This is a genomic window from Saccharothrix syringae (assembly GCF_009498035.1).
In the GTDB taxonomy this organism is placed as follows: domain Bacteria; phylum Actinomycetota; class Actinomycetes; order Mycobacteriales; family Pseudonocardiaceae; genus Actinosynnema; species Actinosynnema syringae.
Genome location: NZ_CP034550.1, coordinates 6,992,281 through 7,049,431 on the forward strand (window position 1 = coordinate 6,992,281; position 57,151 = coordinate 7,049,431).

At 74.4% G+C, this 57,151-nt stretch carries 49 protein-coding genes (2 of these 49 running past the window's edge); 24 read left to right on the forward strand and 25 right to left on the reverse strand.

What is annotated here, in order from left to right; all coding sequences use genetic code 11:
• The 10 genes in view from EKG83_RS29640 to EKG83_RS29685 are tightly spaced (at most 25 nt apart) and all read left to right on the forward strand, a layout consistent with a single transcriptional unit that may run on beyond the window.
• Positions 1–3,262, forward strand: the 3' portion of a protein-coding gene (locus EKG83_RS29640; RefSeq protein ID WP_033430179.1) for a thioester reductase domain-containing protein. Its footprint begins 113 nt before the window's first position; 3,262 of the gene's 3,375 nt are visible here — the last part of the coding sequence; its start codon lies off the left edge, out of view; it ends in the stop codon at positions 3,260–3,262.
• Positions 3,259–4,326, forward strand: coding sequence for a 4-hydroxyphenylpyruvate dioxygenase (gene hppD, locus EKG83_RS29645; protein ID WP_033430180.1), 1,068 nt, complete (start codon positions 3,259–3,261; stop codon positions 4,324–4,326). Before EKG83_RS29640 ends, hppD begins: the two co-directional genes overlap by 4 nt.
• Positions 4,323–5,633, forward strand: coding sequence for an aminotransferase-like domain-containing protein (locus tag EKG83_RS29650; protein ID WP_033430181.1), 1,311 nt, complete (start codon positions 4,323–4,325; stop codon positions 5,631–5,633). Before hppD ends, EKG83_RS29650 begins: the two co-directional genes overlap by 4 nt.
• Positions 5,630–5,887 carry an acyl carrier protein gene (locus tag EKG83_RS29655; protein ID WP_033430182.1) on the forward strand — a complete coding sequence of 86 codons (258 nt, stop codon included), beginning with the start codon at positions 5,630–5,632 and terminating at the stop codon, positions 5,885–5,887. Before EKG83_RS29650 ends, EKG83_RS29655 begins: the two co-directional genes overlap by 4 nt.
• Entirely contained in the window at positions 5,884–6,852 is a 969-nt protein-coding gene (locus EKG83_RS29660; RefSeq protein ID WP_033430183.1) for a 3-oxoacyl-[acyl-carrier-protein] synthase III C-terminal domain-containing protein, read from the forward strand. The genes EKG83_RS29655 and EKG83_RS29660 overlap by 4 nt, the downstream gene beginning before the upstream one ends.
• Positions 6,852–8,390 (forward strand): amino acid adenylation domain-containing protein, encoded by a 1,539-nt coding sequence (locus tag EKG83_RS29665; protein ID WP_033430184.1) that lies wholly within the window; start codon positions 6,852–6,854, stop codon positions 8,388–8,390. Before EKG83_RS29660 ends, EKG83_RS29665 begins: the two co-directional genes overlap by 1 nt.
• 22 nt (positions 8,391–8,412) lie before the next feature.
• A complete protein-coding gene (locus tag EKG83_RS29670; RefSeq protein WP_033430185.1) occupies positions 8,413–9,465 on the forward strand; it encodes a MupA/Atu3671 family FMN-dependent luciferase-like monooxygenase in 1,053 nt (350 codons plus the stop codon).
• Entirely contained in the window at positions 9,465–12,596 is a 3,132-nt protein-coding gene (locus EKG83_RS29675) for a non-ribosomal peptide synthetase (RefSeq protein ID WP_153278532.1), read from the forward strand. The genes EKG83_RS29670 and EKG83_RS29675 overlap by 1 nt, the downstream gene beginning before the upstream one ends.
• A complete protein-coding gene (locus EKG83_RS29680; RefSeq protein WP_051765404.1) occupies positions 12,593–13,912 on the forward strand; it encodes an ATP-grasp domain-containing protein in 1,320 nt (439 codons plus the stop codon). Before EKG83_RS29675 ends, EKG83_RS29680 begins: the two co-directional genes overlap by 4 nt.
• A 25-nt stretch (positions 13,913–13,937) precedes the next feature.
• Entirely contained in the window at positions 13,938–14,597 is a 660-nt protein-coding gene (locus tag EKG83_RS29685; RefSeq protein ID WP_228122271.1) for a flavin reductase family protein, read from the forward strand.
• 67 nt (positions 14,598–14,664) lie between these two features.
• Here EKG83_RS29685 and EKG83_RS29690 read toward each other — a convergent pair whose 3' ends face one another.
• On the reverse strand, positions 14,665–16,863 hold the full coding sequence (locus tag EKG83_RS29690; protein WP_228122272.1) for a rhamnogalacturonan lyase family protein: 2,199 nt from the start codon (positions 16,861–16,863) through the stop codon (positions 14,665–14,667).
• 635 nt (positions 16,864–17,498) lie between these two features.
• Between EKG83_RS29690 and EKG83_RS29695 the strand changes: the two genes are divergently transcribed.
• Together EKG83_RS29695 and EKG83_RS29700 are read left to right on the forward strand one after the other, a co-directional pair.
• A complete protein-coding gene (locus tag EKG83_RS29695; protein WP_033430186.1) occupies positions 17,499–18,080 on the forward strand; it encodes an XRE family transcriptional regulator in 582 nt (193 codons plus the stop codon).
• 90 nt (positions 18,081–18,170) lie between these two features.
• Positions 18,171–19,010, forward strand: coding sequence for a class I SAM-dependent methyltransferase (locus EKG83_RS29700; protein WP_051765455.1), 840 nt, complete (start codon positions 18,171–18,173; stop codon positions 19,008–19,010).
• 3 nt (positions 19,011–19,013) lie between these two features.
• On the opposite strand, the gene EKG83_RS29705 is transcribed toward EKG83_RS29700, so the two are convergent.
• Positions 19,014–19,439, reverse strand: coding sequence for a DUF6292 family protein (locus EKG83_RS29705; RefSeq protein ID WP_051765406.1), 426 nt, complete (start codon positions 19,437–19,439; stop codon positions 19,014–19,016).
• 215 nt (positions 19,440–19,654) lie between these two features.
• Between EKG83_RS29705 and EKG83_RS29710 the strand changes: the two genes are divergently transcribed.
• Together EKG83_RS29710 and EKG83_RS29715 are read left to right on the forward strand one after the other, a co-directional pair.
• Positions 19,655–20,275: a DUF47 domain-containing protein gene (locus EKG83_RS29710; protein WP_033430188.1), complete on the forward strand. Its 621-nt coding sequence runs from the start codon at positions 19,655–19,657 to the stop codon at positions 20,273–20,275.
• A complete protein-coding gene (locus EKG83_RS29715; protein ID WP_033430189.1) occupies positions 20,275–21,264 on the forward strand; it encodes an inorganic phosphate transporter in 990 nt (329 codons plus the stop codon). The genes EKG83_RS29710 and EKG83_RS29715 overlap by 1 nt, the downstream gene beginning before the upstream one ends.
• Before the next feature lie 15 nt (positions 21,265–21,279).
• On the opposite strand, the gene EKG83_RS29720 is transcribed toward EKG83_RS29715, so the two are convergent.
• From EKG83_RS29720 to EKG83_RS29730, 3 genes are all read right to left on the reverse strand, one after another.
• Positions 21,280–22,578 (reverse strand): cytochrome P450, encoded by a 1,299-nt coding sequence (locus EKG83_RS29720; protein WP_228122273.1) that lies wholly within the window; start codon positions 22,576–22,578, stop codon positions 21,280–21,282.
• Positions 22,579–24,212: 1,634 nt separating this feature from the next.
• Positions 24,213–24,938, reverse strand: coding sequence for a hypothetical protein (locus EKG83_RS29725; protein WP_033430191.1), 726 nt, complete (start codon positions 24,936–24,938; stop codon positions 24,213–24,215).
• Positions 24,925–25,521 carry a hypothetical protein gene (locus EKG83_RS29730; RefSeq protein WP_033430192.1) on the reverse strand — a complete coding sequence of 199 codons (597 nt, stop codon included), beginning with the start codon at positions 25,519–25,521 and terminating at the stop codon, positions 24,925–24,927. The genes EKG83_RS29725 and EKG83_RS29730 overlap by 14 nt, the downstream gene beginning before the upstream one ends.
• Before the next feature lie 170 nt (positions 25,522–25,691).
• On the opposite strand from EKG83_RS29730, the gene EKG83_RS29735 reads away from it, so the two are divergent.
• From EKG83_RS29735 to EKG83_RS29745, 3 genes are all read left to right on the forward strand, one after another.
• A complete protein-coding gene (locus tag EKG83_RS29735) occupies positions 25,692–26,597 on the forward strand; it encodes a shikimate dehydrogenase (RefSeq protein WP_084716283.1) in 906 nt (301 codons plus the stop codon).
• 249 nt (positions 26,598–26,846) lie between these two features.
• On the forward strand, positions 26,847–27,521 hold the full coding sequence (locus EKG83_RS29740) for a TetR/AcrR family transcriptional regulator (protein WP_407690735.1): 675 nt from the start codon (positions 26,847–26,849) through the stop codon (positions 27,519–27,521).
• Positions 27,522–27,632: 111 nt separating this feature from the next.
• The gene (locus tag EKG83_RS29745) at positions 27,633–28,940 is read left to right on the forward strand and encodes an MFS transporter (protein ID WP_033430194.1); all 1,308 of its coding nucleotides are present in this window, start codon (positions 27,633–27,635) and stop codon (positions 28,938–28,940) included.
• On the opposite strand, the gene EKG83_RS29750 is transcribed toward EKG83_RS29745, so the two are convergent.
• The 6 genes from EKG83_RS29750 to EKG83_RS29775 form a co-directional block, all read right to left on the reverse strand.
• Positions 28,931–30,112 (reverse strand): glycoside hydrolase family 88 protein, encoded by a 1,182-nt coding sequence (locus tag EKG83_RS29750; protein WP_033430195.1) that lies wholly within the window; start codon positions 30,110–30,112, stop codon positions 28,931–28,933. The two genes, EKG83_RS29745 and EKG83_RS29750, sit on opposite strands and share 10 nt — an antisense overlap.
• 43 nt (positions 30,113–30,155) lie before the next feature.
• The gene (locus tag EKG83_RS29755) at positions 30,156–30,833 is read right to left on the reverse strand and encodes a hypothetical protein (protein WP_051765408.1); all 678 of its coding nucleotides are present in this window, start codon (positions 30,831–30,833) and stop codon (positions 30,156–30,158) included.
• Between the two features lie 5 nt (positions 30,834–30,838).
• Entirely contained in the window at positions 30,839–31,711 is an 873-nt protein-coding gene (locus tag EKG83_RS29760) for a carbohydrate ABC transporter permease (protein ID WP_033430196.1), read from the reverse strand.
• Position 31,712: 1 nt separating this feature from the next.
• Positions 31,713–32,705, reverse strand: a complete 993-nt coding sequence (locus tag EKG83_RS29765; protein WP_084716284.1) for a carbohydrate ABC transporter permease — start codon at positions 32,703–32,705, stop codon at positions 31,713–31,715.
• Positions 32,706–32,783: 78 nt separating this feature from the next.
• On the reverse strand, positions 32,784–34,088 hold the full coding sequence (locus tag EKG83_RS29770; protein ID WP_033430197.1) for an ABC transporter substrate-binding protein: 1,305 nt from the start codon (positions 34,086–34,088) through the stop codon (positions 32,784–32,786).
• Between the two features lie 38 nt (positions 34,089–34,126).
• On the reverse strand, positions 34,127–36,058 hold the full coding sequence (locus tag EKG83_RS29775; RefSeq protein ID WP_033430198.1) for a DUF2264 domain-containing protein: 1,932 nt from the start codon (positions 36,056–36,058) through the stop codon (positions 34,127–34,129).
• A 334-nt stretch (positions 36,059–36,392) separates the two neighbouring features.
• On the opposite strand from EKG83_RS29775, the gene EKG83_RS29780 reads away from it, so the two are divergent.
• Entirely contained in the window at positions 36,393–37,487 is a 1,095-nt protein-coding gene (locus EKG83_RS29780) for a substrate-binding domain-containing protein (protein WP_033430199.1), read from the forward strand.
• A gap of 6 nt (positions 37,488–37,493) precedes the next feature.
• Here EKG83_RS29780 and EKG83_RS29785 read toward each other — a convergent pair whose 3' ends face one another.
• Together EKG83_RS29785 and kduI are read right to left on the reverse strand one after the other, a co-directional pair.
• Positions 37,494–38,264 carry an SDR family oxidoreductase gene (locus EKG83_RS29785; protein WP_033430200.1) on the reverse strand — a complete coding sequence of 257 codons (771 nt, stop codon included), beginning with the start codon at positions 38,262–38,264 and terminating at the stop codon, positions 37,494–37,496.
• 43 nt (positions 38,265–38,307) lie between these two features.
• Positions 38,308–39,138: a 5-dehydro-4-deoxy-D-glucuronate isomerase gene (gene kduI / locus EKG83_RS29790; protein WP_153278534.1), complete on the reverse strand. Its 831-nt coding sequence runs from the start codon at positions 39,136–39,138 to the stop codon at positions 38,308–38,310.
• A 139-nt stretch (positions 39,139–39,277) separates the two neighbouring features.
• On the opposite strand from kduI, the gene EKG83_RS29795 reads away from it, so the two are divergent.
• Both EKG83_RS29795 and EKG83_RS29800 read left to right on the forward strand, forming a co-directional pair.
• Positions 39,278–40,384, forward strand: coding sequence for a substrate-binding domain-containing protein (locus EKG83_RS29795; protein ID WP_063741311.1), 1,107 nt, complete (start codon positions 39,278–39,280; stop codon positions 40,382–40,384).
• A gap of 165 nt (positions 40,385–40,549) precedes the next feature.
• Entirely contained in the window at positions 40,550–41,977 is a 1,428-nt protein-coding gene (locus EKG83_RS29800; RefSeq protein ID WP_033430202.1) for an RICIN domain-containing protein, read from the forward strand.
• Positions 41,978–42,091: 114 nt separating this feature from the next.
• Here EKG83_RS29800 and EKG83_RS29805 read toward each other — a convergent pair whose 3' ends face one another.
• A complete protein-coding gene (locus EKG83_RS29805; RefSeq protein WP_228122274.1) occupies positions 42,092–44,152 on the reverse strand; it encodes a cellulase family glycosylhydrolase in 2,061 nt (686 codons plus the stop codon).
• Between the two features lie 687 nt (positions 44,153–44,839).
• Here EKG83_RS29805 and EKG83_RS47140 point away from each other — a divergent pair.
• Positions 44,840–45,031: a hypothetical protein gene (locus tag EKG83_RS47140; protein ID WP_033430204.1), complete on the forward strand. Its 192-nt coding sequence runs from the start codon at positions 44,840–44,842 to the stop codon at positions 45,029–45,031.
• A gap of 193 nt (positions 45,032–45,224) precedes the next feature.
• Here EKG83_RS47140 and EKG83_RS47145 read toward each other — a convergent pair whose 3' ends face one another.
• Positions 45,225–45,368 (reverse strand): hypothetical protein, encoded by a 144-nt coding sequence (locus tag EKG83_RS47145; RefSeq protein WP_170191811.1) that lies wholly within the window; start codon positions 45,366–45,368, stop codon positions 45,225–45,227.
• A 69-nt stretch (positions 45,369–45,437) separates the two neighbouring features.
• On the opposite strand from EKG83_RS47145, the gene EKG83_RS29815 reads away from it, so the two are divergent.
• The gene (locus EKG83_RS29815) at positions 45,438–46,181 is read left to right on the forward strand and encodes a class I SAM-dependent methyltransferase (RefSeq protein ID WP_033430205.1); all 744 of its coding nucleotides are present in this window, start codon (positions 45,438–45,440) and stop codon (positions 46,179–46,181) included.
• A gap of 10 nt (positions 46,182–46,191) precedes the next feature.
• Here EKG83_RS29815 and EKG83_RS29820 read toward each other — a convergent pair whose 3' ends face one another.
• From EKG83_RS29820 to EKG83_RS29840, 5 genes are all read right to left on the reverse strand, one after another.
• Positions 46,192–46,653 (reverse strand): hypothetical protein, encoded by a 462-nt coding sequence (locus tag EKG83_RS29820; RefSeq protein WP_033430206.1) that lies wholly within the window; start codon positions 46,651–46,653, stop codon positions 46,192–46,194.
• 134 nt (positions 46,654–46,787) lie between these two features.
• Complete coding sequence (locus tag EKG83_RS29825) at positions 46,788–47,813, reverse strand: LacI family DNA-binding transcriptional regulator (RefSeq protein ID WP_051765410.1); 1,026 nt, start codon at positions 47,811–47,813, stop codon at positions 46,788–46,790.
• Positions 47,814–47,861: 48 nt separating this feature from the next.
• Positions 47,862–48,497, reverse strand: coding sequence for a hypothetical protein (locus tag EKG83_RS29830; RefSeq protein ID WP_033430207.1), 636 nt, complete (start codon positions 48,495–48,497; stop codon positions 47,862–47,864).
• Between the two features lie 174 nt (positions 48,498–48,671).
• Positions 48,672–48,827, reverse strand: coding sequence for a hypothetical protein (locus EKG83_RS29835; RefSeq protein WP_153278535.1), 156 nt, complete (start codon positions 48,825–48,827; stop codon positions 48,672–48,674).
• Positions 48,824–50,095: a cytochrome P450 gene (locus tag EKG83_RS29840; protein WP_033430208.1), complete on the reverse strand. Its 1,272-nt coding sequence runs from the start codon at positions 50,093–50,095 to the stop codon at positions 48,824–48,826. Before EKG83_RS29840 ends, EKG83_RS29835 begins: the two co-directional genes overlap by 4 nt.
• A 527-nt stretch (positions 50,096–50,622) precedes the next feature.
• Between EKG83_RS29840 and EKG83_RS29845 the strand changes: the two genes are divergently transcribed.
• Positions 50,623–51,576, forward strand: a complete 954-nt coding sequence (locus EKG83_RS29845; RefSeq protein WP_033430209.1) for a helix-turn-helix transcriptional regulator — start codon at positions 50,623–50,625, stop codon at positions 51,574–51,576.
• A gap of 3 nt (positions 51,577–51,579) precedes the next feature.
• On the opposite strand, the gene EKG83_RS29850 is transcribed toward EKG83_RS29845, so the two are convergent.
• Positions 51,580–52,389, reverse strand: a complete 810-nt coding sequence (locus EKG83_RS29850; RefSeq protein WP_051765411.1) for a chemotaxis protein CheB — start codon at positions 52,387–52,389, stop codon at positions 51,580–51,582.
• Between the two features lie 790 nt (positions 52,390–53,179).
• Between EKG83_RS29850 and EKG83_RS29855 the strand changes: the two genes are divergently transcribed.
• Positions 53,180–54,436, forward strand: coding sequence for an APC family permease (locus EKG83_RS29855; protein WP_033430210.1), 1,257 nt, complete (start codon positions 53,180–53,182; stop codon positions 54,434–54,436).
• Between the two features lie 45 nt (positions 54,437–54,481).
• Here EKG83_RS29855 and EKG83_RS29860 read toward each other — a convergent pair whose 3' ends face one another.
• The 4 genes from EKG83_RS29860 to EKG83_RS29875 all read right to left on the reverse strand — a co-directional run.
• Positions 54,482–54,979, reverse strand: coding sequence for an SSI family serine proteinase inhibitor (locus tag EKG83_RS29860; protein ID WP_170191816.1), 498 nt, complete (start codon positions 54,977–54,979; stop codon positions 54,482–54,484).
• A gap of 80 nt (positions 54,980–55,059) precedes the next feature.
• A complete protein-coding gene (locus EKG83_RS29865) occupies positions 55,060–56,118 on the reverse strand; it encodes an ABC transporter ATP-binding protein (protein WP_033430211.1) in 1,059 nt (352 codons plus the stop codon).
• Positions 56,118–56,939 (reverse strand): carbohydrate ABC transporter permease, encoded by an 822-nt coding sequence (locus tag EKG83_RS29870; protein WP_033430212.1) that lies wholly within the window; start codon positions 56,937–56,939, stop codon positions 56,118–56,120. Before EKG83_RS29870 ends, EKG83_RS29865 begins: the two co-directional genes overlap by 1 nt.
• Positions 56,936–57,151: the 3' end of a carbohydrate ABC transporter permease gene (locus EKG83_RS29875; protein WP_211269059.1), read on the reverse strand. 846 nt of this gene lie beyond the right edge of the window; only the last 216 of its 1,062 coding nucleotides appear in the window; the start codon falls outside the window, past its right edge — the gene reads right to left on this strand; its stop codon occupies positions 56,936–56,938. The genes EKG83_RS29870 and EKG83_RS29875 overlap by 4 nt, the downstream gene beginning before the upstream one ends.

Genomic DNA, 57,151 nt, shown 5'->3' on the forward strand with positions numbered 1-57,151 from the left:
GCTGACCGACGAGGAGCTGCTGGCCGCGGGCGTCGCCGAGGAGGTGTTCTCCGCGCCCGACTTCGTCCGGGTCGCCGCCCGGCTGCCCGCCGCCGAGCGGTTCGCGGCCGGGTTCTTCGGCTACACCAGGGCGGAGGCCGAGGTGGTCGACCCGCAGCAGCGGCTGTTCCTGGAGGTCTGCTGGGAGGCGCTGGAGTCGGCCGGGCACGCGCCCGCGGCCGACGGCCCGGTGGTCGGCGTGTTCGCCGGCTGCAACGCCGGCGCGTACTCGACGATGCTGCTCGCGGCCAAGGCCCGGACGCACGGCTGGACCGCCGCGTTCGACGACATGGACCTGCACCTCGGCGGCCTCGGCGACTTCCTGGCCTCGCGGGTGGGCTACAAGCTCGGGCTGCGCGGGCCGACGGTCGGCGTGCAGACCGCGTGCTCCTCGGCGCTGTACGGGGTGCACTACGCCGTGCTCAGCCTGCTGGCGGGCGAGTGCGACATCGCGCTGGCCGGCGGTGCCGCGGTGCTGGAACCGCTGGTGGGGTACCGCCACCAGCCCGGCGGGGTGCTCTCCGAGGACGGCTACTGCCGGGCGTTCGACGCGAGGGCGACCGGCACCGTGTTCTCCTCCGGGGTCGGGGTGGTCGCGCTGCGCAGGCTCTCCGACGCGCTCGCCGACGGCGACCCGGTGCTCGCCGTGGTGAAGGGCAGCGCGGTGGGCAACGACGGCGCCGACCGCAACGCCTTCAGCGCGCCGAACCCGGCCGCCGTGGCCGACGTGGTCCGCGCCGCCCTGACCGTGTCCGACGTGGACGGTTCGCGTTTGCGCTACGTCGAGGCGCACGGCACCGGGACCGCGCTGGGCGACCGGATCGAGCTGCGCGCCCTCACCCTGGGCACCGGGGCGCGCGAACCCGGCTCGTGCGGGCTCGGCTCGGTCAAGGTCAACATCGGGCACACCGGCGCGGCCGCGGGCGCCGCCGGGCTGATCAAGGCGGTGCACGTGGTGTCGACGGGCGTCCTGCCGCCGCACCCGCTCTTCGAGTTCCCGCGCGACCCCGGCGCGCTCGCCGAGAGCCCGTTCGCCCTCTCCGCCGAACCGGGCCGCTGCACCGACGAGGACCGCCACGCGCTGGTCAACTCGATGGGCTTCGGCGGCACCAACGCGGTCGTGGTGCTCGGACCGCCACCCGCGCCCGTGCGCCCCCGGGCCGCCGCGCGCGACCGGGTCGAGCTGGTGCTGTCCGCGCGCACCCGCACCGAGCTGGACGCCCTGAGCAGGGCCGTCGCGACCGCGCTGGACAACAGCGCGGACCCGGCCGACGTCGCGCACACGCTGCGCCTGGGCCGGCGCTCCTTCGCCGAGCGCCGGGTCGTCGGCACGGCACCGCAACGGCTCCCGGGCGCGCTGCGGGTGCCCCGGCCACCCGCGGCGCGCACCGCGCGGACCAGCGGCAGCCCTGGGGTCGCCCTCACCGTCCCGACCGACGGGTCCGCGTCGCGGGCGGCGGTCGACACCGTGCGGCGGGCACTGCGGGGACGGGTGTCGGTGACGTCCGGCCCGCCGCCCGCCGGGCACTTCGTGATCGCGCTCGGCACCCCGGCCCCCGAGGGGCCCGGGGTCGCGCTGGACGCCGAACCCGACGCCGACGCCATCGCCTCGGCCCTGTCCGCCGCCTGGCTCGCGGGCGCGGACGTGGACTGGCGGGCGCTCGACGACGGCACGGGCAGGCGGGTCGCGCTGCCGACCTACCCGTTCCGGCGCGAGCGCTACTGGGCGCTGGACGACCTGCCCCCGCTCACCGCCCCCGCACCGGTGCCCGCCGCGCCGGCGGGCGACGACCTCGAAGCGGAGCTGGTCGCCCTGTGGCGCGAGCTGTTCGGCGTGGACACCGTCGGGGTCGGCGACGAGTTCGGCGCGCTGGGCGGCACCTCGCTGCTGTCCGTGCGGATGGCGGTGGAGGTCCGGCAGCGCTACGGCGTCACGCTCAACCTGCACCGGGCGGGCGGCAGCCGGGCCACCGTCCGCCGGATCGCCGACGTCATCCGCCGGGCGGGCGACGACACCGGGTCCGACGGCGACACCGGCACCGGGTCCGACGCCCACCTGGTGGACGCCGACCTGGCGATCCCCCTGGGCGAGGTCGCCGGCGGCCGGACCGAGGGCCGCGACCTGCTGCTCACCGGCGCCACCGGGTTCCTCGGCGCCTTCCTGCTCGACGCGCTGCACGCGGCGACCGGCGAGCGGATCCACTGCCTGGTGCGGGCCGCCGACGAGGCCGCCGCCTGGGAGCGCCTGGACGCCGCGGCCAAGCGGTTCGCCCTGCCCGCGCCGGACCGCGACCGGGTCCGCGTCGTCGTGGGCGACCTGGCCGACTTCGAGCGGGTCCACGCGGCGGACGACGGGTTGTCGGCGCGCGTCGGCGCGGTCGTCCACTGCGCGGCCCGGGTGGTGTTCACCGAGCCCTACCGGGTGCTGCGCGCGGACAACGTGCTGCCGTTGGCCGGCCTGCTGCGGTGGATGCGCCGGCACGGCATCCGCGACCTCGCCGCCGTGTCCACCATCGCGGCCACGCACTACGCGCTGGGCACCCACCGCGTGCTGGAGACGCGGGACCAGCCGCTCGACACCGGGGCCGGCGGCTACGGCACCTCCAAGTGGGTCGCCGAGCGGCTGCTGGAGCGGTGCGAGAAGGACGGGATGCGGGTGCGGGTCTTCCGCCCCGGCTACGTCCTGGGTTCCACGCGCACCGGCGCCTGCAACGACAAGGACCTGCTCTGGCGGGTCGTCGCCGCCGCCCTGGCCGTCGGCGCCCACCCCGCCGACGGCCGGGGGCTGCCCGCGGCACCGGTGGACGTCATCGCCAGGGCGATCGCCGAGCTGGCCCTGGCACCGGGCTCGGCGGGCCGGGCCTACCACCTGATGGACGCCGTCACCACCCGGCAGGACGCGCTGTTCGACCTGCTCGGCCAGGCCGGGCTGCCGACCGGGCGGCTGCCCTTGGCCCAGTGGCGCGACCGCGTCCGCGCCCTGGCGGTGGCCACCGGCAACGAAGTCCTGGCGACCGCCTCCGCCCTCTACGACCTGGAGGCCAACGACCTCGGTGAGCACGACGTGCAGACCGACGCGTGGCAGGGGTGGTTGCGCGCCACCGGGTTGTCCAGCGCGCCCACCGGCGAACTGCTGCGCGGCTGCCTGGGGTTCCTGGCCGACCGCGACCCCTCGTTCGGCGAACTGCTCGCCGACGTCATCGAGCAGAGGAGCACGCCATGAGTGACGGACCGACCTTCAGCCACGTGGAGTTCTGCGTCGGCGACGCGACCGCCCGCGCCGGCGACATGGTGCGGCGCTACGGGTTCGAGGTGGTCGCGAAGGCGGGCGCGCCCGGCCGGGGCGACGCGCACTCGATCGCCGTGCGCAGCGGGCGCACCACTGTGGTGATGACCGAGGGCCACACCGACGACCACCCCGCGAGCCTGTACGTCTCGCTGCACGGCGACGGCGTCAGCGACATCGCGATCCGGGTGCCGGACGTGCGCCGGGCGCTCGCCACCGCGGTCGACGCGGGCGCGCGGGTGCTGGCCGAGCCGCGCACCCTGGACGAGCCGGCGGGCGCGGTCACCGCGCGGATCGCCGCGTTCGGCGACGTGGCGCACACCCTCGTGCAGTCGCCGGAGGGCGCCGAGCCACCGGGCCTGCGGCCGGTGCCCCGCCGGACCGGGCACCGCGGTGCCCGCCTGGACCGGCTCGACCACTTCGCGGTGTGCCTGCCCGCCGGCATGCTCGACGACACGGTCCGCTTCTACCAGGACGTCCTCGGCTTCGAGCCGGTCTTCGAGGAGCGCATCGTCATCGGCAGCCAGGCGATGAACTCGCGGGTGGTGCAGAGCCGGTCGCGCGAGCTGACCATGGTGCTGATCGAACCGGACACCACGACCGAGGCCGGGCAGGTCGACGACTTCGTCAAGGACCACGGCGGGCCCGGCGTGCAGCACATCGCGCTGACCTCCGACGACATCGTGGGCACCGTCGCCGCGCTGCGCGAGCGGGGCGTGGAGTTCCTGTCCACCCCGGACACCTACTACGAGCTGCTGGCCACGCGCCTGGACCCCACCGGGTACACCGTGGCGGAGCTGCGCGAGCAGAACGTGCTGGTCGACCAGGACCACGACGGGCAGCTGTTCCAGATCTTCACCCGCTCGGTGCACGCGCGGCGCACGTTCTTCTTCGAGGTGATCGAGCGGATGGGCGCGAAGACCTTCGGCAGCGGCAACATCAAGGCGCTCTACGAGGCGGTCGAGCTGGAGCGCGTCCGCCGCCGGGACGGCGGTCGGTGAGCGCCGGCCTGTGGCTCGACGAGCTGCACGGCTCGCTGGCCGACCCCGCGCTGGGGTCGATGAACTTCCTCAACGAGGTCGCGGGCCGCTTCCCGGGCGCGGTGTCGCTGGCCGCCGGCAGGCCCGCCGACCACACCCACGACGTGGAGGCGCTGCACTCGCACCTGCGCACCTACTGCGCCCACCTGCGGGACGCGCGCGGCTACGACGAGCGCGAGGTGGCCCGCGAGCTGTTCCAGTACGGCCGGACCAAGGGCGTCGTGCACGAGCTGATCGCGGCCGGCCTCCGGGTCGACGAGAACATCGACGCCGACCCCGAGTCCGTCGTGGTCACGGTCGGCTGCCAGGAAGCGCTGCTGCTGACCCTGCGCGCGCTGCGGCGCGACGCCGCGGACGTGCTGCTCGCGGCGTCACCGATGTACGTCGGGGTGATCGGCGCGGCGGCCCTGGTCGACCTGCCGGTCGTGCCGGTGCCCGAGGGGCCCGACGGGCTCGACCCCGGCGACCTGCGGGACGCGGTGCGCGCGGCGCGCGACCGCGGTCTGCGCCCGCGCGCGTGCTACCTCGTCCCGGACTTCGCCAACCCGTCCGGCACCACCCTGCCGGTGGAGGTCCGCAAGGAGCTGCTGGCCCTGGCCGACGACGAGGACTTCCTGGTCCTGGAGGACAACCCGTACGGCCTGTTCCCCCTGGGCGAGGAGCGGCTGCCCACGGTGAAGTCGCTGGACGACCGGCGGCGGGTGGTCTACCTGGCGTCGCTGGCCAAGTCCTGCTTCCCGGGCGCCCGCGTCGGCTTCGCGGTGGCCGACCAGGTCGTGCGCGACCGCCGGACCGGCGCGCGGCGCCTGTTCGCCGACGAGCTGGCGAAGCTCAAGAGCATGGCCACGGTCAACACCTCGCCGATCGCCCAGGCGCTGGTCGCCGGGCGCCTGCTGGAGCACGGCGGGAGCCTGCTCGCCGGCACCGCGGCCGACCGCGCCGCGTACCGGCGCAACCTGCGGCTGCTGCTCGACGGCCTGGCCCGCCGGTTCCCCGCGGGCGGCGGGCACGGCGTCTCGTGGAACTCCCCCGGCGGCGGCTTCTTCGTCGTGGTCACCGTCCCGTTCGTCGCCGACGACGCGGCGCTGGAGCGGTCCGCGCGGGCCCACGGCGTGCTGTGGACGCCGATGAGCCACTTCTACCCGGCCGGCGGCGGCGAGCGGCAGCTGCGCCTGTCGTGCAGCGCCGTCGGTCCCGACGGGATCGAGGACGGCCTGGACCGCCTGGCCGCGTTCATCACCACGAGCACGGAGAGGGGAGTCGGATGAGCGATGTCACCGGGGAACTGCTCGCGGTCGTCACGGCCGAGGTGGGGCGCGCCGTCGACGCCGACACCGACCTGTTCGCCGCCGGCCTGATGTCGTCGCTGGTCTCGCTGGAGATCGTGACGCGGGTGGAGCGGCGGTACGGGATCGACGTCAACGGCGACGACCTGGACCTGGAGAACTTCCGCACGGTGGAGGCGATGGCGGCGCTGGTCGACCGGCTGCGCGCCGTGCGCGGGACGCGGAGCGCGCCATGAGCGGCGACATCGGCATCGGCGCCATCCGGTGCGTGCTCCCGGACGAGCGGGTGCCCGTGCGCGAGCTGCCCGAGTTCGCCGACCTCGACCGGCGGGCCGCGGAGTTCGCCACCTCGTGCGGCATCGACGCGGTGGGCGTCCTGCCCGAGGGCAGCACGCAGGCGGAGTGGGCGGCGCGGGCGTGCGCGGAGCTGCCGGAAGACACCGGCCGGCCCGACCTGCTGCTCATGGTCGGCCCGCGCTCGCCGGACGTGCTGCTCGGCTCCGACGTCTACCGGGTGCAGCACGAGGCCAAGATGAACACCGCCTTCGCGTTCACCGTCGACGGCCTCGGCTGCACCGGCTCGTCGGCCGCCTGGTCGCTGGCCGCCGCCCTGCTCCGCGCGTCCCCGGCGCTGGAGCGGGTGGCGATCACCTACGCGAGCAGGCCGACCGGCGTCGACCGGATCCGCTACCCCGTGTCGGTCATCGGCGACGGCTCCTGCGCGATGAGCGTCGTGCGCGGCGGCCGGCCGGTGCTGCGGGCGCACCGGATGGAGGCCGACGGCCGGTTCCACGACCTGTTCGCGGTGGACTACAAGCGGGCGCCGCACTACGAGTGGCGCGAGGAGTGCCGGTCCGCCGACCGGTACCGGTTCGAGCTGGCCATGGAGTCCCGGCAGCGCCTGAGCCGGATGGTGGACGAGGTGTTGGCCGAGGTCGGCGCGGGCCGGGGCGACGTCGCGGCCGCGGTCATGCAGAACGTGACCGCCGGCGCGTTCGACTTCTACGAGGCGCTGCTCGGCCTGCCGATCCACCGGGTGTGCCGGGAATCCCTGCGCGAACTCGGCCACCTCGGCGCGATGGACGTCGTGCTCAACCTGCGCCGCGTCCTCGACAGCGGCGACGTCGGGCCCGGTGACCTCGTGCTCGTGCTCAACAACAGCCCGGTCGCCGCCTGGTCGGCCACCCTCTGGGAAGTCTGATGACCGCGCACCCCCCACCCGACCGCACCCTGTACGAGTGGTTCGCCGAGTCGGCGGCCCGCCACCCCGGCGCGCCCGCGCTGGTCGTGCACGGCCGCACCGTCACCTACGACGAGCTGCGCCGGTGCGCCGAGGCGCTGGCTGGCCGCATCACCGCCGGGCACGGCACCCCGCGGCGGGTCGCGCTGCTCGCGTCCCGCAGCCTGGTGGCCTTCGCCGGGTACCTGGCCGCGCTGCGCCTGGGCGCGGTGGTGGTCCCGCTGAACCCGCGCTTCCCGGAGCAGCGCAACCTGGCCGCGTGCGAGGCGGCCGGGGTCGACCTGGTGCTCGCCGACCCCTCCGCCCCGGTGCCGGCCCCGGGGCCGTGGCGGGTGCTGGCCCTCATCGACGCCGAGCTGGACCCGACCGCCGCCGCGCCGGACCTGCCCGCCCACCGCGCCGACCCGGCGGGCGTGGCCTACGTGCTGTTCACCTCCGGCTCCACCGGCAGGCCCAAGGGCGTGCCGATCGGGCACCGGCAGCTCTCGGCCTACCTCGCGCACAACATCGGCAGGTTCGCGGTGGGGCCGGGCTGCCGGGTCTCGCACACCTTCGACCTCACCTTCGACCCGTCGGTGTTCGACCTGTTCGTCACCTGGGGCGCCGGCGCGACCCTGGTCGTCCCGCAGCGCGCGGAGCTGCTGGCGCCGGTGGACTACCTGGTCGACAACGGGATCACGCACTGGTTCTCGGTGCCGTCGGTGATCTCGGTCAGCGCCCGGCTCGGCAAGCTCCGGGGCCGCGCGGAGGCGTTGCGGCACAGCCTGTTCATCGGCGAGCAGCTGACCGCGGAGCAGGCCCGCGCCTGGCAGGGCATCGCACCGCGGTCGGACATCACCAACGTCTACGGGCCGACCGAGCTGACGGTGGCGTGCACCGAGTACACGCTGCCCGCCGACGTGGCGGACTGGCCGCGCACGTCCAACGGCACGGTGCCCATCGGCGAGGTCTACCCGTTCCTGGAGCACCTGGTCCTGGACGAGCGCGGCGCGCCCGCCACCGAGGGCGAGCTGGTCGTGCGCGGCGCGCAGCGCTTCGCCGGCTACCTGGACCCGGCGGACGACGCCGGGCGGTTCCTCGCCTTCGACGGCACCGCGGCCACGGCGTACGACGGCTCCGCGCCGCTGGACGCCGCGCACTACTACCGGACCGGGGACCGGGTCCGCCGCGAGCCCGCCGGCTGGGTGCACCTGGGCCGGCTGGACGACCAGGTCAAGATCCGCGGCTACCGGGTCGAGCTGGGCGACGTCGAGGCGACGCTGCGCCGCCACGAGGGCGTCACCGACGCCGTGGTGCTCGCGCGCCGCGACGGCACCGACGTCGAGCTGATCGGCTGCTACACCGGTGCCGCGCTCGACCCGCGCGAGCTGGTCCGCTGGCTGGGCAGGCAGCTGCCGACGCACATGGTGCCCAGGCGGCTGCGGCACCTGCCCGACCTGCCGCTGAACGCGAACGGGAAGGTGGACCGCGGCGGGCTGGCCGCGGTCGTCCTGGACTAGAGACCACCGTGGGGGACCGGGGATGGACTTCAGCTTGTTCTACTTCTCCAACGACGACGAGCGGCCCGGCCGCGGGCGGTACGAGCTGCTGCTGGAGGGCGCCCGGTTCGCCGACACCCACGGCTTCCGCGCGGTGTGGACGCCGGAGCGGCACTTCCACGAGTTCGGCGGCATCTACCCCAACCCCGCCGTCGCGGGCGCCGCGGTCGCCGCGGTCACCGAGCGGGTGGGCATCCGGGCGGGCAGCGTGGTCGCGCCGCTGCACCACCCGTTCCGCATCGCCGAGGAGTGGGCCGTGGTCGACAACCTCTCGGACGGCCGGGTCGGCCTGTCGTTCGCGTCGGGCTGGCACGCGGTCGACTTCTCGCTGCGGCCGGAGAACTACGCCAACCGCAAGGACGTGCTGTTCGACCAGCTCGACGCCGTGCGCGCCCTGTGGCGGGGCGAGCCGGCCGGGACCAGGGACGGCGCGGGCAACGAGGTGCGGGTGACCGTCCACCCCCGACCGGTGCAGGCGGAGCTGCCGGTGTGGGTGACCAGCGGGGGTGACGTGGAGACGTTCCGGCGGGCCGGGCGCGCCGGCGCCGGGCTGCTCACCCACCTGCTCGGCCAGGAGGTCGACGCGCTGGCGGGCAGGATCGCCGAGTACCGGAAGGCGGTCGCCGGGCGCGCCGACGGGTGGCCGGGGCACGTCGTGCTGATGGTGCACACGTTCCTCGGCGCCGACGACGCCGAGGTGAAGGAGCAGGTGCGCGCGCCGCTGACGGCCTACCTGCGCAGTTCGCTCGGGCTGATCACCAGCTCCGGGCACGCCGGCATGCGCAAGCTGGGCCAGTCGTCGCTGCGGGAGAAGGACGTCGAGTTCCTGGTCAGGCGCTCGTTCGACCGGTACTACGACGACGGCGGGCTGCTGGGCGCGGTGGACAAGTGCCGCGGGGTGGTCGAGCGGCTGCGCGCCATCGGGGTGGACGAGATCGCCTGCCTGATCGACTTCGGGCTGCCCGCCGAGCAGGTGCTGGGCGCGCTGCCCCGGCTCGACGCGCTGCGCGCGCTCAGCGCGGGGGTCGCCGCGTGATGCCCGGGTCGAGCGGGGGCGGCGTCACCGGGGTCCGCGTCCCGGGCCGCGCGGATTGCCTGCACGAGAGGTTCGCCGCGGTGGCCGCGCGGTTCCCCGACCGGGTCGCGGTGGACGACCGGCGCCGGCGGCTGACCTACCGGGAGCTGGACGTCGCGGCCAACCGGCTGGCCCACCGCCTGGTCCGGCACGGCGCGGGCCCGGGGGTGCTGGTCGGGGTGTGCGCGGAGCGGTCGGTCGACCTGGTGGTGGCCGTGCTCGGGGTGCTCAAGGCGGGCGCCGGCTACCTGCCCCTGGACCCGCGCCACCCGGCGGCGCGGCGGGAGCTGGTGCTCGCCGACGCCGGGTGCGCGATCCTCGTCGGCGACGCGCCGCGGGGCACCGGGGCGTTCGTGTCCCCGGCCGACCCGGCGCTCGCCGACGAGCCCGCCACCCCGCCGTCGACCCCGGTCGGCGCGGACGACGTCGCCTACGTGATCTACACCTCCGGCTCGACCGGCACGCCGAAGGGCGTCGTGGTCGAGCACGCGAACGTGACCAGGCTGTTCGACGTCACCCGACCGGGGTTCGGCTTCACCGAGCACGACGTCTGGACGATGTTCCACTCCCCCGCCTTCGACTTCTCGGTGTGGGAGCTGTGGGGCGCCCGGCTCCACGGCGGCCGGGTCGTCGTCGTGCCGCACGCGACCAGCCGCGAGCCGGAGCGGTTCCTCGACCTGCTGGTGGCCGAGGGCGTCACCGTGCTCAACCAGACGCCGACGGCCTTCGCCGGGCTGTCCGCGGCGGTCGCGGCCGCCGGGTACCCGGCGACGGCGCTGCGGCTCGTCGTGTTCGGCGGCGAGGAGCTGCGCCCCGGCTCGCTGCGGCCGTGGGTGTCGCACTACGGCGACGACCGGCCCGTGCTGGTGAACATGTACGGCATCACCGAGACCACCGTGCACGTGACCAGCAGGCGCATCCGGCGCGCCGACCTCGGCTCGACGCGCAGCCCGATCGGCCGGCCGCTGCCGGACCTGCGCGTGCACGTCCTCGACGAGCGGCGGCGACCGGTGCCCGCGGGCGAGGTCGGCGAGATGTACGTGGCGGGTCCGGGCGTGGCCCGCGGCTACCTCGGCCGGGACGAGCTGACCGCGGCGCGGTTCGTCACCGGGCCCTCCGGCGAGCGGGTGTACCGCACGGGCGACCTGGGGTCCGTCGACGAGGCCGGCGAGCTGACCTACCACGGCCGGGTCGACGACCAGGTCCAGCTCCGCGGGTTCCGGGTCGAGCCGGGCGAGGTGGCCTCGGTGCTGCGGCAGGACCCGACCGTGCGCGACGCCGTCGTCCTGCTGGGCCGCAACGGGCGGGGCGAGCCGCGCCTGGAGTGCTACTGGACCCCGGTGTCGGCCGGGGACTCCGACCAGGGGCCGCGCGTGCGGGCGGCGCTGGCGGAGCGGTTGCCGGACTACCTGGTCCCCACCGTGTTCCACGCGGTGGCCGCGCTGCCGATGACGCCGAACGGGAAGCTCGACAAGGCCGCGCTCACCGCGCTGCCGACCCCGGGGCCCGAGCCCGCCGCCGCCCCGGCCGACCCGGTCGAGCACGCCATCGCCTCGATGTGGGCCGACCTGCTGGAGCTGGACTCGGTCGGCGCCGACGACGCGTTCTTCTCGATCGGCGGCGACTCGATCCTGGCCATCCGCTTCGCCGGCGAGGCCAAGGCGGCGGACCTGCCCGTCGCCGTCGAGGACCTGTTCCTCGCCCAGACGCCGCGCGAGCTGGCCCGGCTGTGCCGGGAGCGGGGGTCCACCGGGCCCGCGCCCGCGGCCGACGAGCGCGACCCCGTCCTGGCGCTGCCCGCGGACTACCTCGCCGCGCTGCCGGACGACGTCGTCGACGCCTACCCGGCATCGGCCCTGCAACAGGGCATCATCTTCCACGCCAAGCTGAGCCGGGACGGCACCGTCTACCACGACCTGGTGGCCGTGCACCTCGCCGGCGCCCTCGACGTCCCCGCGCTGCGGGCGGCCCTGGACGGGCTGGCGGACGCCCACGAGGTGCTGCGCACCCGCTTCGACCTCGGCGGGCACCGCGGGGTCGTCCAGCTCGTCGGCCGCGCGGCGACCATCCCGCTGACCGTGCGGGACGCCGGGCCCGCGCCCAGCCCGCGGGAGGCGCTGCGGCGGTGGTGGCGCGAGGAGTGGCGCACCGGTTTCGACCTCACCGCGGCGCCGCTGGCTCGGTGCCACGTGCTGCGCCACGCCGACGGCACGTGGCACCTGGCCGTCGCCGCGCACCACGCGGTCCTGGACGGGTGGAGCTTCGCGTCGCTGATGACCGAACTGCTGACGGCCTACGCCGGCGGCGCGGTGGCGTCACGGGGCCCGCGCCCCGCCTACCGGGACTTCGTCGCCCTGGAGCTGCGTGAGGGCGGGTCGGAGGCGGCCCGCCGGTTCTGGGCCGACCAGCTCGCCGGCGCGCCGGTGCTCGACTTCCCCGCGCCAGGGGCGGACGCCGGCGGCGAGCCCTCGGTGGACCCGGACGTCGACGTCGAGCTGCCCGCCGACCTCGTCGACGGCGTCCGGCGCGCCGCGAACGCCTTCGGCGTGCCGCCCAAGAGCGTCTTCCTCACCGCGCACCTCGCCGCGCTCGCCCGGCTGACCGGCGTCACCGACGTCGTCTCCGGCGTGGTGTTCAACGGGCGGCCCGAGGTCGCGGGCGCGGAGCACGCGCTCGGGTTGTTCCTCAACAGCCTGCCGTTCCGGGTCCGGCTCGACGAGGAGGACTGGCCGGAGCTGGCCGCCGCGGTGTTCGACACCGAGAGCCGGATCGTGCCGCACCGGCGGTTCCCGCTGGCCGCGATCCGCCGCGAGGTCGGCGCCGTGCCGTTCGCGGTGCTGTTCAACTACGCCCGATTCCACGTCTTCGACGCGCTGGCCGACCTGCCCGCGCCGGTCCCGCGCGACTGGTTCTTCTCCGACCGCACGAACTTCGGCGTCGTGGTCGAGGTCGGCCAGGTGCCGCTGGCCGACCGCTGGGAGCTGCACGTCCGGACCGATCCCGCGACCGTGCACCCCGGCGTGGCCGGGCTGCTCGCCGACGGGTTCCGGGACGTGCTCGCCGAGATCGTCGCGGAAGGAGCCCGCCGGTGACGGCCAAGCCCCGCCTCGTCGTCGTGTGCGACCGCAGCGCGGTCCTGCTGCCCGACCTGGTCTCCGGCCTGTCCGGCCTCGGTGAGCTGGTGTTCCTGGTCAACCGCTCGCGGTTCACCGAACCGCTGCGGCCGGTGCTGTCCCGGGTCGGCACGCTGCTCGACCTGCCGCCGTCCCCGTCCGGGGCACTGGCCGCGGTCCGCCCGCTCGCCCCGGACGGCATCCTCACCTTCAGCGAGGGCATGATCGGGGTGACCGCGGCCCTGGCGCACGAACTGGGCCTGCCCTACCACAGCCCGGACGCCGCGCGGGCGCTCACCGACAAGGCCACCCAGCGGGCGCTGCTGCACGCGGGCGGCGCGGACTCGGTGCGCAGCGTGCTCGTCACCGAGCCGGACCAGTGGGCCGACGCGGTCGCGGTGACCGGCCTGCCCGCCGTCGTCAAGCCCGCGCGCAGCCAGGGCAGCCGGAACACCCGGCTGGTCACCGACGCCGACGCGGGCCGGGACTTCGTGCGCGCCGCGCTCGGCGGCAACGCCCCGGAGGACGCGCTGGTGGTCGAGGAGTACCTGCGCGGGCGCGACTGCCGCCCGTTCGGCGACCACGTCTCGGTCGAGACGGTCGTGTCGGACGGGCACCCGTCGCACGTCGCGGTGACCGGCAAGTACCCGTTCGTGCCCGGGTTCCGGGAGGCGGGCCAGTTCTGGCCGTGCCAGCTCGACCCGGACGAGCAGGACGCGGTGCGCGCCCTGGCCGGCCGGGCGGTCGCCGCGCTGGGCGTGCGCACCGGGCTGCTGCACACCGAGGTGAAGCTGACCCCGGCGGGCCCGCGCCTGATCGAGGTGAACGGCCGGATGGGCGCGTGGATGAACGACCTCGGCCGCCGCGCGGGCGGGCTCGACCTGGTCACCATCGTCGGCAGGCTGGCGCTCGGCGAGCGGGTCGCCGTGCCGCCGGTGGAGTCGCCGCGGGTGCGCTACCAGTACAGCCACAACGCGCCGATGCGGGACTGCGTGCTCCGGGAGGTCAGCGGGGTGCGGGAGGTGCGCGGGCTGCCGACCGTGGTCGGGTACCGGGCGTTGATGCACCCCGGTGAGCGGGTCGAGGGCGCGGTCGGCACGAACCAGCTCGACCTGCTCTACGGCGACGCGGCGTCGTACGACGAGATGTTCGGGGTGGTCGAGCGGGTGCAGGACGCGCTGAAGTTCACCTTCGAGGATGAACGGGGTGGCCGTACCGTGTCGGCGGGCTCGCTCGCCTGGGAGACCGGGCGCACCTCGCCCGACGAACTGACCTGGGTCACCGGAGCCACGTGAGCCCTTCGGCCGAGGAGGACGGTCCATGTCGGAGCACGCCGCGCCCGACCACCCATTACCCCGCGGCCCAGCGCTGCCCGGCTCAGCGCTGCCCGGCTCAGCGCTGCCCGGCTCAGCGCGACCCGGCCCAGCGCGGCCCGACCCGCCGCCGCCGACCCGGACCAACGGCCCGACCAACGGCCCGACCGACCTGCGCCCGACCGACCTGCGCGCGGCCATGAGCCGGTTCGCCACCGGCGTCACGGTGATCACCACCGGCGGCCGGCACTGCCACGGGATGACCGCGAACGCGTTCACCTCGGTCTCCCTCACCCCGCCGCTGATCGCCTGCTGCGTGGCCACCACCGCCCACATGCACGAGGCGATCACCAGGCAGGGCGAGTTCGCCGTGTCCGTCCTCGGCGCCGGCCAGGAGCACCTGGCCCGCCACTTCACCGACCGCACCCGCCCGCGCGGCGCCGCCCAGTTCGAGCGCGTGCCCCACCACCCGGCCACCCGCGTCGACGCACCGCTGCTGACCGGCGCGGCGGCCTGGCTGGAGTGCCGCCTCGCCACCCGCCACCGGGCCGGCGACCACACGATCTTCCTCGGCGAGGTGCTGACCACCGCGTGCGCCGACGGCCCCGGCGCCCTGCTGTTCCACGGCGGCGGCTACCACGCCCTGGCGCACCGAGCGACCCGCTAGTCCGCCGTGGGAACCCGCACGTGCCCGGACCCCCGCGGCACCGGGCACGTGCGGGTGGCTCACGGGCTCAGCCGGCGTAGTGGACGTCCGGCCACGGCGGGGTGGCCATGCCGTTGCCGATGTGGAAGCTCGGGTGCGGGGGCTGGTTGTAGGCGGTGTTCTGCCAGGCGATGGCGACCCGGTACGTGGTGTCGTGCATCAGGGTCGGGATGCGCCGGTCGGTCTGGTTCGGCGTGGCGTAAATGCGCAGGGCCCGGTTGTCCGTGGTGGGCCAGATGGCCTCCTCGCGCCAGTCGCCCAGGAGGTCCGCGGTCAGCGACGGGTTGGCCTTGGTGCCGTTGTTGGAGTGCACGCCCGACGCGGACAGCAGGCGGGTGTCGCCGCCGGTGCCGTACTTGTCGACGTGGGTGCCGTCGAGCAGTTCGCGGGTGGGGTCGCCGTCCCACCAGATCAGGTGGTTCGCCGAGGACGGCTTGCGGCCGACCGCCTCGCCCCTGGTGTTGCGGATCTGGGAGTCGGCGCTGGACCAGGACTCGGCGCCGGGGCTGCCCGCGTAGACGTCACCGGACACGCCGCGGCCGTTGTCGCCCGCGGGCGCGGTCCGCCACAGCACCTGGCCGGTGCGGGCGTCGGCGAACCACGAGCCGGGCTGGCTGCCGTTCTCCGAGACCTTGTAGTACTCCAGGCCCGGCCGCGACGGGTCGAGGTCGCCCAGGTGGGCGGCGTCGCCGTGGCCGAACCGGGTGTTCCACAGGCCGCGGCCGTTGTCGTCGATCGCGGCGGCGCCGTAGACGATCTCGTCCCGGCCGTCCTGGTCGACGTCACCGACGGTCAGCGAGTGGTTGCCCTGGCCCGCGTAGGTGCTGTTGCCCGAGGCGTTGGAGTCGAACGTCCAGCGCTTGGTGAGCTGCCCGTTGCGGAAGTCCCAGGCCGCGATCACCGCGCGGGTGTAGTAGCCGCGCGCCATGATCAACGACGGGCGGGCGCCATCCAGGTACGCGGTGCCCGCCAGGAACCGGTCGACCCGGTTGCCGTAGCTGTCGCCCCAGGACGAGACCGTGCCGCGCGGCGGGTCGTAGTTCACCGTCGACACGGCCGCGCCGGTCAGGCCGTTGAACATGGTCAGGAACTCCGGGCCGGCCAGCACGTAGCCGTCGCCGTTGCGGTGGTCGGCGCTCGCGCTGCCGATGACGGTGCCGCGGCCGTCGCGGGTGCCGTCGGCGGTCTTCATCGCCACCTCGGCCCGGCCGTCGCCGTCGTAGTCGTAGACCTGGAACTGGGTGTAGTGCGCGCCGGAGCGGATGTTGCGGCCCAGGTCGATGCGCCACAGCCGGGTGCCGTTCAGTCGATAGGCGTCGAGGTAGGTGTTGCCCGTGACACCGGCCTGCGAGTTGTCCTTGGCGTTGTCCGGGTACCACTTCAGGAAGATCTCGTACTGCCCGTCGCCATCGGCGTCGCCGACGCTCGCGTCGTTGGCGCTGTAACCGCTGCCCGGCGACTGGATCGGCACGTCCAGGTAGCCCGAGCCGAACGACAGGGACGCCGGTGAGGCGGGCTGCTCGGCACCGCCCACCACCGCCCGCACGGTGTACGAGGCGCCCGCCGGGGCGCCGGGGTCGAGGTAGTTGGTCGAGGCGGTGATCGGTGAGGAGTTGACCTTCGTGCCGCCCCGGTAGACGTTGAACCCCACGTCCCTCGGGTCGCCGGCCAGCAACCGCCAGCTCACCAGGTTGTTGCTGCCCGACCGGACGCTGATCACGCCCCGGTCCAGCCGCTCCACCTGCTTGCGCCCGGTGGGGTCGCCCGGCTCGGGGCCGGGCCCCTGGTCGGTGGTCGTCGTGGTGGGATCGACACCGCCCGTGCAGGTGGTGCCGTTGAGCGCGAACGACCCGGGTGTGCCGACCTCGGTGCCGCTGGTCGTGCCGTTGAAGCCGAACGACACCGCGCCACCGGTCGGGATCGCCCGGTTCCAGTCCACGTTGGACGCGGTCACGCTCGCGCCCGAGGCGGCGAACACCGCGTTCCAGCCCTCGCCGTAGCGCTCGGCACCGGGGAAGGTCCACGCCAGGCGCCACCCGTCGACCGGGTCGCCCAGGTTCCTGACCGTGACGTTGGCGGAGAACCCGCCCTGCCACTTGTTCTGCACCACGTAGTCGACCTCGCAGCCGGGCGCGGCCGACGCCGTGCCCGCGACCAGGAGGCCGCCTGCCAGTGCGCTGATCGCCGTGACGGCGGCGACCTCGCGCACTCGGACATTGGAGAGCACCGTTGCTCCTCCGTCTCCAGGTTCTGGGAGCGCTCCCAGAACAGTGCCCGGGAGAGCGCTCGGGTCTTGAAACGATTCACCACAGAAGCGATCCATGTCTCCGCGTGGTGTTTCACGGAGGTTTTTGCGCCGACTCGGAACGAAAGCCGGGATGTGCCATCCGCCCGTTTTCGCCGACCGTCCGGCAAGCAGAAGGTAGGCAGGGCCGCTACCCGATGTCAACAGCCATCCCGAAAACTTTCGAACCCTTGTCGTACAACTGTCAACTGTCAAGCCCCAGGTAAAACCTACCTGAAGTGCAGGAAGTCACATACTTGAACAAGTTCAACCCATCCGTTTCGTCTCATTTGGCTGGACCATGGCAGCCGGTGATCATCCTCGGAGTGTTGCGATCAGAAGGCTCGAAGAGCGCGACCGAACGTGCGAACAGGACAGGAAAGCCCCGCCGGAAACCGATCAGATCGACACCGCCGAATGGAGTGAAAGGTTTCAACCCTTACCGTGCCGGAGCCGGTGTGAACCAGCTCGCGTGGCTGCGGTGCGCACGCTCACCGCGTTCCCACAGGTCATCCAACCCGCGACCCGAGCGTCTGCCCGACCGGCAGTTCTTGCCCGTCGCGCATACGATGTTGCGCATGGAGCAAAGCAATGGTGAGCTGGACAGCCTGGTGCGCAAACGGATCCGTGCCCTGCGGGTCGCCCAGGGCTGGTCGCTGGAGGACCTGGCCGGCCGCGCCCGGCTCAGCCAGTCCACCCTCAGCCGGATCGAGAACGGGCAGCGCCGGCTCGCCCTGGACCAGCTCGTCATCCTCGCCCGCGCCCTGAACACCTCCCTCGACCAACTGGTCGAGACCGACGCCGACGACGTCGTGTCCAACCCGTCGCACGACGCGGCCCACGGCCTGATGCGGTGGCCGATCCGGGCGGACCCCGGCATGACGGTCGTGCGCCAGCGCGTGGTGAGCCCGCCGCCGGACAACCCGGCGCGGATGCGCGCCCACCCCGGCCGCGAGTGGCTGGTCGTGCTCTCCGGCACCGCGGTCCTGCTCCTGGGCAACCGCCGCTTCCGGGTGGAGACCAACCAGGCCGCGGAGTTCCCCACGATGCTCCCCCACGCCCTGGGCGCCGAGGGCGGCCCGTGCGAGGTCCTGGGCATCTTCGACCGCGACGCCCGGCGCGGCCACCAGACCCGCGAGGACGCCGGCGCGGCGCGGTGACTTGCGCGTCCGGCAGCCCCGCCGGCCATCGCCTTGCGCATCCCGGGAGGTCCCGTGCCGAAACCGCACACCGCTCCTAGCGTGGGCGCCATGAACCACGCATCCCCGCACCACACCGCCGCCCAGGCCGACGTCCTCGACCTGGACGCGGAAGTGCTCGCCGAGCACATCGCCTCCATCACCGCGTGGCTGCCCGTCGGGACCGCCCCGCGCCACGCCGTGGACCTGGGCTGCGGCACCGGCACCGGCACGTTCGCCCTGCTCGCGCGCTTCCCCGGAGTCGAGGTGACGGCCGTCGACGCCTCCCCGGACCACCTGCGCCGGCTGCGGGAGAAGGCCGAGGCGGCCGGGGTGGCCGACCGGGTGCGCACCGCGGCGGCCGACCTCGACGCGGAGTGGCCCGACCTGGGTACGCCCGACCTGGTGTGGGCCTCGGCCTCGCTGCACCACCTGGCCGACCCCCGGCGCGCCCTGCGCCGGGTCCGCGACCTGCTGGCACCGGGCGGGCTGCTCGCGGTGGTCGAACTGGCGGGCTTCCCCCGGTTCCTGCCCGCGGACGCCCCGGAGGACCGGCCCGGCCTGGAGGAGCGCTGCCACGCCTCGCTCGCGCACCACCACGCCGAGCACGTGCCCCACCGCGGCGCCGACTGGGGCGCCCTGCTGACCGCCGCCGGGTTCACCGTCGAGGGTGAGCGCACGATCGCCGTGGACCTCGTCGCCGCGGACCTCGGGGCGGCGCGCGCCGAGGCGGTCGGCCGCTACGCGCTCACCAGCCTGACCCGCCTGCGCGACGCCGCCGCCCGGGCGCTCTCCCCCGACGACCTGGCCGCCCTCGACCGGCTGCTCGACACCGACGGCCCCGGGTCGGTCCTGCGCCGCGCCGACCTGGGGGTGCGCACCGAGCGCGCGGTGTGGGCCGCGCGCCGCTGACCCTCACCGGTCCGCCAGCGCGTACTCCCCCGGTCGCCGGGGCTCGTCCGCCCCGACCGACCGGTGGACGAGCCCGGCGACCCACTCGGCCACCGCGTCCGGCCGCGGCACGGCCAGGCCACCGAGGCGCGCCACCACCAGGTCGCGCCCGCCATCCGGGACGCGCCCGCCGTCCACATCGCACCCACCACCCGAGGCGCGCCCGCCGTCGCCCTCGACCACGATCGACCAGCCGTGGCGCTCGTCCCACACCAGCGCCGCGTCGCGGTCCGGGTAGGACGCCACCCGGCCGCCCAGCGCCACGCGCACGCCCACCGGCCGCTCGACCCGCAGCCCCCAGCGGTCGTCGCCGAGCCCCAGCACCGAGGCGACGCACCGCGCGTACCTGCGCAACGCCCGCACCATGGTGTCGTCGAAGTCCAGGTCCACCGAGCCGCCCCCGCCAAGTCCGCGCCCGCCTCGCCGGCGGCCGGGTACCCGGCGCCGACCACCGCCAACCAGCCGGGCAGGTCACCGTTCCGGTCGGTCTCCGGCCATCCGATCACGGCGTATCAACTGGGCCGGATAAGGTAGCCACCCAACGTGACCAGACGGCTAACGCGAGGAAAACACGTCATGCACACCGGCGAGGACGCCTGATCACCATGCGCATCAGCCGCAAGCCCACGGGCGCGAAGTTCTTCGAGCTGTTCACCGAGATCGGCGCGAACATCGGCGCCAGCGTGGAGGTGCTGCGCGAGTTCATGCGCGCACCCGCCGAGCGGCGGCCCGAGCTGGCCGCGCGCATGCACGAGCTGGAGCACGCCGGCGACGAGGCCACGCACGCGATCATCGAGCACCTCGACCGGTCGTTCGTCACCCCGTTCGACCGGGAGGACATCTACCGCCTGGCCGCGAGGCTGGACGACGTGGTGGACCACATGGACGCCGCGGTCGACCTGGCGACCCTCTACCGGGTGGGCGAGCTGCCCCGGGGCGTCGACGCGCAGGTGGACCTGCTGTGCCGGGCGGCCCGGCTCACCGCCGAGGCGATGCCGCACCTGGCCGAGCCGCAGGGGCTGACCGCGTACTGGGTCGAGGTCAACGAGCTGGAGAACGAGGCCGACCAGGTCTACCGGCGGCTGCTCTCGGAGCTGTTCAACGGGCGGTTCGACGCCCTGGAGGTCATGAAGCTCAAGGACGTCGTGGAGGAGCTGGAGGCCGCCGCCGACGCGTTCGAGCACGTGGCCGACGCCGTGCACTCGATCGCGGTCAAGGAATCCTGATGCTCGGCACCGGTTTGGTGCTGGTGGTGGTGCTCGCCCTGGCGTTCGACTTCACCAACGGCTTCCACGACGCGGCCAACGCCATCGCCAGCGCGGTGTCCACCCGGGCGCTCACCCTGCGCGCCGCGCTGGCGCTGGCCGCGGTGATGAACCTGATCGGCGCGCTGCTGGGCACCGGCGTCGCGGTGACCATCGCCTCGGGGCTCATCGACACCCCGGTCGGCGAGGACGCCCTGCACGTGGTCACGGCCGCCCTGGTCGGCGCCATCGCGTGGAACCTGCTCACCTGGTACTTCGGCCTGCCGTCGTCGTCCTCGCACGCGCTGGTGGGCGGCCTGGTCGGTGCCGCGCTGGCCTCGGTCACCACGGTGCACTGGTCGGGCGTGCTGAAGAAGGTCGTCATCCCGATGGTGGTCTCCCCCGTGGTCGGCCTGGTGCTCGGCTACCTGGTGATGACCGCGATCATGTGGATCTTCCGCAACGCCAACGCCCACCGGACCGGCCGGCTGATGCGCCGCGCCCAGGTGGTCTCGGCGGCCAGCCTGGCGCTGGGGCACGGCCTGCAGGACGCGCAGAAGAGCATGGGCATCATCGTCCTGGCCCTGGTGGTCACCGGGCACCAGGACGACTACTCCGTGCCGGTCTGGGTGATCGTGGCGTGCGCGCTGGCGCTGGCGGCGGGCACCTACTCGGGCGGCCTGCGGATCATGCGCACCCTGGGCAGGCGCATCTTCCACCTGACCCCGCCGCACGGCTTCGCCGCCGAGCTGTCCGCGTCCTCGGTGCTGTACCTGACCGCGTTCGCGTTCCACGCGCCGATCTCCACCACGCACGTGATCACCTCCGCGGTGATGGGCGTGGGCGCGACCACCCGCCGCTCCGCCGTGCGCTGGTCGGTGGCCGCCGACATCGCCAAGGGCTGGGTCCTCACCCTGCCCGGTTCGGCCGTCGTCGCCGCGGCCACCTACGGCGTGGTGACGCTCCTGTGAGGACTCCCCCGGGCCTCACGCCCGGCTGAAGGCCGCCCGGAAGCCCTTCGGCACCAGCAGGTTGTGGAACTCGGGCGCGGACCGGTCCGCGCCCGGGGCGGACACCCGGTACCCGCGGGTCAGCCAGAACGCGCCCAGGGTCAGCTGGACCACGCCCAGCTGCGTGCCGACGCACACCCGCGGCCCGGCGCCGAAGGGCAGGTAGGAGTGCTTGCGCGGGGTCCGGTTGGCCAGCCAGCGGTCCGGGTCGAGCACGTCCGCGTCCGGCCACCACCGCGGGTCGCGGTGCAGCAGGTACGGGCTGAACATCACCTGGTCGCCCGGCTCCAGCGCCCACCGCCCCAGCGAGGTCGGCCGGATCGCGGTGCGGCCCATCAGCCAGGTCGGCGGCCAGAGCCGCAGGACCTCCTTGACCACGGCCTCGGCCTGGGGCAGCGCCGACAGGGGCGGCTGGTCCTCGCCGTCCCAGGCCGCCGACTCGGCCGCCACCCGCTCCCACAGGTCGGGTCGGGTGGCGAGGGTGCGGACCAGCCACGTCATCGACGCCGCCGGGACGCCGTAGGCGGCGAGCAGGATGCCGCGGAGCAGGCGCTGGACCTGGAGCTCGGTCAGCTCGGGGTCGCGCGCGGCCAGCAGGACGTCGAGCAGGTCGCGCGGCTCGTCCGGCGCGGGGGCCGAGCGCCTGCGGTGGATGCGCTCGGTGATGGCGTCCAGGGTGGCCTTGCGCGCGAGGCGGAAGCGCTTGATCTTCCGGGACGGGAACCACTCGGGGAACAGCTGGGAGCTGCCGGAGAGCGGTTCGATCGCCGCGGCGTTCTCCGCGACGACCTCCGGCACGCCGTCGGCGTCGGCGCCGAGGCAGAAGTCCGCGGCGGCCCGCCCCGAGTAGGACTTCATCAGCTCCAGCACGTCCACCGGCCGGTCGCCCGCCTCGGCCAGCGTGCGCTCGAACAGGGCGCCCAGCCGGGTGGTGTGCGCGGTGGCCGCGGCGCGGTTGAGGCCGCGCCAGCCCGAGCGCCGCGCGCTCATCCACACCTGCGCGTCGTCCGCGCTGCGCCGGGCGTCGAAACCGGTGGCGACCGCGGAGCTCTCACTGGAGAAGTCGTCGTTGGTGCGGGCGAACAGGTCGTGCACGAGGTCCGGGTCGCGGACCACGATCGTGTGCTCGTCGAACGAGAAGACGTCGCCGTACTCGTCGTGGCAGCGCCGGAGGAAACCCATCCGGTCGCGGTCGTAGTCGATCGTGTTGCCGACGAGCCAACGCCCCGCCGGACCCGGCGGTCGCACCCCGGTGCTGGTCAACGGTTCCCCCACGACACCAAGGCCGGGGCGGGCGCGGGCCCGCCCCGGCGTTCGTTCACTCGGCGATGGCCCAGTACACGTAGAAACCGCCCATCCGGGTCTTCCCCAGCAGGCGAGCGGCGACGTGGCGAAGGTGCTTCATGGTTCCCTCCAACGATTCGAGCCGTGTCCTGCGAACGCCCTCCTCATCATGCACAGCCACCACCGGCTTGTGAACAACTTTCAATGCTGATGGAAATTGAGTAGTATGCGAAATTCCATTTCGTCTGGAATTCGGCGCTCGGAGTACCGGGTGTGCCGGTGATCGCTCACCGGTGCCCGTCCGTCCGTTTCGCCTCCCCGCGCGCCGGGCGCCGCCAGGTCGGCCGAGTTCGACCAGCTCGTCGCCCGGTTCGAGCGCTTCCGGGCGCGACTGTCCACAGAGGAGCTGTGCAACGCCACCGCCGGCGAGGCGGCGCCCCCGGTGTTTTCGATGCCCCAGGGCGGGCCCGACCGCCGCCCTCCCGACCGTCCGGGCAGGACGGTCGCTTCCTCAAGCTCGGGGTGTGGTCGGCCTGTTCGTCGAGGACGTGCAGGACGGCCGGCAGTCCGGTGTGGACGAGCCCCGGGGCACCGCGCAGGGCTGCGAGGAACAGGAAGAGGCGCTGAAGAAGATCTTCGACGGCGTCCGGTCGAGGTCGACGGGCGATAAGGGCGCATGGCGGAAGAGGACATCGAGGCGGGCGGGGTCAAGATCACCACTGGTGAGCCGGCCGCCGTCGACCGCGGCCGGGTGGCACCCGGTGGCGCTGCCGCGGCCACGTCCAGCCGGAGAGCCTGATCGTCGTGGTGGACGCGCTCGTCGGGTTCCTCGACCGCCTGCCGGTCGTGCGGCCCCGGGACGACCGGCTGAGGTCTGCGGCCGGGTCGGGGTCTGCCCGCGAGGGCGGTCGGCGCTACCCCCATGAGCGCCTGCCCGGTTGTGCGGTGCGCGCGGCGGCACCAGCAGGCTGGTAGCCGGGTGACGCACCGCGACCGAGCATGGCGTCGCCGGCCCGCACCGGGAGCCCGGTGGGCAGGAACGGGCACCGGCACGCCCCTGTCCGCGCGCGACGTGCCGGCCGTCCAGCGCGCCGGCGGCAACGCCCGCGTGGTGTCGATGGAGTGGACGGGCCCAAGCGCAACCGCCGGCCCGGTCCTCGGGGGACGTGTGGACCTGGTCGGGTGAAGTTCGCGCCCCCGTCACCCCTTCGGGGGCGGGACGATTTCACCGCGGACGGCGGCCCGTGCCACGGTGTGCGGTCCTGGCCGTCGTGGTGCCCCGGGACGCGACCGGCCGGGCGGGACCACTCCTGAACAGGGCGGTCGCCGCGCGCACCGGGGCAGGGCGCGCGCGGCGACCGCCCCCCGCGGGGAGTTCACGCGGTGGCCCGGGCCAGGCTGAGCCGCCAGGCCGCGGCGCGGGCGGCACGACCCGCTCGGCGACGGCGGGGTGCGAGACCGCGGCGAACAACCGCACCGGCCGGTGGGTGCCGTCCCGTCCCCGGCGCAGGCCGGTGGCCGCGCAGCGCACGACGACGGCGGGTCCGGTGAACGCGGAGGCCGAAATCCGGCGCACGCGCGGACGGCAGCAGCGCCGCGACCTCCCGCTCAACGGCGGCCGACCGTCAGAACACCGGCGGCGCGAGCTCGTCGCGGCAGACGTAGGCGTCCCACTCCGGCGCCACCTCGCGCTCCTCGGGCGAGAGCTTCCTCGGCAGGTCGCCGCTGGGGTCCTTGAAGACCATCGGCGCCCGGTTGACCGCGGCGTCGACGGCGCGCAGCACCGTCCTGAGCGGACCGTTCACGTCGGCGGCGAGGCCGGCCAGGTCCCCGGGCGCCGCGGTGTCCCTGGTCTGGATCGACACCGTCGTGGTGACGTTGGCCTCCTTCATCACCCCGAGGTACTGGAGGTCGGCGGTGTTCCACGCCTGCACGCACGCCTGGTTGTCCCCGTACGGGATCAACCCGAACACCCGCCCGGCCTCGGCGTTCCTGCGCTGGTCGACGAAGTCGTGGAACCGGGTCCGCGCGGTCGCCTCGGCGGGGCGGTCGTCGACCGCCACGTCCACGACCACCTCCGCGCCGAGCGGGGTGGTGGCCGCCGGCCACCGGCAGGTGTGGCTGCCCAGCGACTCCTCCGCGGGCGCCGGCCCGGGCGGTCGGGGGCCGACGACCTGCGGGACCTGCTCGGCCAGCACGCGGCAGATGTTGGGGACCCGCTCGATGACCGGGACGTCCTTGAGGTTGTCGGACGCCTGCCCGACGGTGACGATGGTGCTGATGCCGCACCCGGACACCAGGGCGACGGCGGCGACCAGCGCCGCGGGGATTCGGAGGTCAGAACTCCGCATGGCCGTACTCCTCGCGCAGGAAGAAGCAACCGGGCACGTCCGCGGGGAACTCCTCGCGCTCGAAGACGATCTCCGCCCCCGCGTCGCAGCGCAGGAAGGCGAGCCCGTAGGAGGCCGTCTCCCCGAAGGTGATGTTGAACAGGAAGAACCCGTTGCCCATCATCAGGCGGTGCGACCTGCGGTACCACAGCGCGGGGTCGCGGGCGAGGTCGCGCTGGTAGGCGGCCTGGAAGTCGGCGCCGCCGCCCGGCTTGAGGGTGCCGAGCACGTCGCCGTAGCCGTCCTCGCAGACCGCGACCTCGGCGATCGCGTCCGCCATGCCCGGGGCGAGGTGGAACCGGACGTCGTGCGGGGTGACCCGCTTGAGCCGCGCCGGGTCGCACGTCCAGACCTCCGAGTACCACCCGGCCAGCTCGTCGACCGACGCGAAGTGCCGGCCGAGCGCGGCCATCCCGGTGGTCGCGCCGGTCGCGTACCCGTTGTCCCGCAAGCCCTTGTCGCAGGTCGTGCACGGGTCGGACGGGGGCAGGCAGCCGGTGGCGGCGACCAGCGCGCAGCAGGCGAGCCATCGGGGAAGCGCCATGGGCCGAAGCTAGGACTGGGCCGAACGGCGGTCAACCGGGTTCCCCCGGAATCATCCCCCTAGCCCATCAGGGGGACGGCCGGGGTGCGCCGGCGACGGGGTCTTCCCGGGACGAGCCGAACGGAGTAGAAGTAACCACCCGGTACGTTCAAAGCGGACGGGTAGGGGCTGTGGCGGCACTGCGCGACGGCGACCGTTGTCTGGTCGGCCTGGTCGGCTCGGGCATCGGCACCTCGTTGAGCCCCGCCCTGCACGAGCGCGAGGCCGACGAACTGGGCCTGCGCTGCCTCTACCGCACGCTCGACCTGACCACCCTGGGCCTCCCGGCCGACGCGGTCGGCGACCTCGTCACCGCCGCGCGGCTGACCGGCTACGACGGCCTCAACATCACCCACCCGTGCAAGCAGGTCGTCCTGGACCACCTCGACGCCCTCTCCCCCGAGGCCGCCGCCCTGCGCGCGGTCAACACCGTGGTCTTCACCGGCGGCGAGGCGATCGGCCACAACACCGACCTCTTCGGCTTCGCCCGCAACCTCGCCCTGGGCCTGCCCGATGCCGCGCTCGACCGGGTGGTCCTCCTCGGCGCCGGCGGTGCCGGGGCGGCGGCCGCCCACGCCCTGCTGACCGCGGGCACCGGCACCGTGCACGTCTTCGACGTCGACCCGACCCGCGGCCACGCGCTGGCCGGCTCGCTGCGCGACCGCTTCGGCCGGGACCACGCCGTGGCCGGGCCCCTCGACGACGGTCACGATGCACTGGCACGCGCGTTGCACGACGCGGACGGCCTGGTCAACGCCACACCGGTCGGGATGGCCGCCTACCCGGGCCTGCCGCTGCCCGCCGCCCTGCTCGCACCGCCGCTGTGGGTGGTCGACGTGGTGTACCGGCCGCTGGACACCGAGCTGCTGGTGACCGCGCGCCAGCGGGGCTGCCGGGTCCTCGGCGGCGGTGGCATGGTGGTCTTCCAGGCCGCGGCGGCGTTCCGGCTCTTCACCGGGCGCGAACCCGACCCGGGCCGGATGCTGCGCCACTTCGCGGCGCTCGTCCGGGACGGGTCGGCCGCGCCGGCGGGTTGACCGCGCCGCAGCCCCGGTGGCCGCCGATGCGCCGGACCACCTCGAAGAACACCAGCGAGCCCGGTACGTGCGCGCGGAAGCGGACGAACTCGCCGCGCCCGTTCCGTCCGATGTGGACGAACCCGGTCGGCGGCCGGCTCGTCGCCGGGCGTGCCGGACAGGCGCACCGGGGGCGCGTTCCGGGCTTCCCACCGGCGCCGCCACCGCTAAAGTGGCGGCACAGGTCCGCTGTCCGGGAGGGGCGAGTCGTTGGCCGCACAGGTCCCCGGTGCCGTCCCGGCACGAGTGCCCGCCGACGCGCCGGACCGGACCCGGGACCCCGACCGGACCCGCGCCGACATCCTCGACGTCGCCACCTCCGAGTTCGCGGACAAGGGCTACGCGGGCGCCCGGGTCGACGAGATCGCCGCGCGGACGAGCACCACCAAGCGGATGATCTACTACTACTTCGGCAACAAGGAGCAGCTCTACATCGCGGTGCTGGAGCGCGCCTACACCGGCATCCGGGCCGTCGAGCAGGAGCTGGACGTCGACCACCTCGACCCGGTCGACGCGATCCGGCGGCTGGCCGAGCTGACCTTCGACCACCACGAGTCGCACCCGGACTTCGTCCGGCTGGTCAGCATCGAGAACATCGACCGCGCCGAGCACATCGCCCGCTCCCCCGTGCTGTCCGGCCTGGCCACCCCCGCGGTCGACGTGCTGGCCCGCATCCTGGACCGGGGCCGGGAGGCGGGGGTCTTCCGCGCCGACGCCGACCCGCTCGACGTGCACATGGTGATCAGCGCGTTCTGCGTGTTCCGCACCGCGAACCGGCACACGTTCCACGCGATCTTCCAGCGCGACATGCTCGACCCGGCCCGGCGCGACCACTACCGCGCGCTGCTCGGCGACCTCGTCCTGGCGCACCTGGCCGCCCGCTGATCGACGCCCTTGACAGGGCGACCGCGGTCACCCGACTCTGATTAACCATCCAGTTCGTTCGTGCTCGACCGCTGTCCCGCGCCACCAGGAGCACCCCCGAGGAGCACGCCGGTGACCACGCAACGAGCGGGCAAGCCCCGGCAGGCCGCGGTCGCGGCCTGGATCGGCAGCGCCCTGGAGTACTACGACTTCTTCATCTACGGCACCGCCGCGGCGCTGGTGTTCGGCAAGGTGTTCTTCCCGGCGTCGGACCCGGCCACCGGCACCCTGCTGTCCGTGGCGACCTTCGGCGTCGGCTACGTGGCGCGGCCGGTCGGCGCGTTCCTGCTCGGCCACGTGGGCGACCGCCTCGGGCGCAAGCGGGTCCTGGTGTCCACGCTGCTGCTGATGGGCGTGGCCACCTTCCTCGTCGGCTGCCTGCCGGGCTACGACCGGGCCGGCGTGCTCGCCCCGGTCCTGCTGGTGCTGCTGCGGCTGCTCCAGGGCCTCTCGGCGGCCGGTGAGCAGGCCGGCGCGAACTCGATGACGCTCGAACACGCCCCGGCGCACCGCCGCGCCTACTACACGAGCTTCACGCTCAGCGGCACCCAGGCCGGCCAGATCCTCGCCACCGCGGTGTTCCTGCCCGTGGCCGCGCTGCCCGAGGACGCCCTGCTGTCGTGGGGCTGGCGGGTGCCGTTCTGGGCCGGCGCCCTGGTCGTCGTGGCGGGTTACGCCATCCGGCGCCGGCTCGGCGAGACGCCGGTGTTCGAACGGCAGAAGGCCGCCGGCGGGGTGGCCCGCCTGCCGGTCGCCGTGCTGTTCCGGGAGCACTGGCGCGACGTCCTGCGGGTGGTGGCGGCCGCGCCCGTCGCCTCGGTGAGCACCATCTTCACCGTCTACGCGCTCAGCTACGCGGTGAACACCGCCGGGCTCGACCGGTCGGCCGTGCTGTGGGTCGGCGTGGCGGCCAACGCCGTGGCGCTGGTCGCGCTCCCCCTGTGGGCGACGCTGGCGGACCGGGTGGGCCGCAAACCCGTGTTCATCGCGGGCTCGGCCGGGTGCGCCGCGTTGATCTTCGCCTACCTCGCCGCCGTCGCCGCCGGCGACTACCCGCTGATCTTCCTGGTGGGCGTGCTCCTGTTCGGCGTCGTCTACAGCGCCGCCAACGGCACCTGGCCCGCGTTCTACGGCGAGATGTTCCCCGCCGGGGTCCGGCTGTCCGGCACGGCGATCGGCACCCAGGTCGGTTTCGCCGTCGCCGGTTTCGCGCCCACCACCGCCGCCGCCGTCGCCGGGACGGGGAGCACCGGGTGGGTGCCGGTCGCGGTGCTCACCGCCGGGTTCTGCGCGGTCAACGTCGTCGCGGTGGCGACCGGCCGGGAGACGTCCCGGGTGCCCACCGAGGACCTGGGCGTCCGGGCCGCCGCTCACCAGTAGCCGCGCCGGTGCGGGTGCAGGCGGCGGGACAGGGCCTCCAGGTAGAAGTAGTCGCCCCACAGGGTCCCCTCGTCGACCCCGACGAGCTTGGGCTTGTCGTAGACCCCGTGCAGCAGCAGGGCGTTGGACGTCCGGTCGTGCGCGGTCGAGTAGGAGGTGGCCAGGCTGGTCAGGATGGCGTCGGCGGCGGCGCGGTAGTGCGGCGCGGCCCGCCCGTCGAGGTGGTCGGCCAGCTCGTAGAGGCCGCACGCGGCGATGGCGGCGGCCGAGGAGTCGCGCTCCTCGCCGCTGCCGTCGGTGAACACCAGGTCCCAGTAGGCGACGCGGTCGTCGGGCAGGCGGGACAGGAAGTGGTCGGCGCAGCGCCGGGCCGCGTCGAGGAACGGCTCCTGCCGCGCGTGGCGGTAGCCGAGGGCGAACCCGTAGACGCCCCACGCCTGGCCGCGTGCCCAGCAGGAGCCGTCCTGGTGGCCCTGCTCGGTCGCGCCGCGGAGCGGTTCGCCGGTCTCGGGGTCCCAGTAGTAGGTGTGGAAGGTGGTGCCGTCCGGGCGGATCACGTGCCGCCGCAACTGCTCGGTGTGGCGGACGGCGGCCCGGCGGGGTGCGGGGTCGCCGGTGACCCCGGCCGCCCAGTACAGCAGCGGCAGGTTCATCAGGCTGTCGATGATGGTGCGGCCGCGCTGGAGCGGGTCGGCCAGGTCGCCCCACGCCTGGACGATGCCCGCGGGCTCCAGGAACCGGGTCATGAGGTGGTCGGCGGCCCGGAGGGCGGCGTCGCGGGCGCGTTGGTGGCCCCGCAGCCGCCACGGGGTCACGCAGGACAGGGTGTAGAGGAAGCCCAGGTCGTGGGTGTCCAGGTCGACGCCCCGCAGGACGCGGTCCTCGAAGCTGTCGACCTGCCGCTCGGCGGCGCGCAGCACGGTGTCGTCGCCGGTGGCCTCCCAGACCAGCCACAGCATCCCCGGCCAGAAGCCGGTGGTCCAGCCCGCGTTGGCGCCCTCGGGGCAACCGGCGCGCGGGGTGCGCGGCCGGTAGGTGCCGCCGGTGGTCGTGTCGTCGGGGTACCAGTGGGCGAACTCGGCGACGTTGCCGCGCACGGTCGCCGCGGCGGCGTCCCAGGCCGCGGTCAGGACGTCGGTGGTGGTTGCGGCGCGCTCTGCTTCCGCGGACATGGTTCTCCCTCGGGACGGGTGGCGGGACGGGGAACGCGGGTTCTCAGCGCACCGCGACGGGTCGCGGGTCGTGCTCCCCGGCGCGCAGCGGCCGCAGCGCCGCGTGGCCGCTCACCCAGACCACGTGCAGCACCGGGCCGGTGAGCAGGGCGAGCGCCACGACGGGCAGCGCGGCGACGGCCGCCGCCAGCACCCACAGCGCCGCCAGCGACACCAGGGTGAGGTGGGGGCGGCGGACGGCCAGGAACAGGCAGGCCCCGGCCAGGCGCCGGACCGGCACGTCGGGGTGCTCGACCACGCCCGTCAGCGCCACCAGCGCGGTCGCGGCGGTGAGCACGGCCAGCACCGCGAGCACCGGGGTCGCGACGGCGCCCGCGGGCGTGCCCCAGAAGGCGCGGACGTCCACGGCCAGGACCACCAGGGCGGCGGTCGCGGCACCGGACACGGCCAGGGCCCGGCGGGCGTGCCGGCGCCAGGCGCGCAGGAATCCCCGCACGACCGGCGCGCCCCCGTCCCAGGCGGTGGCCGCGCACACGGCGTGCGCGGCGCAGACGGCCGGGCCCAGGGACGGTGCCGTGAGCACCAGCAGCGGCCAGCTCGTCGCGACCGGGGTGAACAGCAGGACGGCCAGGAACGGCGCGCTCGCGCCCGCGGTGAGCGCACCGGTGACCAGCAGCGCGTAGGCGGTGCCGAAGATCCGGTCATAGGTCTGGTGGGTCACGGCGGTCAGCCCTTCATCCCGCTGGTCGCGATGCCCTGGACGAAGTACCGCTGGCCGAGCAGGAACACCACCGCGACGGGCAGCACGGACAGCACCGAGCCGGTCATGATCAGCGCGTGCTCGGCGTTGTACTCGCTGACGAACGACTTGAGCCCGAGCTGGACGGTCCACAGGTCCGGGTCCCGCAGGTAGATCAGCGGCCCGAGGTAGTCGTTCCAGGTGGTGACGAAGGTCAGCAGCGCCAGGCTCGCCAGGGCGGGCACGGACAGCGGCAGCACGATCCGCAGGTAGATGCCGTACTCGCTGAGGCCGTCGACGCGGGCGGCCTCGCACAGCTCGTCGGGGATGGTGGCGTAGTACTGCCGCATCAGGAACACGCCGAACGCGCCGAACGCCTGGAGGGCGATCACCGCCCAGGGCGTGTCGGTCAGCCCGACCTCGGACATCAGGATGAACTGCGGGATCATGTATGCCTGCCAGGGCACCGCGATCGTGCCGATGTAGAGCACGAACAGCAGGTTGCGGCCGGGGAAGCGGGCCTTGGCGAACCCGTAGGCGGCGAAGCTGCCGGTGAGCAGTTGCAGCGCGGTGACGACCACCGACAGGAACACCGTGTTCTTCAACCACCCCAGCAGGTCCGAGACGCGCCAGATCTCGGCGTAGTTCGCCCACCGCGGCGAGTCCGGGAACCAGCTCACCGGGATGGCGAACACGGCGTTGTCCGCCTTCAGCGACGAGGAGACCATCCAGAAGAACGGCAGCAGCAGCGCGGCCGCCGCCACCACCAGCACGGCGTGGCCGGCGATCCGGCCGGGTCGGGCCCGCCGTCGTGCGGGTGGCGGCGCGGTGGGCTCGGGCGTGGTCCGCGGCACGGTCATCTCAGTCCTCCCTCCTGCGGTTGACGGCGAACTGCACGGCCGTGACCGCCATGCAGAGCCCGAACAGCACGACGGAGACCGCCGAGGCGTAGCCGAACCGGTTCTCCACCAGGCCCTTCTGGTAGATGTACTGGGACAGCACCAGCGTCGACTGCCCCGGCCCGCCGTTGGTCATCACCAGGATCAGGTCGAAGACCTTGAAGCTGCCGATGGTGAGCATGACCGTGACGAAGAACGTCGTGGGGCGCAGGCACGGCAGGGTCACGTTGCGGAAGCGCTGCCAGGCGCCCGCCCCGTCGATGCGCGCCGCCTCGTGCAGCTCCGGCGGCACGGTCTGCAACCCGGCCAGGAACAGCAGCATGTAGTAGCCCATCTCGCGCCAGACGCCGACCAGGATCACCGCGGGCATGGCCCAGTCCGACGACGCGGTCCAGCCGGGCGGGTCGTCCACCCCGAACAGCCCCAAGACCTGGTTGACCGGGCCCGCGTCCTTGCTGAACAGCAGGTTCCACGCGATCGCGATGGCCACGATGGAGGTGACGTAGGGGAAGAACGCCGCGGTGCGGAAGAACGCCGCGCCGCGCAGGCCGCGGTCGAGCAGCAGGGCCAGGGCCAGCGACAGCGCGAGGGTGAGCGGGATGTGCAGCGCGGAGTAGTACAGGGTGTTGAGCAGCGCGCGGTGGAAGCTCGCGTCCCGGGCCAGGCGGGTGAAGTTGTCCAGGCCGACCCAGCGGGCGGTGCCGAAGACGTTCCAGTTGGTGAAGGAGAGGTAGAACAGCGCGACGACCGGGCCCAGGGTGAGCAGGCCGAAGCCGAGGAAGTTCGGCAGGACGAAGGAGACGCCCTGGAGGGACCGGTGCCACCGCTTGCCGCGGTCTCCCCCGGCGCCGCGCGACCCGGCACGGCGTGGCCCGGTGCGGTGCGTCCCGGTGCGGTGCGATCCGGTGCCGCGCGGCCCGGTCTCGCGCGGCCCGCCGACCGTAGTGGTGCTCATCGGCACTGTGCTCCCGCGTTGTTCGGTGGACGTGGGTGGGCGCGGGCCCGGCGGCATCGGGCCCGCGCCCCGGAGGGGTCACCGGGACCCGAGGACCTCGCTGCGCGCCCGGGCGCCGGCCCGGCCCAGTGCCTCGTCCACCGGCGTGCTGCCGGACATGATCGCCGAGTGCGTCTCCTGGAGGATGTTCTGCAGCGCGGCGGTCTCCGGCGAGACGGGGTTCTCCGCGCGGGTGTCGTGCGTGGTGAAGGCGAACCGGGACAGCTCGTCGGCCGGCACGCCCTGGACCGCGAAGTACGCCTGCGCCACCGGCTCGGTGAGCGTGGCGGGCGTGATGCCGATGGAGGCCAGCGCGGTGGCGCCGCCCTCCCCCGCGACGAACGCCAGGAACTCCTTGGCCGCGGCCACCTCGCCCTCGTCGATGGCGGCGTTGATGCCGAGGCCGGTGGGGTCGCCGAAGGTGACGGGCTTGTCCCCGGTCCCGCCGTCCCGCTGCGGCGCGGGGGCGAAGCCCCACTGGAAGGACTGGGCGTCGCCGGACTTCTGCTGGGCGATCAGGGTGGCGACGTACCAGCTGCCCATCAGCATCGTCGCGGCCTGCTGGGTGCCGAACTGCGCCTGGTACTGGAGGGTGTTGGTGGTGGCCGTGCCGTAGTCCACCTGCGCGCCGGCCTCCTGCTGCGCCAGGGCGCGCCGGTAGTAGGGCGCGAGGTAGCCGTAGTCGCCGCTGTCCAGGTCCGCGCCGGGGGTCTGGGCCAGCGCCAGGCCCTGCACGGTGGACTGCCAGACGTGCTGGTAGGCCGCCTTGGCCGGGGAACCCGCCGCCTTGAGGCCCGCGGTGAGGTCGGCCACGGCCCGCTCGTACTGCGCCCACGTCCAGGTGGCGTCGGGCGGGGTCACGCCGGCGGTCGCGAACAGGTCCTTGTTGTAGTAGAGGTACCAGGAGTCCTGCCGGTAGGGCACGGCGTAGGTGACACCGTCCACTTCGTAGTCGCCCAGGCCGTTGACGCCGTCGCCGAGGCCGTGCGCGACGTCGGACACGTCCAGCAGCTGCTCGCCGCTCTGGTAGGTGAAGAAGTTCTTCAGGTTCTTGAGCACGAAGACGTCGGGCCCGCTGCCGGCGGCCAGGTCGGCGGTCAGCTGGGTGTCGTAGTTGGTGGCGTCGTACTCCTTGAACTCCACCTCCACGTCGGGGTTGCGCTCGTGGAACGCCTCGGCGAGCTTCGTGAACTCGGGCGTGGAGTTCAGGCTCCACGCGCTCATCGTCAGGGTGACCGGGCCGCCGCTGTCGGCGGCCTCGTCGCCGCCGCACGCGGTGGCGGTGAGCGCGAGGGCGGTGACGGCGGCCGTGATGGCGGTCCGCCCGGGGTGCCGGTGTCGCATGGTCCTCCACTTCCTGGTCGAGCCACGGGGGCGGTTGGTCAGGACAGCGCGATCCGGGTCCGCGCGCCGTCGGGCCACCGGGTGGTGACCCGGGTCGCGGGTCCGTCGGGGTCGAGCCGGACCTCCGGTCCCGACCGGGGCACGGGGCCGCGGGCCAGTTCCAGCAGGACGGCGAACCACTCGCCGGGGACGACGGGGCAGTGCGCCCAGGGGACCGCGGCGACCGGTCCCAGCGGGCTCGCGCCGGGGTGGAGGGACACGCCCGTGCCGGTGGTCCTGCCCAGCAGGACGAGCAGCTCCGACCGGGTTCCGTCGTCGCCCCGGGCGCGCGGTGCCCCGGTGGGGTCGACCTCCGCGCCGGCCACGGGCCAGCCGGACAGGCGCAGGGTCGTGGGCGGGCGGTCCCGGGCGACGTCGTCGACCCGGACCAGGCGCACCTCCCACGGGCCGCGGACCAGCGAGTGCACCGTGACGGTCCCGGCGTCGTGGTGGCGGCCCGTCCAGCCGGACCCGTGGTGCCGCTGGACCTCGTCGGGCTCCAACCAGCGGACCGGGCCGGACGAGGACGCGAGGCCGGTGGGCACGCCGTCGGCGTCGACGACCCGGGTGGGGCCGACGCGCATGCCGGACCGGTGGGACGCCCGGCCCTCGGCGTCGAGCAGCACGACGGCCTGGTCGCGCGGGTCGGTCCAGCTCTCCCGGTCCAGCAGGGGGCTGGTGGCGGTGGAGTAGCCCAGCCGCGCGTAGAGCGGCGAGTCGCCCCGGGTGTCGCCGGGGACGGCGTGGTCGGTGCCGTGGTTGACCACCCGCACCACGCCGTCGGTGGTGCCGCTGACCAGCCAGCCCGGCGCCCGGATCGCCCGCACGTAGTCGCCCCGCTCCACCGGCAGCGGCTGCTCCTCCGCCGCCCACACCGGGTGGTCGGCGGGCAGGACCAGGCCGAGCATGCCCTTCACCGCCCAGTACGGCGACCCCGGGCCCGAGTAGGACTGCGCGATCCGCGGCCACGGACCGTGCCAGCCCAGGGAGAGCAGGCCGCGCCCGTCGGGGGCGCCGCGCTCGGTGAAGTGGCGCACGACGATGGTGGCCGCACGCCTCAGGACTCCCGGCGGGGTGGACGGGACCCCGGCGAGGGCACCGGCCCAGAAGGGCGCCGCGGCGGCGAACCGGTAGGTCAGGCTGCGGCCCTGGAGCAGCGGTGAGCCGTCGCCGCCGACCAGGTGGACGGCGTCGAGCAGGAAGCGGTCGAGCAGCGCGGTGTCGTGCTCGCGGCGCTGCTCGGCGAAGCCGGCCGCGCCGGGCATCCGCGCCCACAGCTGCGGGTAGACGTGCAGCGCCCAGCCGGTGTAGTGGTCGAACGCGCGCTCGTGGCCGTCGGCCAGCCAGCCGTCCTCGCGCCGGAAGCCGTCGTGGGTGGCCAGGTCCTCGGCGACGTCGTCGGCCGACCAGGGTCCGCCGACGTCGCGCAGGAACGCCTGCACGACCAGCCGGAACCACACCCAGTTGATGCGCGGGTAGGTCGGGTCGCCCACGGCGGGGGCGAGGTAGTCGACCACGCGCTGCCGGACGCCCGGGTCCAGGCGGTCCCACAGCCACGGGCGGGTCAGGTCCAGGGCGAGCGCCAGGGAGGCGGCCTCCACCTTGGCCTGCGGGTGCTCGTCGAGGCGCACCCAGCGCTCCGGCGAGCCGGGGTCGGTGCCCGCGGCGATGCCCTCGGCGTACCAGCCGGCCAGGTCGTCCGGGTCGGCGCCGCGTTCGCCGGCGAGGCGGAACCCGGCGAGCAGGAAGGTGCGGGCGAAGCCCTCCAGGGCGTCCACGTCGGAGCCGTAGCCGCCGGTGGGGCCGGGCAGGGCGATCCGCGCGCGGGCCGGGGAGGCGAAGGGGCGGACCGCGCGGAGCAGGGCGTCGGCCGTGGCGGCCCACTGGTCGCGCGACCAGCCGGCTGGGGCTTCCCGGGGTTCCGGCGGCATGGCTTCGTCCTTCGTCGGCGGAAGACGTTCGATCACAACGATGCGCAGTTGCTTTCGTTTTTGATCGCTTGCCTGGCAAAGAGTAAATACGTGCACGAGTGATCGTGTCAAGGGTCACAGGGCGATGTGTCGCCGCCGGGTGCGGCCGCGGGCCGACGACATAATTGGGCCCACGGTCGACGACAGGAGGACGCGCGGTGACGAGAGCGCGCACGGGGGACGGCGCCGCACTGCCTCGCGTGGCACCGGCACCGGCACCGCCGCGCGCCGTCGTCACGGCACCGGCACCGGCACCGGCAACGCCTTGCGCCGTCGTCGCGGGGACGGCAGCGCCGTGAACCCGGAGTCCCGCACGCTCGCCGCCGGCCGGCGCGCGTCGATCCTCGAAGCCCTGCACCGGGAGGGCGTGGTCCGGATCTCCGACCTCAGCGAGCGGATGGGCGTCACCGCCGTGACGCTGCGCCGCGACATCGCGCACCTGGCCGGCGAGGGCCTGCTGCACCGCGTGCACGGCGGGGCGACCCTCCGCGCGGCGGCGAGCCCGTCACCGGAGGCGCCGCCGCTCGACGCCGCGCACCGGGGTGCCGCCGGGATGCTGGTCCCCTCGCTGGACTACTACTGGCCGGACGTGGTGCGCGGCGCCGAGGAGGAGGCGTCCGCGCACGGGTTGCGGGTCCTGCTGCGCGGGTCGTCCTACGAGAGCGCCGACGACCGCCCCCAGCTGGAGCGGTTGCTGGACAACGAGGACGTGTGCGGGCTGATCGCCGCGCCGAGCCCGACCGCGCCGTCCGCGGCCGCCACGATCGAGTGGCTGAGCACCCTCGACACCCCGGTCGTGCTGGTCGAGCGGGTCGCCGCCGTCGGGCCGCGCCAGGCGGTCGTGGAGTCGGTGGTGTCCGACCACGCCCTGGGCGCGGCCATGGCCGTGCACCACCTGGCGTCCCTGGGCCACCGCAAGGTCGGCGTGGTGACCAGCGAGAACAGCCCGACCTCACCGCACGTGCACCGCGGCTGGTCCGACGCGTGCGCCGAACTCGGGTTCGACCCCGGGTCCACCGTGGACACCGCCGTCCCCCGCCCCGGCACGGCGGGCTGGGACGCCGCGCTGGACGAGGTGTTCGACGGGTTGGCCGCCACCGGCACCACGGCGGTGCTCGTGCACGCCGACACCGAGGCCATGGCCCTGGTCCAGCGCGCCGAGCAGCGCGGCGTCCGGGTGCCGTCGGGGTTGTCGGTGGTGGCCTACGACGACGAGGTGGCCGCGCTGTTCACCCCCGCGCTGACCGCCGTGCGCCCGCCCCGGCGCTCCATCGGGCGGGCGGCGGTGTCGCTGCTGGCGGCCCGGCTGCACGACCCGGACCGCCCGACGCACCGGGTGGTGATCACCCCGTCCCTGCGCGTGCGCGACTCGACCGCCCCGCCCGCCTGACCGCTCTCACCGGGCCAGCCAGCCGCCGTCGACGGGCAGCACGACGCCGTGGACGTAGTCGGCCGCGCGGGAGCACAGGAACAGCACCGCGCCCGCGATGTCCTCCGGGTCGGCCCAGCGCCCGGCCGGGATGCGCGCCAGGATGGACCGGTTGCGGTCGGGGTCCGCGCGCAGGGCGCCGGTGTTGTCGGTGGTGACGTAGCCGGGCGCGACGGCGTTGACGTTGACGCCGCGGTGGGCCCACTCGTTGGCCAGCGCCCTGGTCAGGCCGGCCACGGCGGACTTCGACGCGGTGTAGCCGGGCACGGTGATCCCGCCCTGGAAGCTCAGCACCGAGGCGATGTTGACGATCCGCCCGGAGCCGCGGGCCAGCATCGACCGGCCGACGTCGCGCGACAGCGACCAGGTGGCGCGCAGGTTGACCGAGAGCACGTGGTCGAAGTCGGCGTCGGCGTGCTCGGCGGCGGGCGCGCGGCGGATCGTCCCGCCGTTGTTGACCAGGACGTCGACCTCCCGTTCGGCCAGCAGCGCACCGAGGGCGGTGACCTGGGCGGGGTCGGCGAGGTCGGTGCGCACCGGGGTGAACACCCGGCCCTCGCCCTCGACCGCGCCGCGCGCCGGGCCGTCGCCCTCGGGCATCGACCCGCTGACCCCGATGACGTCGGCTCCCGCCGCCGCCAGCAACCGCGCCACGGCGAGACCGATGCCGCGGCCGGCACCGGTGACGGCGGCGGTCTTGCCGGTCAGGTCGAGGAGGTCGGCGACCTCCGGCCTCATCGCGCCACCTCCAAGACGAAGCCGGGCCCCCGCGCCCCCGGCTTCACCGCAGCCCCGTCACGGGGTGCGGGTCCATGTCGTCGAAGGACTGGTTCTCCCCCGCCATCGCCCAGACGAAGCTGTACGAAGCGGTCCCCACCCCGCTGTGCACCGACCACGGCGGCGAGATCACCACCTGCCGGTCGGCCACCACCAGGTGCCGGGTCTCGTCCGGCTCCCCCAGCAGGTGCACCACCCGCGCGTCCTCGGGCACCCCGAAGTACAGGTAGACCTCCGTGCGCCGCTCGTGGGTGTGGGCGGGCATGGTGTTCCACGTGCTGCCCGGGTGCAGCGCCGTCACCCCCATCACCACCTGGCAGCTGCGCACCCCGCCCTCGTGGACGTACTGGGTCAGCGTCCGGCGGTTGGAGGTCAGCGGGTCGCCCAGCTCGCGCACCGTGCCGCCGCCCGGCTCGACGAGCACCGTCGGGTGGCTCGCGTGCGCGGGCGCGGAGAACAGGTAGAAGGCGGCGGGCGAGTCGGCGTCCGCGGAGGCGAACGACACCTTCTCCGCGCCTCTGCCGACGTAGAGGCAGGCGGTCGGGGCGAGCCGGTGCTCCTCGCCGTCCACGGTGACCGCGCCCGCACCGCCGACGTTGACGATGCCGGCCTCGCGGCGGTCGAAGAACCGGTCGGCGCGCAGCTCCGGGAACGCCGGCAGCGGCAGGGGCCCGGTGCGCGGGACCGCGCCCACCAGCACGACCCGGTCGTGGTGGCTGTGGACCGCGCGCACCTCGTCGGGCGCGAACAGGTCCTCGACCAGGTAGTGCCGCCGCAGCTCGGCCGTGCTCATGCCCGGCACCTGCTGCGGCGCGGTCGCGTGGCGCTGCTCCACGGGCGTCGCCTTCCTTCCGCCGATCGTTTTCCCTCTTGTCGACGCCAAACAGTCAATCCCAGTCATAAAGGAGGAGCAAGGCTGTGCGGTTTGTTTGTTACGATCACTTTCGATCACATTCCGAGGTGGGTGGGCGGTCATGGCGGACATGTCCGGGGCGGACACCGGGGGCGCGATGCTGCCCGCCGCGCGACGGCAGTGGCTGCTGGAGCACCTGGCGGGCCGCGGCGTCATGCGCATCACCCACATCGCCCGGATCATGGGCGTCACCCCGGTCACGGTCCGGCGGGACGTGCACGAGCTGGCCGCCGAGGGCCTGGTCGAGCGGGTGCACGGCGGGGTCGGGCCGGTCACCGGTACCCCACCGGGGCGGGTGCCGGACGCCACGCCGGCCGTCGGGATGGTCGTGCCCTCGCTGGACTACTACTGGCCCGAGGTCATCCGCGGCGCGCAGGACCTCGCGCGGGACCGGGGCGCCCGGCTCGTGCTGCGCGGCGCGTCCTACCGGGTCGACGACGTGCGGCACCAGGCCGAGTGGATGATCGGCAGCGGCGCGGTCGACGCGCTGCTGGTCGCGCCGCCGACCCGGGGCGCGGGCGCGGAGGAGCTGGTCGCCTGGCTGACCGCGCTGCCCGTGCCGGTGGTGCTGGTCGAGCGCTCCGCGGTGTCGGGCCCCTACCGCCAGCACGTCGAGTCCGTGCGCACCGACCACGCCGCGGGCGCCGAGCTGGCCGTCCGCCACCTGCACGGCCAGGGCCACCGCCGGATCGGGCTCGTGGTCAGCGCGAGCAGCCCCACGTCCGGCCACGTCCGCGAAGGCTGGCACCGCGCGACCGCCGACCTCGCCCTCCCGCCCGCGCCGGAGGTGCTCGCCGCCGCCTACTACGAGCCCGGCTGGGCGGTCGACGTGGACCGGGTGCTGGACCTGTGCGCCGAGCAGCGCGCCACCGCGCTGGTGGTGCACTCCGACCGGGAGGCGGTGTCGCTGGTGCAGCGCGCCGAGGAGCGGGGCGTCCACGTGCCCGGTGACCTGGCGGTCGTCGCCTACGACGACGAGGTCGCCCGGTTCGCCCACCCGCCGCTGACCGCCGTGCGCCCGCCCAAGTACGTCATCGGCAGCACCGCCGTGGAGCTGGCGCTCGACCGGCTGGCGCACGGCGCCGACCGGCCCGTCCGCCGGGTCGTGCTCAGCTCCGAGCTGCGCGAACGGGACTCCACCGGCTCACCCGCGCGCGCCGTGCACTGACCGCTTTTCTTCGCTTCGCTGCGGGCATCTGCACTTTTCTTCCGACCGGACCACCTCGCTTCCACCTTACGCCCTATTTTCCACCACGCCCCTTGCTGGCGCCGGTCACACCCTCTTAACCTGAACGAGATCAGCACCGCGACCACCCCCTGCGAGGAGTTTTCCATGCCACAGCGCCGTGGCTCCATCGTCGTTCTGCTGGCCGTCCTGATCGGCGCCGCCACGGTCGCACCGGCCACTGCCGCACCGGTCACCGTTTCCAACGGAACGCAGTTCGTCGACACGTCCGGCCAGGTCGTGCACGCCCACGGCGGCGGCGTCATCAAGGTCGACGCGTACTACTACTGGTTCGGCGAGAATCGGAACGCGAACAACACGTTCCGCGCGGTATCCGTCTACCGGTCCACCGACCTGCGCACCTGGGAATTCCGCCGCAACGTGCTCACCCAATCGTCGAGCAGCGAGCTGGCGGTGGCCAACATCGAACGCCCGAAAGTCGTCTACAACAATTCCACCGGGCGTTTCGTGATGTGGATGCACAAGGAGAACGGTAGCGACTACGGTGAGGCGCGGGCGGCCGTGGCCAGCTCCGCGACCGTCGACGGCGACTACACCTGGCACGGCAGCTTCCGCCCGCTCAACCACATGTCGCGCGACATCACCCTGTTCCGCGACGACGACGGCACCGCGTACATGATCTCCGCCGCGCGGGAGAACGCCGACCTGCACGTCTACCGGCTCACCGCCGACTACCGCCAGGTCGCGAGCCTGGTGCACGTGCTGTGGCCGGGTTCCTGGCGCGAGGCGCCGGCGATGTTCAAGCGCAACGGCGTGTACTTCCTGCTCACCTCCGGCGCCACGGGCTGGGCGCCCAACCAGCAGAAGTACGCCACCGCCACCAGCGTGGCAGGCACGTGGAGCGCGCTGGCCAACGTCGGCGACAACACCGCGTACGGCTCCCAGACCGCCTACGTGCTGCCGGTGCAGGGTTCGCAGACCACCTCCTACCTGTACCTGGGCGACCGGTGGGCGGGCGCGTGGAACGGCCCGGTCAACGACTCGCGGTACGTGTGGCTGCCGCTGACCTTCCCCAGCAGCACGACGATGTCGATGAACTACGCCTCCCAGGTCACCATCGACACCGCCACGGGCGTGGTGACCCCGATCTCCCAGCCCGCCTACACCCTCACCGCCCGACACAGCGGCAAGTGCCTCGACGTGCCCAGCGCGAGCCAGGCCCCCGGCGCGGAGGTCAAGCAGTACCCGTGCAACGGGGGCGCCAACCAGCGGTGGGAGGCCCAGGCCGCGGACGGCGGCTACTACCGGCTGGTCGCCCGCCACAGCGGCCTGTGCCTGGACGTGGCCAACGGCTCCACCGCCGACAGCACGTCGGTCACGCAGTACACCTGCAACGGCGGCACCAACCAGCAGTGGCAGTTCCAGGACGCGGGCAGCGGCTACTACCGCGTCGTCGCCCGGCACAGCGGCAAGTGCCTGGACGTGATCAGCGCCTCCACCGCCGACGGCGCGCTGGTCAAGCAGTACACCTGCAACGGCGGCACCAACCAGCAGTGGGCCAGGGCGAACGCCTGACGGCACCCGGTTCGCGGTGGAGCCCGGGCCCCGGTGGCCGCCGTGCGCCCCGGGGCACGGCTCACCCTTGAGGGGGCGGGCACTTCCCGCGCCCGCCCCCTCCGCGGAGCCGGATCAGCCGGTGCCGCCGGTCACCGCGCCGCCGTCCTTGGTGATGCGGTAGGTGATCCGCGCCCCGCTCCAGAAGTGGAACGTGAGCGTGACGCGGCCGTCGTCCACCTCGGCGAAGAACTCCGGCTTGAGGATCAGGGTCCCCGCGGCGTAGTCAGGCTGGAAGTGCTGCCAGAACTCCTTGAACGGCGTCCAGTTGGCCGGCCCCGCCGGGCTGCCGTCGTCGTACTCCGCCTCCATGGTGGCGAGCTGGTCGCCGTTGAACCGGGTCGGGATGGCGAACGACGTGGTCGTGCCGGTGGCGGCGGCCTGGGTGGGCGGGTCGGAGGTGATGATGTCGATCGGCCAGGGAACGCCCTGCGAGAACCTGGCCTCGACGGTGGCGTTGACGCCGTGGGCGCGGTTGCCCGCGAGGCGGGTGAGGGCCGTCGGGGTGAGCGTCAGCGTGGTGCCGGACACGGTGTAGTCGGTGCCGCGGACCAGCTCGGTGCCGCCGTGCCGAAGTCCCCGGAACGTGGTGCCGTTGGGGTTGAGCGTGAGCGACTTCGCCGGGATCGCACCGCTGCCGGGCAGGTGGACCCGGTCGGCCGAGGCGGTGCCGGAGCGGGTGGTCCAGCCGGACTTGATCGCGTCGTGCAGGCCCTGGTCGCGCCAGCGCAGCCCGGCGCGGTCGAGGAACTGGCCCGCGTCCCAGATCATGGTGGTGAGCCCGCGGGTGCGGGCGTGGTGCCCCACCGCCTCGATGAACTTCAGGAACTCGCCCCGCTCGATGACGCCGGGCCGGTTGTGGTCGTAGTTGAGCAGGGCCCACTCGCCGATGACGACCGGGATGCCGCGTGACACGAACGTGTTGTGCACCCGGTCGAAGGTGCCGACGAGGTCCTGCTCGACCTCGGCGTTGAACCGGGTGAACCCGGCGATGTTGACGCTGAACGGCCAGAAGCCGTAGAAGTGGACGGTCGCGGCGATGTTGGTGTCGCGCAGCTCCTGGTAGGTGGCCAGCAGCGCGTCCAGGCGGGCCTGGTCGGCGCTGGTGTGGACGGTGGGCAGCACCAGCAGGCGGGTGGCGTTGCCGCCGCCCGAGCCGCGGACGATCCGGTGGAACTCGGTGTTCAGCTCGTGCAGCAGCCGGTCGTCCTCCTCCGCACCGGAGGTGCCGGTGAACTGGGGTTCGTTGACGCTCTCGAACACCAGCCCCGACGGGTGGTCGCGGAACGCGGTGGCGATCCGGGTCCACAGCGCCCGGTACCGGGCCAGGACGTTCGCGCGGTCACCCGGGTAGTTGCTGATCCACTGCCACGAGTCGTGGTGGAGGTTGACCACCACGGACAGGCCCTCGGCCAGCGACCAGTCGACGACCTCGCGGACCCGGTCGAGCCACACCGGGTCGATCGCGTAGTCCGGCGCGGGGCCGTGGTGGTTGCTCCACGTGATCGGCAGGCGGACGCTCCGGTACCCCTGGGAGCGCACGTGGTGCAGCAGGGCCCGGGTGGTGAGCGGGTTGCCCCACGAGGTCTCGTCGGGGATGGCGTCCAGCGTGTTGCCCAGGTTCCAGCCGGGTTGCATCGCGGCCACCGCCGCCATCGCGTCGCCCGGCTGCGGCTCGACGTCCCCGGTGCAGGTGACGCCGTTGAGCGTGAACGCGGTCGGCGCGGTGTTGGTGCCCGCCCAGGACCCGTTGAAGCCGAAGGAGACCGTCGCGCCGGTCGGGATGGAGGGGTTGTAGCTCGCGTGCACCGCGGTGACCCGGTCGCCCGAGGAGGTGACCGTCGCGTTCCACGACTGGGTGACCCGCTGCCCGGAGGGGAACACCCAGCCGAGGTTCCAGCCGCTGATCGGGTCGCCGAGGTTGGTGACGCGCACGGAGGCGGTGAAGCCGCCCTGCCACTGGGCGGGGACGGCGTAGTCGACGCGGCAGCCCTGGGCCGCCTGGGTGGCGGTAGCGGTGGCGGTGGCTGTGGCGGTGGCTGTGGCGGTGATCCCCCCGGTCACCAGCAGCGCGGCCAGCGCGCCGGCGAGCGCGCCGAGGCGCCGCCGGGCCTTGCTCATGGAGTACGAGCTCAAGACGTCACTGTCCCTTGCTGTAGGTGGGTCACCTCGTCGTGGTGCAACCCAGCGCCGGGGTGCGTTGAGCCGGGTCGATGTCCGAGCCGTGCGTCGGGGTTGACGAAGGCATGAGGTCCCCGTTGGATGGAAAGTTTCTTGATGTGATCGAGATACTTTCTCAGGTTCGGATGCTACGCAGTCGCGCCGAACGACGTCAACGAACACCACTTCTTCCAGCCCGTCTACCAGCGAGTTGTCGAACGTCATCGTCGAATGGCCGTCGAACGCGCGCCGGATCTTCTTGCTGCGGTGATGCCGTTGACCCGAACCATTGGCGTCGGTAGCGTCCTGCGACAGTGGAAATTTTCTTGATATTGGAAAGAAAGTTTCGAGAGCTGCGCCTGCCCGCCGGCACTGTGTCCTTTGGCGGGCTCCACGCCGCCCGGCGTCCATGGCATCGACCCCGACCTGGCCTGGGACGCCGACGGCAACTGCTGGTGCACCGTCGCCCGGGTCACGCAGCACCGCATCGACCCGGCCACCGGCGAGACCCGGGGCGACCCCGTCGGGCTCTGGTCGGGCACGCCGTCTCGATCGCCTGCGGAACCGTCCACTTCGACTGGTTCGACTACGAACCGGTGAACCCGACCAGGTGATCACCATGTCTGTGAACCGCAGCGGCCGGCCGCGGCCGCCGGTGGCGCGGTGCTCGCCGGGTGCGGCGCGCCGGCACCCCGCGACGGCGGCGCCGTGGTCGGCGGCGACGAACTGGCCGGGCTGCCGCCCGCCCACGTGCCGGTGGAGTTCGCCAAGCCCGACCTGCCGGGCGTCAACGGCTCCGTGCCCGGCTACCTGTCGCCGGCAGCGACTACCAGGCGAAGCCGGCAGCCCTCGTGACCGCCCGGCAGGTGCCCGACGCGACCGTGGTGCCGACGTTCACCATCCCACCCCGGTTCGGCCAGGGCGTGGGCGAGGTGTTCCGCGACCTGACCGACTTCCTCGCCGGTGACGAGGCCGAGGACTACCCGCTTCTACGACGCGGGCTGCGTGCACCCCGACCTCACCGAGCTGGGGCGCCGGGAGATCACCCTCACCCGAGGAACCGCCGCAGTTCGCCAAGCCGGCCGCCCGGTTCGCCGGCAAGACCACCGACGTCCTGCGCGGCCGGGCCGACGCGTCCGAGGTCGACGGGCCGGCCGACCCGTGGCGCCGGGCGGGCGGCGACGAGCTGCACGCGTTCTACGACAAGGCGCTGTCCGATGCCGGGCGCTGACCGCGGGCCGGCCGTGCCAGGATGGGCCGCATGTCCTCCGATCTCGACAGCGCCGCCCGCCCGGCGAACCAGGTCGTGCCCAACGACTACAACAGCTTCGGCGAGGCGTACGCGGCCGAGAACGAGACCAACCTGATCAACGCCCACTACACCCTGCCGGCGATGCTGGACCTGGCCGGGGACGTGGCCGGCCGGCGGGTCCTCGACGCCGGCTGCGGCGCGGGCCCGCTGGCCGAGGCGCTGCGCGACCGGGGCGCCGTCGTGGCGGGCTTCGACGCCAGCACCACGATGGTGGAGCTGGCCCGGCGGCGGCTCGGCGCCGACGCGGACCTGCGGGTCGCCGACCTGGCCGAGCCGCTGCCCTACCCCGACGGCGCGTTCGACGACGTCGTCGCGGCCCTGGTGCTGCACTACCTGGAGGACTGGACCGCGCCGCTGGCCGAGCTGCGGCGCGTGCTCAGGACCGGCGGCCGGCTGATCGTGGCCGTCAACCACCCCGTCGTGCTCAAGATGGTCGACCCCGAAGCCGACTACTTCGCGGTTGCCGAGTGGTCGGCCGAGTACACCTTCAACGGGCAGAAGGCGGTGCTCACCAACTGGCACCGGCCGCTGCACGCGATGACCGACGCCTTCACCGCGGCCGGCTTCCGCATCACCGTCATCAGCGAACCGCACCCGGCACCGGAAGCCCGCGAGCTGTTCCCCGAGGAGCTGGCGAAGTTCCCGTCCGGCGCCTTCCTGTGCTTCCTGTTCTTCGTCCTGGAAGCCGCCTAGCCGGGGCCGCTCAGTCCGCCAACTCCCTCGCGGCGGCGGCATCGCCGGCCTCGGCCCGGGCCCGCAGCTCGGCCACCGCCGCCGCGTCACCCCGCTCGGCCAGCAGCCGGGCCAGCCGCTCCGCCTCCATGAAGCCCCAGTCCTCGGGGTCGTCCTGCCAGTCGGCCCGCTCGTCGGCGGGCAGGGCGTCCATCCACGCCTGCCGGCCGCCCTCCGGGTTCTGCCACACCACGTCCGAGAACCGCCACGCGTTCACCGCTTCGCCGAGGTCGCCCTGCTCGGCCAGCACCTCGGCCAACCGCTTCGTCGTGGGCGACTCGTCGCCGTACGCCTCGGCCCACACCCGCAGGGCGCCGTCCAGGTCACCGCGGCCGGCCAGCACCTCGCCCAGCCGCCCCGCCGCGTTCCGGTTCCCCGCCCCGGCCCGGGCCCGCAGCTCCGCGACCTGCTCGGGGGTCAGTTCCTCCGCCACCGCTCACCCCACCTCCGAGGGGACCGGTGAGGCCGCCGGCCCCGTTCGGCACCAGCGTAGCCGGCGGGTCAACGCTGGCGGGCGACGCAGCCGGTCAACCCAGCCAGCCAAAGCAGCCGGTCGACGCGGCCGGGCTAGCGCGCCCCACCGGGCGGCGCGGTGCTCCGCCGAACGGTCAGCGTGGTCGCCAGTTCCAACCCGACCTGCGCCGGCCGCTCACCCCGGCCCAGCGCGAGGGCCAGTTCGGTGGCCGCCGCCGCCATCTCGACCAGCGGCTGGTGGACGGTGGTCAGCGGCGGGTCGACCAGGGCCGCCACCGGCAGGTCGTCGAAGCCCACCACGCTCAGGTCCTCCGGGATCCGCAACCCCGCCTCCCGGGCCGCCTGGTACACCCCCAGCGCCTGCAGGTCGTTGCCCGCGACCACGGCGGTGGGGCGGTCCGGCAGGGCCAGCAGCCCGCGGGCCGCGGCGTGACCGGCCTCCCGGGTCAGGTCCGCGCGCACCACGAGCGCCGGGTCCACCGGCAGGTCCGCGGCCTCCATCGCGGCGCGGTAGCCGTCGTAGCGGGCGCGGCAGCACAGCACGTGGTCCGGTCCGGCGACCACGGCGACGCGGCGGTGCCCCAGCCCGGTCAGGTGACGGGTGGCCGACCGCCCGCCGGCCCAGTTCGTCGCGCCCACGAACGGCACGTCGTCGGGCAGCTCGACCGTGGGGTCGAACACCACGAACGGGATGCCCCTGGCGCGCAGCCGGTCACGCTCCTCCTGCCCCAGCTGGGCGACCGTCACCACGCACGCGGGCCTGCGGTCGAGCGCGTCGTCGATCCAGTAGCGGATCGCGCTGCCCTGCGGGCCGAACTCCGAGAGCACCACGCCCACGCGGTTCTGGCGGGCCGCCCGCTGCACGCCGCGGATGATCTCGACGCCCCACATGCTCTCCAGCTCGTCGAACACCAGGTCCACCATCGCGCTGCGACTGGGCGCACTGGACTTCTGGTAGCCGTACTCGTCGATCAGCGCCTCGATGCGGGCCCTCGTGCCCGCCGACACCCCGGCCCGCCCGTTGATCACCTTCGACACCGTCGGCACCGAAACCCCGGCCGTCTCCGCGATGTAGGAGATCGTCACCGGCCTGGACGAACCCCCGCGCTGGTGCTCCACCGGGTCATTCTACGTTTTCCCAACGACCCGGAGAAAGTTTCCACCGGCTCAGTCGACCCGGGCCTGGCACGCCTCCAGGGCCCACGCCTGCCTCCCGTGGGCCTCGCGGAAGATCCGGTAGCAGGTGGTCAGCTCGGCGGCGTCGCACGCGTCGTGGGCGGTCAGCGGGTCGGCGCCGTTCGCCACGGCGATGTCCACGCAGTCGGCGAAGCCCTTCTGCGGCACCACCTCCCGCCCCGCGGCACGACCGACGCCGTAGAGGTTGACGGTCACGTGACCACCCGAGCCGTCGATCACGTACGGCTCGTGAACCCCCTCGTACGGCAGGCAGCCGTCGGCCAGGCGCTCGTCGACGTCCCCGTCCCGCTCGCCGACGAAGGCGCACACCTGGAGGATCTCGTCCTCGGTGAACGGCACCTCCTGGATCGCGGCACCGGTCGCCGGGTACCGCCACCGGGACGGGGTGTCCTCGGCGCGCCCCTCGCGCCACAGCAACCGGTCCTCCCCAGGCAGCCGCAGGACCACCGCACCGTACGGCTCGGGGTCGTGCTCCTCGCCGGGGTCGGCGAACTCGATCGAGTACACCACGCGCGCCTGCTGCTCGGCCCGGGCCGTGCCCGGCACCCCGACCAGCAGCCCCGCGACAGCCAGCACCGACACCTTGCGGAAGAACCCGGCGACCATCCGAACCTCCATACCCGCGAACAGCGACACCGCCGAAGGTAGGCAGCCGGCGCCGGACCCGCCGTGGACGACGGGGAAACCGCCCGCGCGGGTGAGGCACCCCCCACCGGGAGGTGATCCGGGACCGCCACCGACACGGAGCGGGGTTTCCGCTGTGGTGGTCCGGGTCGGTGTTCACCCGGGGAACCGGAGGAACGGGGGTCGGGCGCGGAACTCCCGGGCCCTCCCGACCGCGTCGGTGCAGCCGGTGAGGGCGCCACCCCCAGCGCCGAGCCGCACCACCACGGCCCCGGGCCGGTGCGGCGGGCGCAGCAGCCGGGCGGGCGTCACGCGAACCTCAACACGTGGTGGTCGGCGGTGCGCGGCAGCGGGCCGTGCGGGTCCAGGCGCGGCCCGCCGACCTGGCGCGGCCGGTGGGCGAGCAGTTCGGCGAGCAGGGTGGCGCTGGTGAACTGCACCAGGTGCCGGCCGGGGCACTCGGCCGGTCCCCGGCTGAACGGCGCCAGCGCCCAGTCCAGGTCGGCCGACCCGTCCAGCCACCGGCCGGGTTCGAACCGGTCGGCGCGCGGCACCCTGGCGTCGCGGTGGAAGTAGGAGCTGTGGAAGACCACGGTGGTGCCCGCGGGGGTGGTGCTGCCGTCGGACCAGGTGGTGTTCGCGGTGGTGTCGCGCAGGATCGCCAGTGTGGTCGGCCACAGCCGCAGGGACTCTCGCACGCACGCCCGCAGGTAGTCGTGGTCGGTGCGCGGGATGCCGCCGGCCAGCAGCCCCAGTGCCAGGTAGGTGGCGATCGGCGCGGCGTCGAAGGCGAACATCCAGTGCTGCGCCTGCGCCACCGGCAGCGTGCGCCGGGTGCGCGGCGCGTCGGCCACGCACGAGGCCAGTCCCCCGGTCGACCCGTCGCCCAGGTAGTCGCGGGTGCGCACCCACAGCTCCGCGCACAGCCGGCGCCGCCGCCGGTGCAGCCGGAACCAGTTGGCGTCGCCCCGCAGCTCGTTCAGCAACCCGGTGATGCGCTCGTCGTCCGCGGCCGCGTCGCCGAGGACCACCCGCCGCACGATGCGCCGGTACGCGCCGGCGAACTCGTCCCAGGTCAGCTCCGCACCGCGCCCGGTGGTGCGCCCGACCAGCCCGGCGGCCTCCTCGCGGACCACCTCGCCGAACCGACCGCACAGCCGGTGGTCGGCCCTGGGCCAGTCCAGCACGGCCTCGTTGAACCGCCGCCGGTCCTCCCGGGCCGACCCCCTGGACAGCAGCACCGCCCCGGGCTCGAAGTGCCCCAGCGCGGCCACCTTGTCCCGGGCGGCGGCGGTGAGCGTGCGCGTGGTCCGCTCCAGCGCGATCCGGGCGTCCTGCGGGGACAGCAGGAGCAGCACCCGCCGGTGCGGCACCCTGACCAGCAGCGGCCCGTCGCCGTGCCGGTGCCGCAGCCGGGTCATGAGGCGGCACGCCCAGGAGTTGGTGTCCAGCCGCGCCGCCAGCCCGACCGCGCGCGGCCGCCGCAGGGCCACGCCCTGGGCCACCGCCGGGACGAGGACGAGGACGCCGAGCAGCAGGGTGTCGAGGAGGGAGGCGCGTGCGGGGGCGCGGGTGGTCATGCCGGGGTCCTTTCGGGGGAGCGCGGGCCCAGCCGCGGGTGGACCGGCCCGGCGGCGGTGCGGCCTGCTCGGCGGGCCGCGCCGACGATCGCGGCGGACCGGTTCCCGAAGTCGCCCCTGCTGCGCAACGCCACGCCCTCTCGCCACGGTGTCGTCCGCACAACCTGGGCCGGGGGCGGAGGGGCGCGCGGCCAACACGCCGGCGCGTTCACCTGACCCGGTGACCAACTTCAGCCGGGCAGAGGTCCGGTCAGGCCCACCCGTCCGACACCCACGCCAGGGCGAGGGCTCCCCCGGTGACGGCGAGCAGGAAACCCAGCACGCCGCCGCACAACGGGCAGCAGCGCCGCCGGCGGGTGAAGCCCCGGCCCGTGCCGGAGAGCCCCGTCGAACGGTCACCACCCGCCCCACGCCCGGCAGGGGCGTGGGTGCTCTGGTGCGCGGGTCCGGGTGCGCGCGTACGGTTGGTGGTGCGTGTTCGGGGCGCGAGCCGCGGTCGTGCCTCGACGAGGCCGAGGAGTTGGGGCATGCACCCGCCGGTGCGCGACGACCGGGTCATCACCGACCCCGAGCAGGCGCACGCGCTCGTCGCTGCCTCCTACGCCGACAACCGGCTGCGGGTCAGCGGCAGCACCGAGGGCTTCCGGTTCGAGCACGGCAGCGTCGACCTCGGCGACGTCCGCTTCGACTCCATCCACAACACGCTGACCACCGACTACGCCCTGGACCCGGTCGGCCGCCTCATGGTGTGCCGGGTGCTGGAGCACGGGCTGGAGGTCGAGGCCGACCACGGGGAGCAGCGCCTGGGCCCCGGTGACACCTTCCTCGTCGCGCGGCCCGACCGGGGGTACCGCGCCAGGCTGCACGGCACCCGGTTCCAGATCACCAACCTGGAGCTGCCGCTGCTCGACCGGCTCGCCCCCGACGCCTCGCGCGACCTGGTGCGCGGGCTGCGGTACGAACCGCTCGCACCGGACCGGGCGCGCTACTGGCAGGACACCGTCGACTACGTCTCCACGGCGCTGCTGGGCAACCGGGAAGCGGCGACCAGCCCCCTGGTCCTCGGCAGCGCCGGGCGGCTGCTCGCGGCGACGCTGCTGACCGCGTTCTCGCCCGGCGCGCCCGCCGCGCGCCCCGCGGACCGCACCGACGCGGTGCCGGCGACGGTGCGCCGCGCCATCGCCTACCTGGAGGGCGCCCCCGACCTCGACCTGGGCGTGGCCGACATCGCCCGCGCCTGCCACGTGTCCGTGCGCGCGCTGCAACTGGCCTTCCGCCGGCACCTGGGCACCACCCCGCTGGGCTACCTGCGCCGGGTGCGCCTCGACCGGGTGCGGACCGACCTGCGCGACGCCGACCCCACCGCGGGCGCCACGGTCACCGCCATCGCCACCCGCTGGGGCTTCCTGCCCGACAGCCGGTTCCGGGCCCACTACCGCGCCGCCTACCACGAGCTGCCCGGGGACACCCTGCGCCGGTGACGGTCAGGCCGGCCCGTCGGGTCGGAACACGGGCAGGACGTGCGAGGTGATCAGCTCCGCGGCGCGCTCCGCGCGGGCGGCCCGGTCCCGGTTGCGCGCGCGGAGCGGCCCCGGACCGGTCAACCGCCGCTGGATGCGCTCGCGCACGACCGCGTGCGCCCGCAGTTGCGCCACCGCCAGCGACAACGCCTCGTCCACGCCCATGGCGCACGGCTCGCCCGCCCCCGGTGCGCCCGGGACCGACCGCCGGGCGACGAGGTCGCCGATGACCGACCCGAGCTTGTCGGCCGGCCAGGTCGTCGCACCGGGCACCCGGTCCAGCGTCGCGCGGGGCATGGAGGGGTGCCGGGCGTCGTCCGGGTCCTGCACGAGGACGGTGCCCCCGGCCCCGGCGACCGCGGCCGCGCCCTCGGCGCCGTCGCGCAGCAGCCCGGACAGCACCACGGCGACCACCCGCGGGCCGCAGGCGTGGGCGGCGCTGCGCAGGAGCGGGTCGATCGCCGGGCGGGTGTGGTGGACGAGGGGGCCGCGGTGCAGCCGCAGCACGTCACCGTCGGTGACGACCAGGTGCCGGCCGGCGGGGGCGACGGTCAGGAGCCCGGCGGTCAGGCGCTGGCCGGGCACGGCGTAGGCGGCGGGCAGCCGCCCGTGGCGGGCCAGGATGTCGGGCAGCCGTCGCGGCGAGTCGGGGGACGTGTGCGAGACGATCAGGACACTGGCCGGCAACCCGGCGGGGAGTCCCGCGACGAGCCGCCGCAGGGCGTCGCCGCCACCCGCGGACGCGCCGATGACGACCACGTCGCGTTCGACCACGATGGCACCTCCGGTACGGATGTCCCCGGCAGGATCCGGTACGGGGGCCGGGTGGGGACAGCACGTGGGGCGAACGGGTTGGGGGTGGGCGGTACCGAAAGCGAAGTGGGGCGGGGGGCGGCGGAGCGCGGGCGCGGCGGGGCAGGGCGGGGCGCGGACGGGGGCGCGGTGGGGTGGGGCGCGGGCGGGCCGCGGTGAGGCCGGCCAGGTCGAACCAGGCGTAGCCGCCGGCCACGCCACCCCGCGTACAGCAGTCGCCCGCGCCCGAGGAACACCCAACGACCACCGGGCGGCACCCGCGCACCGCCGCGGCCGACCGCCCGATCGCGAGCGCGCCCAGGTAGACCAGGCCGTGCCCGGGCGGCACGAACGCCGGTACGTCGTCCAACCGGTAGGTGCGCACGTGCAGCCCCACCGAGAACACGTACTCCAACCGCGTCGACCCCGACGACGACCGCCGCCTGGACGCGCACCAGGGGGCGCTCCGCGCACAGCAACCACAGCAGGACGCACCACGTCGCCGCGCCCCACGCCCACTGCCCCGCGCGCCCGGACCACCCGTCGGAGGCCGGCACCAGCGTGATCCACCCGGGCACGACCGCCGCGACGGGCGGGGGACGCCCCACCCGCGCGATCACGACCCAACCGGCCGGCGGGCCGCGTCCCTCGTCACGCGGCCCGAGTTGTTGCGCGCGACCGACGCGCCCGGCACACCGCTTCACACGAAGGTGTGGACGCGGCCCTCGGCTAGCGTCTGCGGGGCGCAGCGACCCGAGCGGAGGACCCGACCGTGACACCACCTCGTCTGGCACGCCGGCTGGGCACCGGCGGCGCGGTGACCGTCGGCCTGGGCTCCATGGTCGGCGCGGGCGTGTTCGCCGCCTTCGCCCCCGCCGCCCGGGCCGCCGGCACCGGCCTGCTCGCGGGCCTGGTGATCGCCGCCGTCGTCGCCTGGTGCAACGCCACCTCCTCCGCCCGGCTGGCCGCCCGCTACCCGGCCTCCGGCGGCACCTACGTCTACGGCCGGGAACGCCTCGGCCCGTTCTGGGGGCACCTGGCGGGCTGGGGCTTCGTGGTCGGCAAGACCGCCTCGTGCGCGGCGATGGCGCTCACCGCCGCCGCCTACGCCCTGCCCGACGCCGACAGACCCGCGCGCACCGCCGTGGCCGTGGCGGCCGTGCTCGCGCTGACCGCGCTGAACTACTTCGGCGTGCAGAGGTCCGTCGCGGCCACCCGGGTGGTCGTGGCGGCGGTCCTGGCCGTGTTGGCGCTGGTGGTCACCGCCGCGCTCGTCAACGGCCACACCGGCAACCTCGCGTGGGCACCGGGCACGGCCGGCCCGCTCGGCGTCCTCCAGTCGGCCGGCCTGCTGTTCTTCGCCTTCGCCGGCTACGCCCGCATCGCCACCCTGGGCGAGGAGGTCCGCGACCCCGCCCGCACCATCCCCCGCGCCGTCCCCATCGCCCTGGGCATCGCCTTCGCCGTCTACGCGGCGGTCGCGGTCACCGTCCTGGCCGCCCTCGGCCCGGTCGCCCTGGCCGCCTCCCCCGACCCCCTCGCCGCGGCCGCTGCGGCGGCCGGGTGGCCGTGGCTTGTCCCGCTGGTCCGCGCCGGCGCCGCCCTCGCCGCGCTGGGTTCCCTGCTGGCCCTGGTCCTCGGCGTCTCCCGCACCACCCTGGCCATGGCCCGCGACGGCCACCTGCCCCGCACCCTGGCCGCGGTCCACCCCCGCCACCGGGTGCCCCACCACGCCGAGGTCGCCGTCGGCGCCACCGTCGCGCTGCTGGTCTGCCTGGTGGACCTGCGCGGCGCCATCGGCTTCTCGTCCTTCGCGGTGCTCGCCTACTACGCCATCGCCAACGCCTCCGCCTGGACCCTGCGCCCCGACGAGGGCCGCCCGCCCCGCGCCGTGCCCGCTATCGGCCTGCTCGGCTGCCTCGTGCTGGCCGTCACCCTGCCCCTCGCCTCCGTCCTCGCCGGCGCGGCGGTCCTGGCCGCGGGCGCGCTGACCTGGCTGGTGCGGCGCGGGCTCGCGGGGCGGCCCTAGACCGGGCGGTGGTGGCCGCGCGGAGGACGGCCACCACCCCGGGGTTCATCCCCAGACCGGGAGCCACGCCTGCCAGCGGGCCTCCTCGCAGGAGTTGACGCGCTGGAACTCGCTCGTGACCCGGACCCCGAGGAGCAGGCCGGTCACCTTGGCGCGCTGCGAGCCGTAGACGCGGTCGTAGCAGTTCCGCGTCGGCGGCCCCGGTTTGACGGCGTCCGGGGACTTGCGGATCGCCTCGCAGGCCGCCCGGGGGTTCGGGTGGTCGCCGCCGTCCGGGGCGCAGGTCAGGTGGTACTCCCGGACGACGGCCCGGCCGAGCGGGTCGTGGACGGAGACGGTGAGGTCGGTGCCGGACGCCGAGGTGCCGGACGCCGAGGTGCCGGACGCCGAGGTGCCGGTCACGACGGGGGCGGTCACGACGGGGGCGGTCACGACGGGGGCGGTCACGACGGGGGCGGGGGCGGCGCCGAGGGTGGCCGCGACGGCCAGGGCGGGCAGCGCGCCACGGGTCAACCAGGTGGGGTGCACGTTCGTTGCCTCCAATTGATCTGCGTTGACCAAGCGGATTGCGGACGGCGGTGTGCGGCTCCAGTGAACCACCCGCGCACCCCGGCGTGCCGGCCTCACCCGGTGCCGAGCAGCCGCCCGTCCTCGGCGCCGTAGAACAGCAGGCGGCCGGGTGCGGCGCGCACGCTCACCGGCTCGCCGGGCGCGGGCTCCTCGTGCTCGGGCACGGTGAAGCCGACCGGCGTGCCGTCGGCGCACTCCAGGGTCACCAGCGACGACACGCCCAGGTTCTCCACGACCGCCACCCGGCCGGTCAGCCCGTCGTCGCCCCTGGTCAGGTACTCCGGGCGCACGCCGACCACCACGGGGGTGCCGTCGGCCAACCCGGGCAGGCCGGGCAGCGAGCCCCCGGCGCACTCGACGCGGCCGTCGCGGACCTCGGCGGTGAGCAGGTTCATCGGTGTCGAGCCGATGAAGTTGGCCACGAACGTGTCGGCGGGCCGTTGGAAGACCTCGCGCGGCGTGCCCACCTGCCGGATGCGGCCCGCCTCCATCACCGCCACCCGGTCGGCCAGCGCCAGGGCCTCGGCCTGGTCGTGGGTCACGAACACGGTGGTGAGGGCCAGCTCGCGCTGCAACCGCTTGAGGAACGTCCTGGCCTCCAACCGCAATCGGGCGTCCAAGTTGGACAACGGCTCGTCCAGCAGCAGCACGTCGGCACCCGCCGCCACGGCACGGCCCAGCGCCGCGCGTTGCTGCTGGCCGCCGGAGAGCTGGCCCGGCCTGCGGTCCAGCAGCCCGGACAGGCTCAACCCCCCGGCCACCTCGGCGGCGGCCTCCCGCTGCCGCGACCTGGGCGCGCGGCGCACGCGCAGCGGGTAGGCGATGTTCTCCGCCACGGTCATGTGCGGGAACAGCGCGTAGTCCTGGAACACCATCGCCACCCCGCGCTCACCCGGTTGCCGCCGGGTCACGTCGCGCGGGCCGATCGCCACCGCGCCCGCGGCGGGCACCTCCAGCCCGGCGATCGTGCGCAGCAGCGTGGTCTTGCCGCACCCCGACGGGCCGAGCAGGGCGAACAGCTCGCCGTCCGCGACGTGCAGGTCCAACGCGTCCACCGCGCGGACCCCGTTCGGGTACACGGTCGACACGCCGGCTATGTCGATGGCCGCCATCAGCTCTTGATGCCTCCGTGGAACCGGAACCCGTAGCGCTTGTCGACCACCAGGTACAGCACGACCACCGGCACCGAGTACAGCAGCGAGAACACCGGGATGACGCTCAGGTCGGCGCTGCCGCCCTCGTCCTGCAACGTGCGCATCAGCACCGCCGCCGGTTGCGCGCCGACGTCGCGCAGCAGCAGGAACGGCAGCAGGAAGTTGCCCCACGCGTTGACGAACGACCACACCAGGATCGTGGCCAGGCCCGGCCGCGCGATCGGCAGCACCACGTGCCCCAGCACCTGCCGCGGCTTGGCGCCGAAGACGCGGGCGGACTCCTCGTAGGAGCGCGGCACGGAGTCCACGAAGTCCTTGAGGATGAAGATCGCGGCGGGCAGCATCCCGCCGGCGATCACCAGGGCGGTGCCGAACCGGGAGTCGACGAGCCCGAGCTGGAGCATCATCACGAAGATGGGCACCATGGCCGCCGTGCCCGTCACCACGCTGGACAGCAGCAGCAGCACGTACAGCAGCACGTCGCGGCCGGGGATGCGCACGCGGGACAGCGCGTAGGCGGCCAGCGCGGCGCACGCCGTGGTCACCGCGGTCGCGACCAGGCACAGCACCAGCGAGTTGAGCAGCGACCTCAGCGCGTAAGGGTGCCGGAAGGTGGCCCGCACGTTCGACAGCGTCCACTCCGGCCACCGGATGCCCAGCCCCGGCCGCGCGTCGAACGGGGCGGAGGCCAGCCACAGCATCGGCACCGCGAAGAACGCCAGCACCACGGCGACCAGCACGTAGCAGCCGATCCGGCGCACCGCCCAGGCCGGGGTCACGCGCGCCTCCTCAGCAGCCGCAGGTACACCAGCGCGACCACCAGGTTCCCGAGCAGCAGCAGCGCCGACACCGCCGACGCGTAGCCGAGCCGCCCGCCCTCCAGCGCCTGCCGGTAGATCAGCACGGGCAGCACCTCGGACCCGTGGTTCGGCCCGCCCGCGGTGAGCAGGAAGGGCGTGAAGTCGTTGGCCGTCCACAGGCTGATGAGCAG

Excerpts from the sequence above, each read along its gene's own strand:
- hppD (WP_033430180.1), top strand. The coding sequence starts at position 3,259 with ATGAGTGACGGACCGACCTTCAGCCACGTGGAGTTCTGCGTCGGCGAC.
- EKG83_RS29655 (WP_033430182.1), top strand. The coding sequence starts at position 5,630 with ATGAGCGATGTCACCGGGGAACTGCTCGCGGTCGTCACGGCCGAGGTG.
- EKG83_RS29660 (WP_033430183.1), top strand. The coding sequence starts at position 5,884 with ATGAGCGGCGACATCGGCATCGGCGCCATCCGGTGCGTGCTCCCGGAC.
- EKG83_RS29665 (WP_033430184.1), top strand. The coding sequence starts at position 6,852 with ATGACCGCGCACCCCCCACCCGACCGCACCCTGTACGAGTGGTTCGCC.
- EKG83_RS29670 (WP_033430185.1), top strand. The coding sequence starts at position 8,413 with ATGGACTTCAGCTTGTTCTACTTCTCCAACGACGACGAGCGGCCCGGC.
- EKG83_RS29675 (WP_153278532.1), top strand. The coding sequence starts at position 9,465 with ATGCCCGGGTCGAGCGGGGGCGGCGTCACCGGGGTCCGCGTCCCGGGC.
- EKG83_RS29685 (WP_228122271.1), top strand. The coding sequence starts at position 13,938 with ATGTCGGAGCACGCCGCGCCCGACCACCCATTACCCCGCGGCCCAGCG.
- EKG83_RS29695 (WP_033430186.1), top strand. The coding sequence starts at position 17,499 with ATGGAGCAAAGCAATGGTGAGCTGGACAGCCTGGTGCGCAAACGGATC.
- EKG83_RS29700 (WP_051765455.1), top strand. The coding sequence starts at position 18,171 with ATGAACCACGCATCCCCGCACCACACCGCCGCCCAGGCCGACGTCCTC.
- EKG83_RS29710 (WP_033430188.1), top strand. The coding sequence starts at position 19,655 with ATGCGCATCAGCCGCAAGCCCACGGGCGCGAAGTTCTTCGAGCTGTTC.
- EKG83_RS29715 (WP_033430189.1), top strand. The coding sequence starts at position 20,275 with ATGCTCGGCACCGGTTTGGTGCTGGTGGTGGTGCTCGCCCTGGCGTTC.
- EKG83_RS29725 (WP_033430191.1), bottom strand. The coding sequence starts at position 24,938 with ATGCGGAGTTCTGACCTCCGAATCCCCGCGGCGCTGGTCGCCGCCGTC.
- EKG83_RS29730 (WP_033430192.1), bottom strand. The coding sequence starts at position 25,521 with ATGGCGCTTCCCCGATGGCTCGCCTGCTGCGCGCTGGTCGCCGCCACC.
- EKG83_RS29750 (WP_033430195.1), bottom strand. The coding sequence starts at position 30,112 with ATGTCCGCGGAAGCAGAGCGCGCCGCAACCACCACCGACGTCCTGACC.
- EKG83_RS29760 (WP_033430196.1), bottom strand. The coding sequence starts at position 31,711 with ATGACCGTGCCGCGGACCACGCCCGAGCCCACCGCGCCGCCACCCGCA.
- EKG83_RS29765 (WP_084716284.1), bottom strand. The coding sequence starts at position 32,705 with ATGAGCACCACTACGGTCGGCGGGCCGCGCGAGACCGGGCCGCGCGGC.
- EKG83_RS29770 (WP_033430197.1), bottom strand. The coding sequence starts at position 34,088 with ATGCGACACCGGCACCCCGGGCGGACCGCCATCACGGCCGCCGTCACC.
- EKG83_RS29775 (WP_033430198.1), bottom strand. The coding sequence starts at position 36,058 with ATGCCGCCGGAACCCCGGGAAGCCCCAGCCGGCTGGTCGCGCGACCAG.
- EKG83_RS29785 (WP_033430200.1), bottom strand. The coding sequence starts at position 38,264 with ATGAGGCCGGAGGTCGCCGACCTCCTCGACCTGACCGGCAAGACCGCC.
- EKG83_RS29795 (WP_063741311.1), top strand. The coding sequence starts at position 39,278 with ATGGCGGACATGTCCGGGGCGGACACCGGGGGCGCGATGCTGCCCGCC.
- EKG83_RS29800 (WP_033430202.1), top strand. The coding sequence starts at position 40,550 with ATGCCACAGCGCCGTGGCTCCATCGTCGTTCTGCTGGCCGTCCTGATC.
- EKG83_RS29815 (WP_033430205.1), top strand. The coding sequence starts at position 45,438 with ATGTCCTCCGATCTCGACAGCGCCGCCCGCCCGGCGAACCAGGTCGTG.
- EKG83_RS29830 (WP_033430207.1), bottom strand. The coding sequence starts at position 48,497 with ATGGTCGCCGGGTTCTTCCGCAAGGTGTCGGTGCTGGCTGTCGCGGGG.
- EKG83_RS29840 (WP_033430208.1), bottom strand. The coding sequence starts at position 50,095 with ATGACCACCCGCGCCCCCGCACGCGCCTCCCTCCTCGACACCCTGCTG.
- EKG83_RS29845 (WP_033430209.1), top strand. The coding sequence starts at position 50,623 with ATGCACCCGCCGGTGCGCGACGACCGGGTCATCACCGACCCCGAGCAG.
- EKG83_RS29865 (WP_033430211.1), bottom strand. The coding sequence starts at position 56,118 with ATGGCGGCCATCGACATAGCCGGCGTGTCGACCGTGTACCCGAACGGG.